Annotated in this window: 53 protein-coding genes and 1 pseudogene (2 of these 54 running past the window's edge); 36 read left to right on the top strand and 18 right to left on the bottom strand. The window is 71.0% G+C overall.

What is annotated here, in order from left to right; all coding sequences use genetic code 11:
• Positions 1-557, bottom strand: the 5' portion of a protein-coding gene (locus NCG93_RS13910; protein WP_194412071.1) for an ABC transporter substrate-binding protein. The gene continues 718 nt to the left of window position 1, outside the view; the window shows 557 of its 1,275 coding nt (coding positions 1-557); the start codon lies at positions 555-557; its stop codon lies off the left edge, out of view.
• 253 nt (positions 558-810) lie between these two features.
• On the opposite strand from NCG93_RS13910, the gene purS reads away from it, so the two are divergent.
• Together purS and purQ are read left to right on the top strand one after the other, a co-directional pair.
• Complete coding sequence (purS, locus tag NCG93_RS13905) at positions 811-1,059, top strand: phosphoribosylformylglycinamidine synthase subunit PurS (protein ID WP_194412072.1); 249 nt, start codon at positions 811-813, stop codon at positions 1,057-1,059.
• Positions 1,056-1,763 carry a phosphoribosylformylglycinamidine synthase subunit PurQ gene (gene purQ, locus NCG93_RS13900; protein WP_194412073.1) on the top strand — a complete coding sequence of 236 codons (708 nt, stop codon included), beginning with the start codon at positions 1,056-1,058 and terminating at the stop codon, positions 1,761-1,763. Before purS ends, purQ begins: the two co-directional genes overlap by 4 nt.
• A gap of 102 nt (positions 1,764-1,865) precedes the next feature.
• Here the strand turns inward: purQ and NCG93_RS13895 are convergent, their stop codons facing one another.
• Positions 1,866-2,297 (bottom strand): DUF1761 domain-containing protein, encoded by a 432-nt coding sequence (locus NCG93_RS13895; protein WP_194412074.1) that lies wholly within the window; start codon positions 2,295-2,297, stop codon positions 1,866-1,868.
• 105 nt (positions 2,298-2,402) lie between these two features.
• Between NCG93_RS13895 and NCG93_RS13890 the strand changes: the two genes are divergently transcribed.
• Positions 2,403-3,335, top strand: coding sequence for a 2-hydroxyacid dehydrogenase (locus NCG93_RS13890; RefSeq protein WP_194412075.1), 933 nt, complete (start codon positions 2,403-2,405; stop codon positions 3,333-3,335).
• Between the two features lie 16 nt (positions 3,336-3,351).
• Positions 3,352-3,822, top strand: coding sequence for an anthrone oxygenase family protein (locus NCG93_RS13885; protein WP_194412076.1), 471 nt, complete (start codon positions 3,352-3,354; stop codon positions 3,820-3,822).
• A gap of 299 nt (positions 3,823-4,121) precedes the next feature.
• Here NCG93_RS13885 and NCG93_RS13880 read toward each other — a convergent pair whose 3' ends face one another.
• On the bottom strand, positions 4,122-4,712 hold the full coding sequence (locus NCG93_RS13880; protein ID WP_194412077.1) for a nucleotidyltransferase family protein: 591 nt from the start codon (positions 4,710-4,712) through the stop codon (positions 4,122-4,124).
• A 93-nt stretch (positions 4,713-4,805) separates the two neighbouring features.
• Between NCG93_RS13880 and NCG93_RS13875 the strand changes: the two genes are divergently transcribed.
• From NCG93_RS13875 to NCG93_RS13835, 9 genes are all read left to right on the top strand, one after another.
• Complete coding sequence (locus NCG93_RS13875; RefSeq protein ID WP_194412078.1) at positions 4,806-6,029, top strand: XdhC family protein; 1,224 nt, start codon at positions 4,806-4,808, stop codon at positions 6,027-6,029.
• On the top strand, positions 6,026-7,384 hold the full coding sequence (locus NCG93_RS13870; protein ID WP_194412079.1) for an 8-oxoguanine deaminase: 1,359 nt from the start codon (positions 6,026-6,028) through the stop codon (positions 7,382-7,384). Before NCG93_RS13875 ends, NCG93_RS13870 begins: the two co-directional genes overlap by 4 nt.
• Positions 7,385-7,527: 143 nt before the next feature.
• Positions 7,528-8,190 carry a pyridoxamine 5'-phosphate oxidase family protein gene (locus tag NCG93_RS13865; RefSeq protein WP_194412080.1) on the top strand — a complete coding sequence of 221 codons (663 nt, stop codon included), beginning with the start codon at positions 7,528-7,530 and terminating at the stop codon, positions 8,188-8,190.
• Between the two features lie 154 nt (positions 8,191-8,344).
• Positions 8,345-9,184 (top strand): FAD binding domain-containing protein, encoded by an 840-nt coding sequence (locus NCG93_RS13860; protein WP_194412081.1) that lies wholly within the window; start codon positions 8,345-8,347, stop codon positions 9,182-9,184.
• A complete protein-coding gene (locus tag NCG93_RS13855; RefSeq protein WP_194412082.1) occupies positions 9,181-12,387 on the top strand; it encodes a molybdopterin cofactor-binding domain-containing protein in 3,207 nt (1,068 codons plus the stop codon). The genes NCG93_RS13860 and NCG93_RS13855 overlap by 4 nt, the downstream gene beginning before the upstream one ends.
• 135 nt (positions 12,388-12,522) lie before the next feature.
• Positions 12,523-13,641 carry an ABC transporter substrate-binding protein gene (locus NCG93_RS13850; protein ID WP_194412083.1) on the top strand — a complete coding sequence of 373 codons (1,119 nt, stop codon included), beginning with the start codon at positions 12,523-12,525 and terminating at the stop codon, positions 13,639-13,641.
• Positions 13,642-13,664: 23 nt separating this feature from the next.
• The gene (locus tag NCG93_RS13845) at positions 13,665-14,540 is read left to right on the top strand and encodes an ABC transporter ATP-binding protein (protein ID WP_194412084.1); all 876 of its coding nucleotides are present in this window, start codon (positions 13,665-13,667) and stop codon (positions 14,538-14,540) included.
• Positions 14,540-15,349 (top strand): ABC transporter permease, encoded by an 810-nt coding sequence (locus tag NCG93_RS13840; protein WP_194412085.1) that lies wholly within the window; start codon positions 14,540-14,542, stop codon positions 15,347-15,349. The genes NCG93_RS13845 and NCG93_RS13840 overlap by 1 nt, the downstream gene beginning before the upstream one ends.
• Positions 15,346-16,206 (top strand): ABC transporter permease, encoded by an 861-nt coding sequence (locus NCG93_RS13835; protein ID WP_194412086.1) that lies wholly within the window; start codon positions 15,346-15,348, stop codon positions 16,204-16,206. Before NCG93_RS13840 ends, NCG93_RS13835 begins: the two co-directional genes overlap by 4 nt.
• Positions 16,207-16,351: 145 nt before the next feature.
• Here NCG93_RS13835 and NCG93_RS13830 read toward each other — a convergent pair whose 3' ends face one another.
• From NCG93_RS13830 to NCG93_RS13805, 6 genes and pseudogenes are all read right to left on the bottom strand, one after another.
• The gene (locus tag NCG93_RS13830; RefSeq protein ID WP_194413681.1) at positions 16,352-17,641 is read right to left on the bottom strand and encodes an allantoate amidohydrolase; all 1,290 of its coding nucleotides are present in this window, start codon (positions 17,639-17,641) and stop codon (positions 16,352-16,354) included.
• A 2-nt stretch (positions 17,642-17,643) separates the two neighbouring features.
• Complete coding sequence (locus NCG93_RS13825) at positions 17,644-18,870, bottom strand: pyridoxal-phosphate-dependent aminotransferase family protein (RefSeq protein WP_194412087.1); 1,227 nt, start codon at positions 18,868-18,870, stop codon at positions 17,644-17,646.
• Complete coding sequence (locus tag NCG93_RS13820) at positions 18,867-20,537, bottom strand: AtzH-like domain-containing protein (RefSeq protein WP_252787555.1); 1,671 nt, start codon at positions 20,535-20,537, stop codon at positions 18,867-18,869. The genes NCG93_RS13825 and NCG93_RS13820 overlap by 4 nt, the downstream gene beginning before the upstream one ends.
• The gene (locus tag NCG93_RS13815; protein WP_194413683.1) at positions 20,530-21,636 is read right to left on the bottom strand and encodes an acetamidase/formamidase family protein; all 1,107 of its coding nucleotides are present in this window, start codon (positions 21,634-21,636) and stop codon (positions 20,530-20,532) included. The genes NCG93_RS13820 and NCG93_RS13815 overlap by 8 nt, the downstream gene beginning before the upstream one ends.
• Before the next feature lie 108 nt (positions 21,637-21,744).
• Positions 21,745-23,052 (bottom strand): annotated as a pseudogene (allB, locus tag NCG93_RS13810) (allantoinase AllB); the annotation flags it as partial.
• A 156-nt stretch (positions 23,053-23,208) separates the two neighbouring features.
• Complete coding sequence (locus NCG93_RS13805; RefSeq protein WP_194412088.1) at positions 23,209-23,862, bottom strand: helix-turn-helix domain-containing protein; 654 nt, start codon at positions 23,860-23,862, stop codon at positions 23,209-23,211.
• 237 nt (positions 23,863-24,099) lie between these two features.
• Here NCG93_RS13805 and NCG93_RS13800 point away from each other — a divergent pair, with 237 nt between their 5' ends.
• The 6 genes from NCG93_RS13800 to pucL all read left to right on the top strand — a co-directional run bounded on the left by NCG93_RS13800 (position 24,100) and on the right by pucL (position 28,693).
• Complete coding sequence (locus NCG93_RS13800) at positions 24,100-25,089, top strand: ABC transporter substrate-binding protein (RefSeq protein WP_194412089.1); 990 nt, start codon at positions 24,100-24,102, stop codon at positions 25,087-25,089.
• A 110-nt stretch (positions 25,090-25,199) separates the two neighbouring features.
• On the top strand, positions 25,200-26,084 hold the full coding sequence (locus tag NCG93_RS13795) for an ABC transporter permease (RefSeq protein ID WP_206687272.1): 885 nt from the start codon (positions 25,200-25,202) through the stop codon (positions 26,082-26,084).
• 11 nt (positions 26,085-26,095) lie between these two features.
• Positions 26,096-26,890 carry an ABC transporter ATP-binding protein gene (locus NCG93_RS13790; protein WP_194412090.1) on the top strand — a complete coding sequence of 265 codons (795 nt, stop codon included), beginning with the start codon at positions 26,096-26,098 and terminating at the stop codon, positions 26,888-26,890.
• Positions 26,891-26,935: 45 nt separating this feature from the next.
• The gene (gene uraD, locus NCG93_RS13785) at positions 26,936-27,436 is read left to right on the top strand and encodes a 2-oxo-4-hydroxy-4-carboxy-5-ureidoimidazoline decarboxylase (protein ID WP_194412091.1); all 501 of its coding nucleotides are present in this window, start codon (positions 26,936-26,938) and stop codon (positions 27,434-27,436) included.
• Positions 27,437-27,440: 4 nt separating this feature from the next.
• Positions 27,441-27,779 carry a hydroxyisourate hydrolase gene (gene uraH, locus NCG93_RS13780; RefSeq protein ID WP_194412092.1) on the top strand — a complete coding sequence of 113 codons (339 nt, stop codon included), beginning with the start codon at positions 27,441-27,443 and terminating at the stop codon, positions 27,777-27,779.
• 2 nt (positions 27,780-27,781) lie between these two features.
• The gene (gene pucL / locus NCG93_RS13775) at positions 27,782-28,693 is read left to right on the top strand and encodes a factor-independent urate hydroxylase (RefSeq protein ID WP_194412093.1); all 912 of its coding nucleotides are present in this window, start codon (positions 27,782-27,784) and stop codon (positions 28,691-28,693) included.
• 338 nt (positions 28,694-29,031) lie between these two features.
• Here the strand turns inward: pucL and NCG93_RS13770 are convergent, their stop codons facing one another.
• Positions 29,032-29,550: an adenine phosphoribosyltransferase gene (locus tag NCG93_RS13770; RefSeq protein WP_194412094.1), complete on the bottom strand. Its 519-nt coding sequence runs from the start codon at positions 29,548-29,550 to the stop codon at positions 29,032-29,034.
• Positions 29,551-29,888: 338 nt separating this feature from the next.
• Between NCG93_RS13770 and NCG93_RS13765 the strand changes: the two genes are divergently transcribed.
• From NCG93_RS13765 to NCG93_RS13755, 3 genes are all read left to right on the top strand, one after another.
• Entirely contained in the window at positions 29,889-31,571 is a 1,683-nt protein-coding gene (locus NCG93_RS13765; protein ID WP_194412095.1) for a glycoside hydrolase family 13 protein, read from the top strand.
• A gap of 120 nt (positions 31,572-31,691) precedes the next feature.
• The gene (locus NCG93_RS13760) at positions 31,692-32,711 is read left to right on the top strand and encodes a LacI family DNA-binding transcriptional regulator (RefSeq protein WP_194412096.1); all 1,020 of its coding nucleotides are present in this window, start codon (positions 31,692-31,694) and stop codon (positions 32,709-32,711) included.
• A gap of 92 nt (positions 32,712-32,803) precedes the next feature.
• Positions 32,804-34,030 (top strand): amidohydrolase, encoded by a 1,227-nt coding sequence (locus tag NCG93_RS13755; RefSeq protein WP_194412097.1) that lies wholly within the window; start codon positions 32,804-32,806, stop codon positions 34,028-34,030.
• Between the two features lie 97 nt (positions 34,031-34,127).
• On the opposite strand, the gene NCG93_RS13750 is transcribed toward NCG93_RS13755, so the two are convergent.
• Positions 34,128-35,186: a VanZ family protein gene (locus tag NCG93_RS13750; RefSeq protein WP_194412098.1), complete on the bottom strand. Its 1,059-nt coding sequence runs from the start codon at positions 35,184-35,186 to the stop codon at positions 34,128-34,130.
• A gap of 210 nt (positions 35,187-35,396) precedes the next feature.
• Between NCG93_RS13750 and NCG93_RS13745 the strand changes: the two genes are divergently transcribed.
• From NCG93_RS13745 to sufU, 3 genes are all read left to right on the top strand, one after another.
• A complete protein-coding gene (locus NCG93_RS13745) occupies positions 35,397-37,409 on the top strand; it encodes an APC family permease (RefSeq protein WP_241741632.1) in 2,013 nt (670 codons plus the stop codon).
• A gap of 93 nt (positions 37,410-37,502) precedes the next feature.
• A complete protein-coding gene (locus NCG93_RS13740) occupies positions 37,503-38,846 on the top strand; it encodes a SufS family cysteine desulfurase (protein ID WP_194412100.1) in 1,344 nt (447 codons plus the stop codon).
• The gene (gene sufU, locus NCG93_RS13735) at positions 38,843-39,319 is read left to right on the top strand and encodes a Fe-S cluster assembly sulfur transfer protein SufU (protein ID WP_194412101.1); all 477 of its coding nucleotides are present in this window, start codon (positions 38,843-38,845) and stop codon (positions 39,317-39,319) included. Before NCG93_RS13740 ends, sufU begins: the two co-directional genes overlap by 4 nt.
• 249 nt (positions 39,320-39,568) lie before the next feature.
• On the opposite strand, the gene NCG93_RS13730 is transcribed toward sufU, so the two are convergent.
• Complete coding sequence (locus NCG93_RS13730) at positions 39,569-40,423, bottom strand: DUF4097 family beta strand repeat-containing protein (RefSeq protein ID WP_194412102.1); 855 nt, start codon at positions 40,421-40,423, stop codon at positions 39,569-39,571.
• A 13-nt stretch (positions 40,424-40,436) separates the two neighbouring features.
• Positions 40,437-40,943 (bottom strand): toxin-antitoxin system HicB family antitoxin, encoded by a 507-nt coding sequence (locus tag NCG93_RS13725; RefSeq protein ID WP_194412103.1) that lies wholly within the window; start codon positions 40,941-40,943, stop codon positions 40,437-40,439.
• 158 nt (positions 40,944-41,101) lie between these two features.
• Here NCG93_RS13725 and NCG93_RS13720 point away from each other — a divergent pair, with 158 nt between their 5' ends.
• Positions 41,102-41,500: an ACT domain-containing protein gene (locus tag NCG93_RS13720; protein ID WP_194412104.1), complete on the top strand. Its 399-nt coding sequence runs from the start codon at positions 41,102-41,104 to the stop codon at positions 41,498-41,500.
• Between the two features lie 70 nt (positions 41,501-41,570).
• Entirely contained in the window at positions 41,571-42,095 is a 525-nt protein-coding gene (locus NCG93_RS13715; RefSeq protein ID WP_252787554.1) for a GNAT family N-acetyltransferase, read from the top strand.
• Here NCG93_RS13715 and NCG93_RS13710 read toward each other — a convergent pair.
• A complete protein-coding gene (locus NCG93_RS13710) occupies positions 42,070-42,984 on the bottom strand; it encodes an NmrA family NAD(P)-binding protein (protein WP_241741633.1) in 915 nt (304 codons plus the stop codon). The two genes, NCG93_RS13715 and NCG93_RS13710, sit on opposite strands and share 26 nt — an antisense overlap.
• 467 nt (positions 42,985-43,451) lie before the next feature.
• Here NCG93_RS13710 and NCG93_RS13705 point away from each other — a divergent pair, with 467 nt between their 5' ends.
• The 8 genes from NCG93_RS13705 to NCG93_RS13670 all read left to right on the top strand — a co-directional run bounded on the left by NCG93_RS13705 (position 43,452) and on the right by NCG93_RS13670 (position 52,767).
• Positions 43,452-43,592 carry a hypothetical protein gene (locus tag NCG93_RS13705; protein ID WP_194412105.1) on the top strand — a complete coding sequence of 47 codons (141 nt, stop codon included), beginning with the start codon at positions 43,452-43,454 and terminating at the stop codon, positions 43,590-43,592.
• Positions 43,589-43,678 (top strand): potassium-transporting ATPase subunit F, encoded by a 90-nt coding sequence (locus tag NCG93_RS13700; protein WP_194412106.1) that lies wholly within the window; start codon positions 43,589-43,591, stop codon positions 43,676-43,678. Before NCG93_RS13705 ends, NCG93_RS13700 begins: the two co-directional genes overlap by 4 nt.
• Positions 43,678-45,360, top strand: a complete 1,683-nt coding sequence (gene kdpA, locus NCG93_RS13695; RefSeq protein WP_194412107.1) for a potassium-transporting ATPase subunit KdpA — start codon at positions 43,678-43,680, stop codon at positions 45,358-45,360. The genes NCG93_RS13700 and kdpA overlap by 1 nt, the downstream gene beginning before the upstream one ends.
• 3 nt (positions 45,361-45,363) lie before the next feature.
• Entirely contained in the window at positions 45,364-47,640 is a 2,277-nt protein-coding gene (gene kdpB / locus NCG93_RS13690; RefSeq protein WP_372495993.1) for a potassium-transporting ATPase subunit KdpB, read from the top strand.
• 24 nt (positions 47,641-47,664) lie between these two features.
• Positions 47,665-48,279 (top strand): potassium-transporting ATPase subunit KdpC, encoded by a 615-nt coding sequence (gene kdpC, locus NCG93_RS13685; RefSeq protein ID WP_194412108.1) that lies wholly within the window; start codon positions 47,665-47,667, stop codon positions 48,277-48,279.
• 48 nt (positions 48,280-48,327) lie between these two features.
• Positions 48,328-50,853: a DUF4118 domain-containing protein gene (locus tag NCG93_RS13680; RefSeq protein ID WP_194412109.1), complete on the top strand. Its 2,526-nt coding sequence runs from the start codon at positions 48,328-48,330 to the stop codon at positions 50,851-50,853.
• 40 nt (positions 50,854-50,893) lie between these two features.
• Complete coding sequence (locus NCG93_RS13675) at positions 50,894-51,580, top strand: response regulator (RefSeq protein ID WP_194412110.1); 687 nt, start codon at positions 50,894-50,896, stop codon at positions 51,578-51,580.
• Positions 51,581-52,434: 854 nt separating this feature from the next.
• Entirely contained in the window at positions 52,435-52,767 is a 333-nt protein-coding gene (locus NCG93_RS13670) for a hypothetical protein (RefSeq protein ID WP_194412111.1), read from the top strand.
• 123 nt (positions 52,768-52,890) lie between these two features.
• Here NCG93_RS13670 and NCG93_RS13665 read toward each other — a convergent pair whose 3' ends face one another.
• Positions 52,891-53,793 carry a TerC family protein gene (locus NCG93_RS13665; protein ID WP_194412112.1) on the bottom strand — a complete coding sequence of 301 codons (903 nt, stop codon included), beginning with the start codon at positions 53,791-53,793 and terminating at the stop codon, positions 52,891-52,893.
• Positions 53,794-53,990: 197 nt separating this feature from the next.
• Here NCG93_RS13665 and NCG93_RS13660 point away from each other — a divergent pair, with 197 nt between their 5' ends.
• The gene (locus NCG93_RS13660; RefSeq protein ID WP_372495995.1) at positions 53,991-55,112 is read left to right on the top strand and encodes a fatty acid desaturase family protein; all 1,122 of its coding nucleotides are present in this window, start codon (positions 53,991-53,993) and stop codon (positions 55,110-55,112) included.
• Between the two features lie 53 nt (positions 55,113-55,165).
• Here NCG93_RS13660 and NCG93_RS13655 read toward each other — a convergent pair whose 3' ends face one another.
• The 3 genes from NCG93_RS13655 to NCG93_RS13645 form a co-directional block, all read right to left on the bottom strand.
• Positions 55,166-55,657: an SRPBCC family protein gene (locus tag NCG93_RS13655; protein ID WP_194412114.1), complete on the bottom strand. Its 492-nt coding sequence runs from the start codon at positions 55,655-55,657 to the stop codon at positions 55,166-55,168.
• A gap of 108 nt (positions 55,658-55,765) precedes the next feature.
• Positions 55,766-56,644 carry an alpha/beta fold hydrolase gene (locus tag NCG93_RS13650; protein ID WP_194412115.1) on the bottom strand — a complete coding sequence of 293 codons (879 nt, stop codon included), beginning with the start codon at positions 56,642-56,644 and terminating at the stop codon, positions 55,766-55,768.
• 20 nt (positions 56,645-56,664) lie between these two features.
• A protein-coding gene (locus tag NCG93_RS13645) for an SRPBCC family protein (RefSeq protein ID WP_194412116.1) crosses the window boundary here: on the bottom strand, positions 56,665-57,412 show its 3' portion. Its footprint extends 233 nt past the window's final position; 748 of the gene's 981 nt are visible here — the last part of the coding sequence; its start codon lies off the right edge, out of view — the gene reads right to left on this strand; the stop codon is at positions 56,665-56,667.

Here is a 57,412-nt window from a genome sequence, read left to right as displayed (position 1 = left end):
TCGAAGAACGTGTCCCAGTCGCCGTCGATCGCGCCGGCGACCTCGTCGGGCGTGGAGGGCAGTCCGGCGGCGGCGAACAGGTCGGCGCGGTAGCAGACGGCCTGCGGTCCGATGTCGGTGCCGAAGCCCACGAGACGCCCATCGGCGTCGGTCGCTGCTTCTTCCTTCCACTCGACCCAGCGGCCCTTGGCGCTGTCGGGCACCTCGGCGAGCAGGTCGGAATACTGCATCGCCTCGGCGAACCAGTCGACCTCGACGGCCTCGATGTCGGCCAGGCCTTCCTTGCCGAGCTTCGCGAAGTAATTCGTGCGGGCGTCATCGGTGATGGCCGCCTTGTTGTGGACGATCTTCACGTTCGGGTTCTCGTCCATGTACTCCTGGAGGAGTTCATCGTCGTAGCCGAAGTCGTTGAAGGTCGCCAGGGTCAGCGTGATCTGGCCGTCTTCGCTGCCGGCGTCGTCGTTGCCGCTGCTGCTGGCGCAGCCGGCGAGAACGATGGCCGAAGCCGAGAATGCGGCGATTGCCACAGCGCTTCTGCGGAAGGCGCGTGCGTTCACTGTCACTCCTTTGTGTTGTCAGGGTCGTGTGTTTGCAGGTTCGGCCCGGAGCGATCCGTGCCGTGGTGCGACCGTGGGAGCGGTCCCATCGATCGAGAGGTCACGCTACGGGAGCGCTCCCACGAAGTCAAGGGAGCGCTCCCACGGTTTGGTCACGGTTGCGTCACGGCCCGGAAATCCGGGCGTCGATACGACGGATGCCGCGGCCCGTAGACTGGAGGGGACCCCTGCCCGCGACATCCGGAGCTATCACATGCCCACCATCGTCGTCGACGTCATGCCCAAGGCCGAGCTTCTGGACCCGCAGGGAAAGGCCGTCTCGGGCGCATTCGCACGCCTCGGGGTCTCGGACTTCAGCGCCGTGCGCATCGGCAAGCGATTCGAGCTCACCGTCGAGGGCGAGGTCACCGACGAGGTGCTCGCCGAGGCCCAGCGCATCGCCGACGAGATCCTGTCGAACGCGGTGATCGAGGACGTCGTCGGCATCGAGGTCGTGGAATGACCGCCCGCATCGGCGTCATCACCTTCCCCGGCTCGCTCGACGACCGCGACGCGCAGCGCGCGATCGAGATCGCGGGCGGCGAGCCGGTCGCCCTGTGGCACGGCTCGCACGACCTCGACGGCGTCGACGGACTCGTCCTGCCTGGCGGCTTCAGCTACGGCGACTATCTGCGCGCCGGCGCGATCGCGGCGCTCGCCCCGATCATGTCGGAGGTGAAGGATGCCGCGGCCCAGGGCATGCCCGTCCTCGGCATCTGCAACGGCTTCCAGATGCTCGTCGAGGCGCACCTGCTGCCCGGCGGCCTGATCCGCAACGCGCACCAGCAGTTCATCCGCCGCGACCAGCGCCTCCGCGTCGAGAACAACGACACGGCGTGGACCAGCGATTTAATTTCCGGCCAGGAGATCGTCATCCCGCTGAAGAACGCCGACGGCGGGTACATCGCCTCCGAGGACGAGCTCGATCGTCTCGAGGGCGAAGGCCTCGTGGTGTTCCGGTACGTCGGGGTCAACCCCAACGGCTCGCTCCGTGACATCGCCGGCATCACCAACGAGCGCGGCAACGTGGTCGGCCTGATGCCGCACCCCGAGCACGCGGTCGAGCCGGGCTTCGGCCCCGACACCGCGGTCGCCATGCGGTCGGGCGTCGACGGCCTGTCGTTCTTCACCTCGGCCATCGCCGCCGTGGTCGGCGCGGCGGCCTGAGCCGCGGCGTCCCCTTCCGTGAGAGTGCATCTCGGCGCCGAGGGGTAGGGGCGTTCCCTATCCCTCGTCCACCGGCTGCACTCTCGCGTGGAGTCGGATGGCTCAGACCGTGCCGGCGGGCGGCCAGACGCCGATGATGAGCGCCATGATGACGATCGTCACCAGCTCGTGGGCGATGTTCAGCACCGTGAGCGACGACGGCCTGCCCTCGAACTGGTCGTGCGTGATGAACCGCGCGGCCGTGAAGCCCGCCCACAGGATGACGCCGGTGGCCAGCGCCGACCAGAGGTAGCTGCCGCCGTAGAAGTGCCACGCGATCGACGACGCGCCGGCGAGCACCCACGCTGTGACGAAGCTCACGACGACGGTGACGACGATCGGCACGACGGCGCTCGCGCCCGGCCGATCCATGTCGACGTTCGCGAGTCTCGCCCATCGGGTGCCAAACACCTTCGGCGTGTACCAGATCGAGCCGACGACCATGCTCGACGCTGTTGCGATCAGCACCGCCCAGTAATTGATCTCAGGAACCACGTCCGCCTCCTCTGCCAGCGCCGCTCGAGCGACGGCGCTCGCTGGGCGAGAGCGTAGCGCCGCCCGGGGACGCCCGACCCGCACCGCGCGGGTAGCGTGGACAGGGTGAGCACCGGCATCCCGAATCTCGTCGTCAGCGTCCCCACCGAAGAACTCGCCGCCGATCTCGGGGAGCTCCCCGCCGGCGTCGAGCTGGTGGTATGGCCGATGGATGCCGCAGCCCCGCGCGAGCGTTTCGACATGGTCGTGCCGCCCTACATGTCGATGGCGCGCGTGCTCGAGCGCCTCGAGGGAGTCGAGGTCGGGCTCGTGCAGGGCCAGTCGATCGGATACGACGGCGTCGCCGACATCCTGCCGGCAGGCCTCACCTTCGCCAACGCGGCCTCCGTGCACGAGACCTCCACGGCGGAGCTGGCCGTCGGCCTCGCCATCGCCGCGCAGCGTCACTTCGACCGGTTCGCCGTCGACACGGCCGCCGGCCGGTGGGCACCGGTCTTCGCGCAGAGCCTCGCCGACCGCCGTGTGCTGCTGCTCGGATACGGTGGCGTCGGCAAGGCCGTGGCCGCGCGTCTCGAACCCTTCGAGGTGGAGCTCACGCCCGTCGCCTCGCATGCGCGCGACGAGGACGGCGTCGCCGTGCACGGCATCGACGAGCTGCCGGCACTGCTCCCCCACGCCGAGATCGTGATCCTCACGCTGCCCGGCGGCGCCGCGACCCAGAAGCTGGTCGACGACGCGTTCCTGTCGGCCCTGCCCGACGGCGCGCTGGTCATCAACGTCGGCCGCGGCTCACTCATCGACACCGAGGCGCTCGTGGATCACGTCGGCCGTCGCCGCATCCGCGCCGCGCTCGACGTCACCGATCCCGAGCCGCTGCCCGAGGGACACCCGCTCTGGAGCCTCCCGGGCGTGCTCATCACGCCGCACGTGGGCGGCGCCTCCAGCGCGATGCGCCCGCGCGTCGCGAAGCTGGTGCGCACGCAGATCGAACGCCTGGTCGCGGGTGAGCCGCCGTTGAACGTGGTGCTCGGCGCCTGACCTCGGCGGACGGAACGTGGACATCCAGAACGCACTGGCCGCGGCGGCCGCTCTCCTCGGCGCAGCGATAGGCGGCGTGTACTTCGGCTTCTCGCTGCTCGTCATGCCCGGCCTCTCCCGCTCGCCCGATGACGCGGCGCTGCGTGTCATGCAGCAGATCAACCGGTCCGTCAGGCCGGTGTTCCTGCTGCTGTTCGTCGGCTCCACCGCGGTGGCCGTCGCCTCGGCCATCGCGGAGCTCGTCGCGTGGCAGGGCGCGGTCTCGGCCTGGCGTCTCGTCGGCGATGTGCTGATCGTCGCGCATTTCTTCGTGACCGCGGGCTTCCACATCCCCCGCAACACCGCCGTGGAGCGGCTGTCGCCCGATGACGCGGCGGCCCGGCGCACCTGGCAGGCGACGGCACGCGAATGGACGATCGGCAACCACGTGCGCGGCTGGTGCGCCTTCCTCGGCGCCGCGGTCCTGATCGTGACGCTCCTGCTCTGACCGCCCGCGCCGCACCCGGGGCAGCAGCGAGACCAGAGACGTTTCGTCTCGGTCGCTGGCGCTCCCTCGCTCAACGACCGGAACAGGAGTATGCCGTCGTGCGCGCGAGAAGACACGACGAACGCGAGCCACCCGGTCGTTGAGCGAGCGAGGAACGAGCGAGACGAAACGCGCCGCACCCGGGGCAACAGGGAGACCCAAGGCGTCTCGTCTCGGTCGCTGGCGCTCCCTCGCTCAACGACCGGAACAGGGGCGCGTTCGCCGCACTCGACGACCGGTGGGAGCCGCGCCGCCTGGCGTCAGCGGCGGTCGATGTCGGCGCCCGACCAGAGGTCGCCGCACTCGACCTCGACGACGCCGCGGGTGACGAGATACGGTCGTGCACCGCGGTCACCCTCCACTGCGTCGCTCAGCGTGGCGAAGTGCGAGCGCTCGATCGCCACCGGATGCCCCGGCATACCGCCGTACACCCCCTGAACGAGGGGCGCTCCGCGACGAAGGCTCACGATGACGCGATGGACGACGGAGGCCGGCGCGTCGGGGGTGTCGACGGGCAGCACGACCACCGCGTCGAACGCACCCTGATCGGCTCCCGTCACCGGATCGCTGGAGGCCGAGCCCTGCGCCGCGCGCAGTCCCGCTCGCAGCGACGCGGAGAGTCCGGCGGCCCAGTCTCGGGCCTCGACCACGCGGGCGCTGTCCGGCACGAGCGCGGCGACCTCGTCGGCACGGGCGCCGACGACGACCAGCACCTGATCGCACCCGCCGTGCTGCAGCGTCCGGACGCCGCGAGCGACCCATGGCTCGCCGTCCGCCGTGCGCGCGAGACCTTTCGGCGACCCGTATCGGGTTCCGGCTCCCGCCGCGAGCACGATCCCGCAGATGCGCACGAACCGGCCTCCTCCGCATGGGATGCCGCGGCGGTGCCGACGGCGTTTCCTGAGCGTAGTCCGCACGAAACACAGCGGGCCTAGCGTGTGCGCATGCTCGAACGTGCCCGTGAACTGCTGCCGCTGCTGCGCGACGGCGACTCGCTCGCGGCCGTGACCGTCACCCGGGTGGCGCGGAGCGCACCGCGTGGCGCCGGCGCGACGATGGCGGTGACGGCGGACGGACGCGTGATCGGATCGATCTCCGGCGGGTGCGTGGAAGGCGACGCGATCCTGCTGGCGCACGGCGCCCGCCTCGATGGCGCGCCGCGGACCGCGCGGCTCGGGTTCTCGGACGACGCCGCCCACGCCGCGGGACTCGCCTGCGGCGGGAGCGTGGATGTCGCGGCCTACGCCGTGCCTTCCGAGCCTCCGGTCATGGACGCGCTCGAGGCGGCCGCCGCGGGCCGCGGTGTCACGGTCGGGCTCGTGCTCGCCGGGCCGGTTGCAGGCACGGTGCTGGACGAGCGCGCACTGCGTTCTGCGACGGCGGGCTCGTCCGAGGCGGCGGCCGCACTCGAGACCGCGATCCGCGATCGAGACACCGTCGTGGTCGCCGGCGCCCTCGACGGCCACGACGTCCTCGTGCTCTCGCACGCCCCGGCACCCCATCTCATCGTCATCGGCGCCGGCGAGCATGCGGCGGCCCTGTGCCGCGTGGCCGCGGCCGCCGGCTTCGCCGTGACCGTGTGCGACGTGTGGGAGACGCTGGTGACGCGCGAGCGCTTCCCCGCGGCTGTCGAGCTGGTCGTCGGACTCCCGCACGAGCACCTGGCAGCGCTCGATGCGTCCGTCGTGGACGACCGGACGGCCGTCTGCGTCCTGACCCATGACGAGCGATTGGACGTTCCGGCCCTCGCCGCGGCCCTCGCCCTCCCCGTCGGGTTCGTCGGCGCGATGGGAGCCCGCGGCACCGTGGCACACCGCAACGCGCTGCTGCGCGAGGCCGGGGTCACGGCGGCCGAGATCGCACGGGTGCGGTCGCCCCTGGGCCTCGACCTCGGCGGCGCGAGCCCCGAGGAGACCGCGATCTCGGTGCTCGCCGAGATCGTGGCCACACGGCACGGAGGCTCCGGTGTCCCGCTGAGCACGCGCTCCGGGCCGCTCCACCGGAGGGGCGCCGCCGCAGCGCCGCACGCTGCGGAGTCGCCCTCTCACCAGGCGCCCTCGAGCGAGACGTCGGCGGGCGCCACGATCTCCACAGCGTCTGCGCCGCAGTCCCCTGCCGCCCGCGCGACCTCGGGCTGCGGCATCCCCCTCCCGGCAGGAGCCTCATGACCCGCACGATCATCGAGAACGCACACGTCGTCACCGTCGACGCCGTCGCCACCGAGCACGCCGGCGGGCACGTCGTGATCTCGGACGGACTCATCGCCGCGGTCGGCCCCGGACGCGCGGACGACCGCTGGCGCGACGGCGCCGACATCGTGGATGGGCGCGGGTGCCTCGTGACACCGGGACTCATCAACACCCACCACCACCTCTACCAGTGGCTGACGCGCGGGTACGCCCAGGACTCGATCCTGTTCGACTGGCTCACGGCGCTGTACCCGCTGTGGGCGCGCATCGACGCGGAGCTCACCGGCGTGGGCGCTGCGGGCGGGATGGCGGTGCTCGCGCGGTCCGGCTGCACCACGGTCGGCGACCACCACTACGTCTTCCCCCGCGGGTCGGGCGACATCGTGGGCGCGCTCGTCGAGTCGGCGTCGACCATCGGCGTGCGCCTTCACGCGACGCGGGGGTCGATGGACCTCGGGCAGTCGCAGGGCGGGCTGCCGCCCGACTTCGCGGTCGAGACGACGGATGCCGCCCTGCAGGCGTCGCAGGAGGCGGTCGAGCGCTACCACGACCCGTCGTTCGACGCGATGGTGCGGATCGCGGTCGCCCCCTGTTCGCCGTTCTCGGTGACGGCCGACCTGCTGCGGGAGGCGGCGGTGCTCGCCCGGTCGCTCGGCGTGCGGCTGCACACGCACGCGTCCGAGACGGTCGAAGAGGACGCATATTGCGCCGAGCATTTCGGCCGGACGCCGACGCAGTACCTCGAAGAGCTGGGGTGGCTGGGGGACGACGTCTGGATGGCGCACGGCGTGCACCTCGACGCCCCCGCGATCGAGCGCTACGCCGCGACCGGCACGGGCGTCGCGCACTGCCCGTCGTCGAACGCGCGGCTCGCCGCCGGCATCGCGCCGGTGCGCGCGCTGCTCGACGCCGGTGTTCCGGTCGGGCTCGGTGTCGACGGCTCGGCCTCGAACGAGTCGGGGCAGCTCGGCGTCGAGATCCGCGAATCGGTGCTGATGAACCGCCTGCGCACCGGCTCGGAGTCGATGAGCGTCCGCGACGGGCTGCGCATCGCGACGATGGGCGGTGCGCGCGTGCTCGGCAGACAGCACGAGATCGGATCGCTCGAGCCCGGCAAGCTCGCCGACATCGCCGTGTGGGAGGTCGATCGCATCGAGCACGCCGGCATCCTCGATCCGGTGGCCGCGCTCGGCCTCGGCGCCCTGCCGCCACTCAAGCGCCTCTACGTCGGCGGCAGGACCGTCGTCGAGGACGCGACGCTGGTCACCGCCGACGAGGGACGTCTCGCGCGGGATGTGGCCGCGGCATCCGTCGCTCTCGCGGAGCGTCTCTGACGAACAGCCTCGACCCCAGTGGCATTGGGGGCGGGGTGCGGAAGGACGGGAGACGGATGCCGCGCCGCGCCGTCCGTCGCGCCGCAGGCCCTTCCGTAACGCACCGGTCGGGGGTATGACCGAAGGAGGAAGAGGAGGCGGCGATGGATGCTTCCCGATCGGCGGGGCGCGAGACGGACCCGGCGGCTTCATCGGCCGGAGTCGGAGCTGCTCCCCGCGGGACCGCGCAGGTGGAGCGCCTCGCGACGTCGGAATGCTGGTCGCTGCTCCAGGAAGCGCGACTGGGACGGCTCGCCGTGATCCACGCGGACGGCGCACCCGACGTCTTCCCCGTGAACTTCACCACCTACGAGGGCTCGCTCTTCGTGCGCACCGCCCGCGACGCGAAGCTCCTGCACATCGCACAGCATCCGCTCGTCGCGTTCGAGGTCGACGGCGAGACGGACGACTCGCTCTGGAGCGTCGTCGTCCGGGGCGGAGCTGCCCGTGTCACGAGCGACGACGAGATCCGCCGCAGCGGCGTGCGCGAACTCGAGTCCTGGAGCCCGACACCGAAGTTCTTCGCGATCAGGATCACCGCGAGCACCGTGACAGGCCGGCGCTTCCCGAAGCATTCCGGACGCGCCGATCCGCTGATCCCCTTCGAGGGGAGCGTCCGAGCGGATGCCCCGCCCGAGCCGCCACGTCCGTCCCGCGGCGAGTCGCCGCAGCCGATCCCGCACCGCGGCCCACGCCCCGACCCTTCGACTCACCCGGACGATGCCGGCAGCGCACAGCGCGATGCCGCCGGCGCGCAGGGCGACTGAGACGTCTTCGCGCTCCTCGGCGGACCGTCACCGCAGAATCGGCGCGCGCCCGCAATCGGGCGAAACACCGGTGAAACCGCGCATTGCTTGACTGTCGGATCAGCGCCCCGCCTCGAAGGGGCGACGCCGGCAGTCGCAGCGGAAGGACGCACGCGTGGACATCACCTCGGTCACCTCGTACCGCCGGGCGCGCGGGCGGGACGACCTGCGCCTGGTCGCAGGCGAGACGTTCCTCGCGGGCGGCACCTGGCTCATGAGCGAGCCGCAGCCCGGAACGACGGGGTTCGTCGACCTGACGACCATGGGATGGCCCGCCCTCGAGATCACCGACCAGGGCCTTCGCATCGGAGCGACGTGCACCATCGCGGACCTCGTCGCATGGGCCGAAGGCCGCGGGGCGCAGGGCGTGCCTGCGGGGTGGGCCGCGGCATCCGTCATTCCGGACGCGGCGAACGCGCTGCTCGCGTCGTTCAAGATCTGGAACACAGCGACTGTCGGCGGCAACGTGTGCCGCTCGTTCGCCGCGGGTGCGATGATCTCGCTGGCCGTCGCCCTCGACGGCACCGGCGAGGTGTGGACCGCCGGAGGGGGGAAGTACACGCTTCCCGTCGCGGACCTCATCACCGGCAACGGCGAGAACTCGCTGCGGCGTGGGGAGGTGCTGCGCGCCGTGGACCTGCCTGAGCACGCGATGCGGTCGCGCGTGCTGCTGCGCAAGATCGCCCTCGCCGAGCACGGACGATCGGGCGCGGTGGTGACCGGGCGGCTCGACGTCGACGGCGAAGTCGTGGTCACGGTGACGGCGTCGACAGAGCGCCCCGTCGTGTTCCGATTCCCGCAGGTGCCCGATGCGGCGATCCTCGCCGAGGTCGTCGGAGGAGCTCCGGGGTATTACAGCGACTCGCTCGGCGCCGCCGACTGGCGCCGAGCGGTGAGCGTCGTGCTGGCCGAACGGATCCGCGGCGATCTCGCACGGCAGGAGCGCGCGGCATGAGGCTCGAGGTCAACGGCGAGCCGCTCGAGGCCGAGCCCCGCGCCGGGCAGTGCCTGCGGACACTGCTGCGCGAGAACGGTCATCACGAGGTCAAGAAGGGCTGCGATGCCGGGGACTGCGGCGCGTGCGGCGTGATCCTCGACGGCATGCCGGTGCACTCGTGCATCATCCCGGCCGTGCGGGCCGAGGGCGCTTCCGTCACGACGGCGGCAGGGCTCGCTCCCGGTGACGGCCTGCACCCGGTGCAGGAGGCCCTCGTCGAGCACTTCGGCTTCCAGTGCGGGTTCTGCACCCCCGGGATGGCGGTGACCGCCTCGACGCTGAGCGCCGACGACCTGCCCGATCTCGACCGGCGCATGAAAGGCAACCTGTGCCGCTGCACCGGGTACCGGCCGATCCGCGACGCGATCCAGGCCGCGGTGCTCGGCCCCGTGCGCGACACGGGGTGCGCTCCGACAGGCTCAGCGACCGGGGGTTCCGATCCCGTGCGCAACGCGGGGTGCGCTCCGACGGGCTCAGCGACCGGGGGTTCCGATCCCGTGCGCGAGACGGGGTGCGCTCCGACAGGCTCAGCGACCGGGGGCTCCGATCCCGTGCGCGAGGCGGGGTGCGCTTCGACAGGCTCAGCGACCGGAGGTTCCGATCCCGTGCGCAACGCGGGGTGCGCTTCGACAGGCTCAGCGACCGGGGGTCCCGATCCCGTGCGCGAGACGGGGTGCGCTTCGACAGGCTCAGCGACCGGGGGTTCCGATCCCGTGCGTGAGACGGGGTGCGCTTCGACAGGCTCAGCGACCGGGGGTTCCGATCCCGTGCGCAACGCGGGGTGCGCTTCGACAGGCTCAGCGACCGGCTGCTCGGAGACCCTGGCCCCGGTCCCTGAGCCTGTCGAAGGGCTCGTCGGGCAGTCCGTGCGACCCGAGCCCGGCCGCCGCATCGTGCAGGGGCTCGAGCCCTTCACGTTCGACACCGACACCTCCGACGCCCTCGTGCTCCGTGTCGTCGGCTCGCCGCATGCGCACGCCCGCATCGTCTCGATCGATGCGACGGCCGCCCGGGCTGTGCCGGGGGTGGTCGCCGTCTTCACGCACCAGAACGTCACGGCGCGGCGGTTCTCCACTGCACGGCACGAGCACCGCGAGGACGACCCCGACGACACCCGCATCCTCGACGACGTGGTGCGCTTCGTCGGGCAGCGGGTGGCGGCGATCGTCGCAGAGACGGCGGAGGCCGCCGACGAGGCCTGTCGTCTGATCGCCGTCGAGTACGACGTGCTCGACGCGGTCTTCGATCCCGAAGAGGCGCGGCGCCCGGGAGCACCGGTGTTGCACCCCGGTCTGACGGCCGAGCATCGCGTGGCCGAGGCATCCCGCAACGTGCTGGCGACGCTCCACGACGGCATCGGCGGTGATGTCGAGGCAGCCCTCGCGGCGAGCGCGGTCACCGTCACCGGCACGTGGCAGACGAGCCGCGTCTCGCACGCGCAGCTCGAGACGCACGGCGCGGTCGGCCGCCTGGACGAGGAGGGCCGGCTCGTCATCCGCTCGAGCACGCAGGTGCCGTTCCTCGTGCGGGACGAGCTGGCACGGCTGTTCGAACTGCCCCGCGAGCGCGTGCGGGTCCATGCGGCGCGCGTGGGCGGTGGCTTCGGCGGCAAGCAGGAGATGTTCGCGGAAGACCTGGTCGCCCTCGCCGTGCTGCGCACCGGACGCACGGTGGCGTACGAGTTCACGCGCGCCGACGAGTTCCGGCGCGCCTCGGTGCGGCATCCGTTCCGGGTCGGCGTGACCCTCGGCGCCACAGCGGAGGGCGTGCTCACCGCGATCAGACTCGACGTGCTGAGCGACACCGGCGCCTACGGCAACCACGGCATCGGCGTGATGTTCCACGGCTGCGCCGAATCGATCAACGTGTACCGCTGCCCGGTCAAGCGCGTCGACGCCGAGGTCGTCTACACGAACAACGTGCCGTCCGGAGCCTTCCGCGGCTACGGGCTCGGCCAGGTGATCCTCGGCGTCGAGTCGGCGCTCGACCTGCTCGCCGAGCGGCTCGGCATGGATCCGTTCGACCTGCGCCGCCTCAACGCCGTGCGGGCGGGCGACCCGCTCCTCACCGTGCGCGACGAGCACGACGAAGACCTCGTGTGGGGCAGCTACGGCCTCGACCAGTGCCTCGACCTGGCGCAGGGCGCGCTCGAACGAGGCAACGGCGTGCCGGCACCCGACGGCTGGCTCGTCGGCGAGGGCATGGCGCTGTCGTTCATCGCCGCGATGGCCCCCGGCGGCCACCACGCGCACACGTCGGTGACGCTCCGCACCGACGGCACGATCGCACTCGCGGTCGGCACGGCCGAGTTCGGCAACGGCACGAGCACCGTGATGCGTCAGATCGCGGCGACCGTGCTCGAGGCAACGCCGGAGCGGATCCTGCTGCGCGGTTCCGACACCGACCTCGTCCTCCACGACACCGGAGCGTTCGCCTCGGCCGGCGTCACCGGCGCGGGCAAGGCGCTGACCGCCGCATGCCGGCAGCTGAAGGCGCGCATGCTCGAGTCCGCGCGCCGCCTCACCGGCACGGATGCCGTGCGACTGGCCCCCGGCGGGGTGCAGGCGGGCGCTCGCCTCGTCTCGTACACCGAGCTGGTGCGAGCCGCCGTGGCGGCACACCGAACGGCGGAGGGCATCGTCGGCACCGGCAGCGAGCATGGCGACGAGCGAAGCCTGTCGTTCAACGTCCACGCGGTCCGCGTGGCCGTCGACCCGGAGACCGGCACCGTGCGGGTGCTGCAGTCCGTGCAGTCCGCCGACGCGGGATTCGTGATGAACCCCGCCCAGTGCAGGGGGCAGATCGAGGGCGGCGCCGCCCAGGGACTCGGCAGCGCGCTCTACGAAGAGGTGCTGATCGACGACGCGGGAGCCGTCGCCAATCCGGCCTTCCGCCTGTATCGCGTGCCGCAGTTCGCCGACGTCCCGACGACCGAGGTGCTGCTGGCCGAGACCCACGACTCGGTCGGGCCGTTCGGCGCGAAGTCCATGAGCGAGTCGCCCTACAACCCGGTCGCCGCCGCCGTGGGCAACGCGATCGCACGTGCCGTGGGCCGCCGTCCATACCATCAGCCCTTCACCCGCGAGCGGGTGTGGCGGCTTGTGAACGACGGCGCGAGGGATGCGGCATCCGTCCCGTTCGAGGCGTCCGTCGCCCGCTGAAGCGAAGCATCCGGGGGCCGGATCGGCTACCCGGCGCACGTCGTCACACCCCGGAAACACCGGGGCGCACGAGGCGAAACGTCGAGGTCATAGCGTCGCTCAGATCACATCGCATCAGAAGGGGAGCCACACCCGATGGCACGACACAGCAACCCGGCCCGGTATCGCCGCCTCGCGGCCGCCGCGGCCGCATTCGTCACCTCCGCCCTCGTCCTCGCCGGCTGCGCATCCGGGGGCTCCGCGCCCGGTGCGAGCGGCGGCGGCGAAGAGGAGGCGTCGTACGGCGAGATCAGCGTCCAGTACTCGTGGATCAAGAACGAGGAGTTCGCGGGAGAGTTCTACGCCTACGAGAACGGCTACTACGACGAGGCCGGCTTCGACGACGTGATCGGCATCTCCGGTCCCGACACCGGCGTCGCCAAGCTCCTCTCGGGCACCGTCGAGGTCGCCCTGAGCGACGCGGCCTCGATCGGCGCTGCGGTCGCCGAGGAGGAGGCGCCGCTGAAGATCATCGGCACGACCTTCCAGAAGAACCCCTTCACGATCCTGTCCCTCGCCGACGGCGGCAACATCACCACGCCGCAGGACCTCGTGGGCAAGACCATCGGCGTGCAGGACTCCAACGCCTCGGTGTTCGCCGCGCTGCTGAACGCCAACGACATCGACCCCGCAGACGTCACCGTCGTGCCGGTGGACTTCGACCCGACCCCGCTCATGAACGGCGAGGTCGACGGCTTCATGGCGTACCTCACGAACGAGGCCCTCACGGTCGAGCTCGCCGGCTACGAGGTCACCAACCTCTCGTACGCCGAGAACGGCGTGCCGTACGTCGCCGAGGCGTTCAGCGTCACCGACCAGTTCCTCGCCGAGAACGAGGACCTGCTGAAGGCGTTCCTGATCGCCGAGATCAAGGGCTGGACCGACGTCTTCCGCGAGTCGACCGACGACACGGTCTCGCTCATCGAGACGTACTACAACGAGGCTGCCTCCGAGTCGGAGGACGGCCTGGAGGCCGTCTTCGGCGCCCTCGACCCGGTCAAGACGGCCAAGGGGCTCGAGGCCGAGAAGCTGCTGATCTCGACCGACGAGACCGAGGCGAACGGCCTGTTCACGATCTCGGACGAGCTCAAGGAGCAGACCGTCGCATCGCTCGCCGCGGCCGGCTGGGACGTCTCGGTCGACGACCTGTTCGACACGACGATCATCGACGAGATCTACGAGGAGAACCCCGAGCTCAAGGACTACCTGCCGTAGTCCCCGACCGGGCGGCAATCATCATGACCGACACGCACCTGAACAGCACCAGGGCGACGGATGCCGCGGACGTGGCACCGTCGGCGGGGGAGACCTCGCCGGCGGCGCCCGCCCCGGGCACCGGCATCCGCATCGACGGCCTCAGCAAGACGTTCCAGACGGGTCGCGGGCAGAGCGTGACCGCCCTGCAGGACACCCACCTGCACACCGACCAGGGGTCGTTCCTGGCTCTGCTCGGCCCCTCCGGCTGCGGCAAGTCGACCATCCTCCGCATCCTCGCCGACCTCGAGACGCCCACCACCGGCGAGGTGTTCGTCGACGGCAAGACGCCGGCGCAACTGCGCCGCGACAGTGAACTGGGCATCGCCTTCCAGGACCACGCGCTGCTGCCGTGGCGCAGCGTCTCGGCGAACATCCGGCTCGTCTTCGAGATCGCCGGCCGACGGGTCGACAAGGCCTATATCGACGAGCTCATCGCCCTCGTCGGCCTGACCGGCTTCGAGAAGGCGAAGCCCGCGCAGCTGTCGGGAGGCATGCGCCAGCGCGTGTCGATCGCGCGCGCCCTCGCCCTGAAGCCCTCGGTGCTCCTACTCGACGAGCCGTTCGGCGCGCTCGACGACATGACGCGTCAGAACCTCAACCTCGAGCTGCTGCGCATCTGGACCGAGAAGCCGGCCACCACCCTCCTCGTGACCCACGGTGTGTCGGAGGCGATCTTCCTCTCCGATCGGGTCGCGGTGATGTCGCCGCGTCCCGGCCGCATCAAGGAGATCATCGAGGTCGACCTGCCGCATCCGCGCACGCCCGACATGCAGCGCTCCCCCGAGTTCCACCTCCTCGTCGACCGCGCGTCGGAGCTGCTCTTCGGTGCGGACGGCCGCGCCGCTGCGGAGTCCTGATGCGCGGGCGCTCCCTTCCCGGCTGGCTGGCGGGCGTCATCGGCGCGATCGCGCTGATCGCCGCCTGGTGGCTGTTCTCGGTCACCGTCTTCCAACCACCGCCGGGGACCACGTTCACCCCGGTGCCGTCGCCCTTCGTCGTCTTCCAGACGATCTGGCAGGACGGGCTGGCCGCGTACTGGAGCGTGTTCCAGGTGACGATCACAGAGGCGCTCATCGGGTACGCGTGGGGCAACGGCATCGCGCTGCTGGTGGCGGCCACGGTGCTGCTGGTGCCGCGCATCGAGGCCGTCGTCGTGCAGATCGCCGTCGTCAGCTACTGCCTGCCGGTGGTCGCGGTCGGAGGCATCGCGATCGTGGTGCTCGGCGGTGCGAAGCGCGCCGGCGATCCGAGTGCGACGGCGATCTTCCTCGCTGCCCTCGCCGTGTTCTTCACGACGGTGGTCGGCGCCCTCCTCGGCTTCCGTGCGGCGGACCGCTCGAGCCTCGACGTGGTGCGGGTGTACGGCGGCTCGCGGTTCACGCAGCTGCGCAAGGTGCGGCTGATCGCCGCGACGCCAGCGATCCTCAACGCGCTGCAGATCGCCGTGCCCTCCGCCTTCCTGGGCGCGATCCTCGGCGAGTACATGGGAGGCACCGACCGCGGTGTCGGGATCACCCTCATCCGCCTGCAGGGCGATCTCGACTCGGCGCGCGTCTGGGCGGTGTTCCTGCTGTCGGCGGTCGTCGCGCTGATCGGCTACGCGCTCGTCGGGCTCGTCTCCCGCGCAGTGACGCCCTGGGTATCGGGAAAGGCGGTGGCGGCATGACCGCGACGATCGCGAGCACCTCGGCGACGACCGCCGCCGCGCCGCGCTCGGCGCGCGCAACGGCGGTCTCGCGCACCGTCGGCCGGTCGCTCCTGAACGCCCTGCTCACGTTCGTCATCGTGCTCGCCCTGTGGTGGGCCGTGGTGAACCTCACGGGCATCTCGCCCTACGTCGCCAAGGGCCCCGCCGACGTATGGGAGTTCTTCTTCACCTCCGACGAGGCGGCCACGAACCGCGCAGAGATGATGCCGCTGCTGGCCCAGACGCTCGCCGACGCCGCGATCGGCTTCGTGGTGGGCATGCTCGTCGCGGTCGTCCTCGCCCTGGCCTTCTCGCTGTCACGCTCGGTCGAGATGGGCGTGATGCCGCTCGCGCTACTGCTGCGCTCGGTGCCGCTCGTGGCCATCGCCCCGGTCATCATCCTGATCACGGGACGCGGGACTCCGGCATCCGTCGCCGTCATCGGCTCGATCGTCGTCCTGTTCCCCGCGCTCGCGTCGATCATGTTCGGCCTCAGCCGGGCCTCGAAGGAGAGCCTCGACCTCGTGCACGTCTACGGCGGCGGTCGCGCGACGCAGCTGCGCAAGGTGAACGTCCCCGGAGCGCTGCCGTCGCTGTTCGCGGCGGCCCGGGTCTCGGTGCCGGGAGCCGTGACCGGCGCCCTGCTCGCGGAGTGGCTGTCGACCGGTCAGGGCATCGGTGGCATGATCCAGAAGTTCAGCGCCTCCGCCCGCTTCGACGAGCTGTGGGCGTCGGTGGCGCTCATCACGATCGTGACGCTGCTGCTTTACAACGTCGTCCAGGTCGTCGAGAACGTCGTGCTGGCCCGCATGGGAATGCCCACGTCCGGACGGTGAGGTCGGTCCCCCGCGGTACCGGCGAACGCGATCCCTGCGCGCTCGCGAACGCGAACCAGGGGAATCCCGTCGAACCAGACGGCGACGTCCTCGGGTTCGACGAGAATCCCCGGTCTCGCGGAGGCGTCCGGAGCGGCGCCTGGTTTCAGCGGTCGGCGGCGAGCTGCAGCACGGCCTCGGCGAGTGCCTGGATGCCGCGCGCGACGTCGCCGGCCGACACCGCTTCGTCGGGGTGGTGGCTGATGCCGTCGGGGTTGCGGAGGAAGAGCATGCCGACGTCGGTGATCGCGCCGATCGCCATGCCGTCGTGGCCGGCGGGGCTGAAGAGGACTGCGGGGTCTCCGCCGCCCGGGAGGGTCGAGAGGATGCCTTCGCGCACGACATCCTGCAGCAGCGGCGCGCAGAACACGGCGGGTGCGCTGTGCACCTCGTGCGCCCGCCAGCGCAGACCCCGGCGCCCCATGATCGCGTCGAGCTCGCGTTCGATCGAGAGCCATACCCGATCCCGCTCGCCGTCGAACTCGCCCCGGAGGTCGAGGGAGAGCCGTGCCTCGCCGGGCACGACGTTGACCGCCCCCGGGAACGCCTCGAGCTGTCCGACGGTGCCGATGATGTGGTGCTCGGCGCGGCAGATGCGCTCGACCGCGAGCGTGGCCTCGGACGCGCCGAGCAGCGCGTCGCGGCGCATGTCGTAGGGCGTCCCGCCGGCGTGGCGCGCCTCGCCCTCGACGACGACCTGGAAACGCCGCGCCGATGCGATCGACGACACCACCGCGAGCGACTCGCCGCGTCGGTCGAGTTGGGGGCCCTGCTCGATGTGCGCCTCGAGGTACCCGACGAGCTCGTCCGGCCGGCGCGCCGCCTCGCCCACGCGGGCGGGGTCGAGGCCGAACTCCAGGAACGCCTCGCGCAGGCTCGTGCCCTCGGCATCCGTCAGCGTCCACCAGTCGTCGTTCCACGTGCCCCCGACGGCCGACGAGCCGAGCAGCGCCTTGCCGAAGCGGGTGCCCTCCTCGTCCGAGAACGCGATTACCTCGAGAGCGAACGGCAGGCCGGCGCGCGCCGGCCCATCGTCGGGCACGCGCAGCAGGCGCGCGACCTCGAGGGCCATCAGCACACCGACGATCCCGTCGAAGCGTCCCGCATCGGGCACCGTGTCGAGGTGCGAGCCGAGGAGCAGTGCGGGCGCATCGACCTCGCCCGACGCCGGTGTCATCCGCCCGAGCTGGTTGCCGGCGGCGTCCTGGCGCGCCGTCATGCCGACCTCGCGCATCCATTCCGCCGCGAGCCGGTTCACGCGCGCGTGCTCGGGCGACAGGTACACGCGCTCGATCCCGCCGCTCGTCGCCGACACGCGCGCGAGCTCGTCGCATCGCGCCATCACACGCCGTGCGGCCGCGGCGATGCGGGCGCGGTCCACCGCCAGCAGGACCATCGTCACGAGCTCCGGAAGACGTCGGCCGCGGCATCCGTCCCGCCACCGGTCGGCACCGACGCGCCGAACCGCCGCAGCACCGCCTCGAGGGCGGCGAGCGTCGTCAGCACGGCGTCCTCCCGGGCGTTGTAGCCCATCGTGCCGATGCGCCAGACGCGGCCGTGCAGAGGCCCGAACGAGGTGCCGATCTCGATGCCGAAGTCCTCGAGCATCGCCCTGCGAGCCTCGTCGCCCGGGACTCCGGCCGGGATCTCGACCGCGACCACGTTGTTCATCTTGTGGGCGAGGTCGCCGAACACCTCCAGGCCCAGGGCCTGGACGCCGGCCAGCATCGCCGCGCCGGCCACGCGGTGACGTTCGATGACGGCATCCCGGCCCTCGATCAGCAGCACGCGCGCGCACTCGCGCGCGGCGTACAGCATCGACGTCGCCTCGGTGTGGTGGTTGAGGCGCCGCGGACCCCAGTAGTCGAGGATCATGCCGAGATCGAAGTAGTTCGAGCGCACGAAGTCGGTCGCCGACACGTCATCGGCCTCGCGGATGCCCGCCTCGACCCGGGTACGGGACCGGACCACCTCGACGGCGCGGTCCGACAGGGTGAGGGGCGACGACCCCGACGGCCCGCCGAGGCACTTCTGCAGGCCGGCGGTCGCGGCATCCAGCCCCCAGGCGTCCGCCTCGAACGGGTTGCCGCCGAGGGATGCCGTCGCATCCGTGTAGAACAGCACGCCGTGGCGCGCGCAGATGGCGCCGACCTCGTCGAGCGGCTGGTTCATCGTCGTCGACGTGTCGCCCTGCACGAGCGCCAGCAGCGTGGGCTTCACCCGGACGATCGCCTCTTCGATGACCGACACCGGGAACACCTGCCCCCACGCCGTCTCGATCGTGTGCACCTCGGCCATGGCACGCTCGGCGATCTCGGCCAGCAGATGGCCGAAGCGGCCGAACACCGGCACCAGCACGCGGTCGCCCGGGCGCACCAGCGACACGATCGCCGCTTCGATGCCGGCGCGCGAGGTGCCGTCGATGAGCAGGGTCGCCTCGTTGCCCGTCGCCCATACGCCGCGGTAGAGCTCCTGCGTCTCGGTCATCGCCGCGGTCATGAACGGGTCGTACTGCCCGACCAGGGGCGCCGACATCGCACGCAGCACGCTCGGATACGCCGAGATCGGGCCGGGGCCCATCAGCAGGCGCGTGGGCGGGTCGATGGGGCCGGGAAACGCGGTCATGGGGTGACTCCAGGAGCTGAGACGGTCGCGGCGAGGCGCCGCGCGAGGCGCACGAGGGCGATGTCGGTGCCCTCCCGCGAGACCAGGCAGAGCCCGACCGGCGCGAGGCCGAGAACGGAGGCCACCGTGAGGAGCGGCACCGACAGGGCGGGCAGTCCCGCGACGGCCGCCGGCGTCGTCAGGCGGAGGGTCGCCAGACGCACCGCGTCGATGTCCGCACCGCTCCGGCCGCGTGCCGGGGCCGGGCCGGGCACGGTGGGCAGCAGCAGCACCGACGACTGCACCAGATCGCGCACGCGTTCGCGCAGGGGCGCGAGAAGGGCGCGAGCGGATGCCTCGTCCTCGGCGGTGACGGCGGCAGCCGCGGCGAGGCGCTCGGCCACGGCGGGTCCGACGGCGCCCGGGTGCTCGCGCACCCACCGGCCGTTGTTGCGCCAGGCCTCGGCGGCCTGCACCGTGCGGAACGGCACGAGGTAGGCGTCGAGGTCGCCGATCGACGCCCGCGACACGGCCGGACCCTCGGGTGCGGCGGCGAGCCGTGCGAGCAGCGCCTCGACGGCGTCGCGCGTGGCCGGCTCGGCCGCGGCGAGAGCCTCGTCGAGCACGACGAATCGCCAGGGCAGGTCGGTGCCCGACTCGCCCCAGCGTCCGCGGCCGGATTCCTCGCCCGACTCTCCCTCAGGCCCGTCCTCGCCCGCGGCCGACGATCCGTCGTAGCTGAGGCACCAGTCCACGACGCGCTGCAGCGTGTCGCCGTCGCGCGTGAGCCACCCGACCGTGTCGAACGACTGCGCGAGCGGGAGGAGGCCCTGGCGGGGCACGAGCCCGTGCGTCGTGCGCAGCCCCCACAGGCCCTGATACGAGGCCGGCACCCGCACCGACCCCGCGGTGTCGGTCGCCAGCCCGATGTCGGCCTGGCCGGTGGCCACGGCGGTCGCCGGCCCGCTCGACGAGCCGCCGGGGAGCGCCCCGGCCAGCGCCCCGTTCGGGGGCGTGCCGTAGTGGACGTTGTCGCCGGCGATCGAGTACGCGAACTCGTCGGTGCGCGCGATGCCGCGCACGGATGCCCCGGCGCGCAGCAGATCGCTCACCGCCGGCGCGGTGGTGGTCTCGGGCCGCGCGGAGTCGAGGTACGCCGGATTGCCGGCGCCGATGCGGTAGCCCTTGATCGCGAAGAGATCCTTCACCGCCACCGTGAGTCCCGCCAGCGCGCCCTCCCAGGCGCCCTGCCACAGCGGGTCGCCGACCGTGCGCCACACGGTGCGGTCCAGCGGCTGGGGGCGCGGGGAGACGTGTGCCGCGGTGATGTGCCATGCGCCGTCGATGCGCTGCCAGACCTGCGTCTGCAAGCCCCGGCCGCCGCCGGCGTAGCGCGACACCGACACCAGGAGCGCGGCATCCGTCCCCAGCACCCGGTGCTCGATGCGCTCGATCGACCGCGGTGCGACGCCGCCGCGCGTGCCGCGGAAGGCCGAGATCGCGTCGTGCCCCACGAGAAGCCCCGCGGTGTCGCCGCGCAGGGTGTCGGCGCCGGGCGCGAACGTCTCGTCGAGCACCGCGACGTCGTCGGCGACGATCGCCGCCTCGTACCGCTCGAACGCTGCGAGCAGGTCCGGTGGCACCGTCTCGGAACCGGGGACGACGATGGGAGGGACGGGCTCAGCCACGATGCACCCCCGCGAAGTCCGCCTCGCGGATGCGCGCGTGCACCCCGCACACGATGTCGACGACCTGCGAGATGTCGAAGTCCGTCGCCGCCGAGAGATACGCGTAGGCGAGGTGCTCGTCCATGCCGTAGCGCGCCTGCAGCAGCGACAGCGCCGCGCGCACGCAGTTGCGCATCGCGACGTTCAGGTCGCGGTCCAGACCCGTGGGCACCAGATAGCCTCCCGCGCGGGCCAACGGGCCGGTCACCTCGCCGAACTCGGCCAGTGCGGCGGCGCGAGGCACGACCTCGAAGCGCAGCGTCGCACGCAGCGACGCCTCGAGCGCCGTGAGCGCCACCTCGCCGTCGCCCTGCGCGAAGTGCGGGTCGCCGACATAGGCGAGCGCCCCGGGCACCTGCACCGGGAGGTACAGCACCGCGCCCTCGGTGAGCAGGTTGATGTCGATGTTGCCGCCGTGCGCGCCCGGAGGAACCGAGTGCGGCCGCTCGGCCCGCGCCACCGCGACGCCCATCGTGCCGAGGAACGGCGCGAGCGGGAACTCGACGACGCGCTGGCCGCCCTCGGTGACCGGCAGGACGCCCACCGGTCCCGACACGCGCTCCTCGACCGGCGTGAACACGCTCACGTTCGCGGCACCGCGGGGCAGCTCGCCGACCAGCGCGCCCTTGCCGTGACGGTTCGAGATCACGCCGTAGGGCACGCGCGGGACGAGCCGCTCCACCGTGATCTTCAGCAGGTCGCCGGGCTGGGCGCCCGCGACGAACACCGGGCCCGTGACGACGTGCGGTCCGTCGGCGGCGGGGTCTCGCGACAGGGTCGCGGCGATCTCGATGGCATCGTCGAGGACGGATGCCGGAGCCACGCCGTGACCCGTGAAGAACGCCAGCGGATCCTTGCCCTGATCCTCCAGAATGCCTTCGTGGCTGACGGTGTCGAACGTCACGGTGTCACCCGGCGCGATCGTCAGCACCGCGGCATCCGTCTCGCACGGCAGCCGGCCCCACATCACGGTGTCCGGCGAGGCGGGCAGGTAGTGATCGCCCGGGATCGGCCCGGCGCCGCGCTGCAGCACCGTCGGCGCCGTCGGGGTCGGCGTCAGCTCTTTCGTCCCCGGCGCGTCGGGCGGCAGGCCGGCCGCGCTGCCGTGGGCCGCCGGCCGCAGCAGCCGGCCGCGCGGCGCACCCCGGAACCGCGGCGCCTCGCCGGGGCCGCCCGCCGTGACGTCGAACACCGATTCGCCGTGCAGCCACGTCCGGCGGATGCGGCCGGTGAGCACGCGGCGGTCGTACGCGGTGATCGGGTTCTTGTGCAGCAGCCGCGCGGCGTCGATCGCGAAGGGGTCGTCGACGCCGAAGACCGTCAGGTGCGCGGGCGCACCGACCTCGATGGTCCCGACGCCGTCGAGGCCGGCGACGCGGGCGGGGCCCGTCGTGTAGAGCGGCAGGATCGTCTCCAGCGGGATGCCGCGGCCACGCGCCTCGGTCCACACCGCCGCGAGACCGACCTGGAGTCCGGAGATCCCGCCCCACGCCAGGCCGAAGTCGCCGCCGCCGGAGCGCTTCAGATCGACGGTCGAGGGCGAGTGATCGCTCACGATCGCGTCGATCGTGCCGTCGACCACGCCCTCCCAGAGCAGGTCGCGGTTCGCGGCCTCGCGGATCGGCGGGCAGCACTTGAACTCGCTCGCACCCTCGGGGATCTCCTCCGCGGCGATCGTCAGATAGTGCGGGCACGTCTCGACCGTGAGCGCGACCCCCTCGGCCTTGGCCGCTCGGATCGCGGGCAGCGAGTGGGCGTCGCTCAGATGCAGGATGTGGGCGCGGGCTCCGGTCCGGCGGGCGGCATCGATCACGGCGTCGATGGCGGATGCCTCGCTCCGGGCGGGCCGCGACGCCAGGAACGCGCCGTACTCACGGCCGAGCGCCCCGTGCTCGTGCAGGAGCGCCGGGTCCTCGGCGTGGACGATCAGCCGCGAGCCCATGGCCGCGATCTCGGTCATCGCAGCGAGCAGCTGAGCGCGGTCGAGGTGGCCGAACTCATCGACGCCCGAGGGCGAGAGGAAGCACTTGAACCCGAACACGCCCGCGTCGTGCAGTGGCGCGAGGGCGCCCAGGTTCTCGGGCACCGCCCCGCCCCAGAACCCGATGTCGATGAAGGCCGACGGCACGGCCGCTGCCCGCTTGACCTCGAGCGCGTCCGCCGTGGTGGTCGGCGGCAGCGAGTTCAGCGGCATGTCGACGATGGTCGTGACGCCGCCCGCAGCGGCCGCGAGAGTGGCGGAGCGGAACCCCTCCCACTCGGTGCGGCCCGGTTCGTTCACGTGGACGTGCGAGTCGACGAGCCCCGGGAGCAGCACGGCGTCGTCGGGCACGAGCACGGTGCGTGCGCCGGCGACGTGCGCCCGCACATCGACGATCCCGGCGATGACACCCCGTTCGACGATGACCGCAGCGGGCCGGAACGACCCCTCGAGCCACGTGCGCTGGGCGCGGATGACCGAACGCCCGCGTGTCATCGCGTCTCGATCCCCGGCCGGTGAGCGCTGGCGGGAGAGGTCATGGCGATCTCCAGAGGGTGTCGATGAGCGGATGCCGCGACGCAGGGGTGCGGCATCCGTAAAGCTATTGCTTAATAGCGCCGCGCGGGTTTCTCCCGTGTAACACCCTCGTGTCTACGGCTCGGCGCCGGCGTCGCCGGTGACGCCGACGCGTGCACCGGTGCCCGCGCCGGTGAGCGTGAGCCAGATCGCGACCGCGGGTTCGGCGGTGTCGTTGACGACGCGGTGCGGCCGGGATGCGGGGAAGGAGAGCGACGCCCCGGGACCCAGCCGCACCTTCCCGTCCGCGAACTCGAAGGTCAGTTCGCCCCGTGCGACCCATCCGCTCTCGTACCCCGCGTGCACGAGCATCGTGCCGTCGGTACTCGACGACGAACCGGGCGGATAGGTGGACTCGAACCAGTCCACTCCCGGCAGCGACGCCGGCGAGAGCCGACGGTAGGTGACCCCCTCGGCCAGTTCCGCGGGCGACGACCCGCCGGCATGCGCGACGAGCACCCCCGGCAGCTGCTCCGTCACGTCGGCGCGATCGTCGTGCGGTCGCGGCGCGAACGGGCCGGGGTCGTCGAAGATCGCCGACACCGGCACGCCGAGCACACCCACGAGCTCGATCAGCCGGCTGACGGAGGGCTGCATGACCCCCGTCTCGATCTGCGACAGGGCGCTCGATGAGATCCCCAGCTCATGCGCGACAGACGACAGCGACCGCCCCGTGGCGACCCGGAGCGTGCGCAGTCGCGGTCCTATCTGCGTGGGCACCTCACCCATCGGCGTCTCCTGACTCCGGCTGCCGGCCGGGCTGTGCGCCACATCGTATGACGTCAGCAGGCCTCGCCGTGACGCCGAGCGGTCGGCGGTTCGGCCCCATCTCAGCGTTAAGCGATCACTTAACACAGTCGTTACACAGCCTTCACGCCCCGCGCGAACGGGCGTTCTTGAATGAGGCCAGCCCCACACGCAGCATCCCGCCCTCCGTCGCCGGAGCCCGATCCAGGAGTGTCATCCATGCGCCCCCTCTCCCATCGCACCATCGCCCACCGTCTCGCCGGCACGGCCGCGCTCGTGACCGCCGCTGTGCTCGCCCTCGCGGGCTGCAGCGGCTCCTCGTCCGCCGCAGACGCATCGTCGGACGGCTCGTCGAGCGAGGAGACCGTCACGGTCAAGATCGGCACGCTGCGCGGCCAGCCGCACTTCTACCAGCCGTTCCTCTACAACGACCACGCGGTCGACGGCGTCGAGTTCGAGGTCGTCACGCTCGACACGACACCGGCGCTCTCGGACGCCCTCGTGTCGGGATCGATCGACTTCGCCATCTCAGGCGTCACGCCGACGATCGCCTCCATCTCGCAGGACCGCGACCTCAAGGTCGTCGCCAGCGCCGCCGACGGCGGCTCGGGCTTCATCGGCAACGGCGAGTCGTCGCTCGACGAACTCGTCGGCGAGAAGATCGGCATCGTCCAGGGTTCGGCGCAGGAGGTCGCCCTGCGCCTCCTGATCGAGGACGCCGGTCTCACCCCCGAGGACTTCGAGCTCACCGTCATCCCGGTGCCCGAGATGGCATCGGCCTTCTCCGCCGGCGACATCGCGGCGTTCATGGGCGTCGAGATCGGCGTCTCCATCGCGAAGGCGAACGGCGGCACCCAGGTCGTCGACCCGTACTCGACCCCCATCGGCAAGGTGAACATCGGTCTCATCACCACCGGCGCCCTGATCGAGGAGAACCCCGAGCTCGTGCAGAAGGTCGTCGACACCCATGCCGCCACGCCCGAGTACATGGCCGACAACATCGACGAGTGGCTGCCCGGCATGGTCGAGGAGTTCGGCGGCGACGAGGACGTCTTCGCCTCCGCGCTCGAGAACTTCTGGCTGCGTTCCGACCTGTCCGACGAGTACGTCGGCCAGCTCGAGGCGCTCGCCTCCGCGATGGCCGACATCGGCCTCATCACGGACGCACCCACGGGCGACGACATCGTCGACACGACGTTCGCCCCGTGAGGTGAGGCGGTGGCGGCGGGCCCCACGCGCCGCCACCGCCCTTCCTTCACGCACCGCCTCATCGCACCGCATCACCGCCGGACCCGGCATCCGCTCGAAAGGAGGTCATCGTGGCCCAGGCCATCGTGACCGACCTCGCTCCCACCCCCTCGCCCGCGCCGCCACGTCGTCGGCCCCGACCCCTGTCCCGCGGCTCGGCGCTGAACCGCGTGCTGCTCGGCAGCATCGTGCCGGTCCTGTTCCTCATCCTCTGGCAGGTCGGACGCGAGCAGGCGTGGGAGATCCCCGTCGTCGGCATCCGCATGGGGTTCCTGCCCTCTCCCGCCGAGGTCGTCGCGTCCCTCTGGGACTACGCGTTCGGCGGCGTCCACGACGACGCCTTCTCGGGCGACCTGTGGGTCAACCTCGGCACGTCCTCGCTGCGCGTGCTCGTCGGGTTCACCATCGCGTCGGCGATCGCCGTGCCCCTCGGCATCCTGATGGGCCGCTACTACACGATGGACGCGCTCTTCGATCCGTTCATCAACCTCTTCCGCCCCATCCCCGCGACCGCCTGGGTGCCGCTCGTCGGCCTCCTGATCGGCTGGGGCGATCAGGCGACGATCTTCCTGATCGCGCTGTCGGCGTTCTTCCCGATCGTCCTCGGGGCCATCAGCGGCTCCAAGGAGGTCCCGCCGCGGCTCATCGAGGCCGGACGGATGCTGGGAGCCCGGCGCTGGGAGGTGCTGGCCCAGGTCGTCGTCCCGGCCTCCGCACCGGCCGTCGTCAACGGCATGCGGGTCGGTCTGGGGATCGCCTGGGTGGTGCTCGTCCTCGGCGAGGGGGTCGGAGTGAGTGTGGGCCTCGGCGCCAACATCATCCTCGCCCGCGACGTGGTGCGCACCGACATGGTGGTCGTCGGCATGATGGTCGTCGGCGTCGCCGGCTTCCTCTCCGACCGCATCCTCATGGGCGCGTTCCGGCTGTTCACCCGCGGCCGCCCGCTGATCAAGTGACAGGAGCCGCCATGAGCGACACCACCATCAACACCGCCGAGGTCGACATCAGCGGGCTCTCCAAGCGCTACGGGCCGGAGGGTGCGGGGGTGCAGGCCGTCGCCGACGTCGACCTGCACATCGCGTCCGGCGAGTTCGTCGCGATCGTCGGCGCCTCGGGCTGCGGAAAGAGCACCGTCCTGCGCATCCTCGCCGGCTTCGAGCCCGCCACCGGTGGCACGGTCACCGTCGGCGGCGCGCCGATCACCGCGCCAGGCCCCGAACGGGGTGTCGTGTTCCAGGACTACGGGCTCTTCCCCTGGCTCACCGTCCACGAGAACGTGGCCTACGGTCCTCGCCGGCGCCGCCTGTCTCGGGCGCGGGTGCGAGAGCTGACCGAGCGGTTCATCCGCACCGTCGGGCTCACCCGCTTCGCCGACAAGTACCCCGGCCAGCTCTCCGGCGGCATGCAGCAGCGCGTCGCCATCGCGCGCGTGCTCGCGAACGAGCCCACGGTGCTGCTGATGGACGAGCCGTTCGGCGCCCTCGACGCGCTCACCCGGTCGGATCTCCAGACCGAGCTCAAGCGCATCCACATCGAGACGAAGACCACCGTGGTGTTCGTCACGCACTCCATCGAGGAGGCCGTCTTCCTCGCCGACCGCGTCGTCGTGATGACGGGCGGCGCCTCGCACGGCGTGCCGGGGCACATCAGCCGCGTCGTCACCATCGACCTGCCCGCGGAGCGCGACATCACGAGCCCCGACTTCAACGAGTACAAGCGCGAGATCTCGGACCTCGTGCACGCGGTGGCCGATCATGTGTGAGTGGGCCGCCGGCACGGCCGACGCGTCACGTGCGGGAGGGCGGCGATGAGCATCGACGAGTTCGACGCACTCGAGACGGATGCCGCGCGGGCCGAGGTCAGGGTGTGGGCGGCGATCCCCTCCTGGGTGGATGCCGTCGTCGACGGACGGCCGTACCGGGACGTCGACGAGCTGGCGGAGGCCGCAGCATCCGCCGCACGGGACTGGACGCGCGAGGATCTCGACGCCGCGATCGCACACCACCCCCGGATCGGCGCGCGCGTGACCGGCGGGGATGCCGAGGCCGCGGCATCGCGTCGCGAACAGGCCTCGATGACGGATGCCGCCGCCGATGTCGCCGCCCGGATCGCCGAGGGCAACGCCGACTACGAGGCGCGGTTCGGTCGCGTGTTCCTGATCCGCGCCGCGGGCCGTTCCCCGGAGGAGATGCTCGCGGAGCTCGAGCGCCGGCTCGCGAACGACGACGACACCGAGGCCCGCGAAGCCCTGGGCCAGCTCGCGGAGATCGCACTGCTGCGCCTGCGGGTCAGCGTGACGCAAGGATGAACGCATGAGCAGCCACCTCACCACCCATGTCCTCGATGCCACGAGCGGAACCCCCGCCGAGAACGTCGTCGTGTCCCTCGCGCGCCACCTCCCCGGCGGCGGCACCTCCGGCGTCGCCCAGGGGTTCACCGACGCCGACGGACGGGCGGCCCTCGGTCCCGAGCGCCTCGACCCCGGCATGTACGCGCTCACCTTCGGCACCGGGGCGTGGTTCGCCGACCGCGGCATCGTGTCGTTCTATCCGCTCGTCACCGTGACCTTCACCGTCGAAGACACCGACCGGCACTACCACGTGCCGCTGCTGCTCAGCCCGTTCGCGTACTCGACCTACAGAGGGAGCTAGCCATGGTCTCGGTGAGCCTCGGCGCCAACAAGTACGGCAAGGCGGAGAACCGCGTCGTGCGGATCTACCGCGACACCCCCCGCCACGAGATCGTCGACCTGAGCGTGACGTCGCAGCTGCGAGGAGCCGCGCTCGCGAGCTCGTTCCTCGAGGGCGACAACGCGATGATCGTCGCCACCGACACGCAGAAGAACACGGCGTTCGCCTTCGCGAAGGAGCACGGCATCCCCTCTCCGGAGGAGTACCTGCTGAAGCTCGGCGACCACTTCGTGTCGGCGTTCGACTGGATCGAGGGCGGCCTCTGGCAGGCCGAGCAGTACGAGTGGGAGCGCATCCTCGTCGACGGAGTTCCGCACGACCACTCGTTCGTGCGGCGGGGTCAGGGCACCCGTCTCGCCACCGTGCAGAAGATCGACGGCGCGACGCACGTCACCGGTGGCGTGAAGGACCTCACGGTGCTGAAGTCGACAGGCTCGGAGTTCTCGGGGTTCCCGCGCGACCGCTACACGACCCTGCCCGAGGCGACCGACCGCATCATGGCGACCTCTGTCACGGGACGGTGGCGGTTCCTGCCCGACGCCGTCGACGCCGGCATCGACTTCAACCGCCTCTACACCGAGGTGGTGGGTGTGCTGCTGTCGACTTTCGCGACCGTGCACTCGCTCGCGCTGCAGCAGACCCTGTTCGCGATGGGCAAGGCGGCGATCGAGGCCCACCCCGAGATCGCCGAGGTGCGCTTCGCGATGCCGAACAAGCACCACTTCGCCTACGACCTGGCGCCGTTCGGCCTCGAGAACCCGAACGAGGTCTTCTACGCCGCCGACCGTCCCTACGGCCTCATCGAGGGCACCGTCGTGCGTGATGGGGTGGATGCCGCGCCCGGCGCGTGGGTCGACCTGCCGGCCTTCGTCTGACCCGGATGTGCTCGTCGGCTCGACGCGTTTCGTCTCGGTCGCTGGCGCTCCCTCGCTCAACGACCGGGTTGTGTCGCGGTCGTCGAGCGGGCAAGGACGAACGGGCTGTGTTCCGGACGTCGAGCGGGCAAGGAACGAGCGGGTTGTGTTTCGGTCGTCGAGCGGGCAAGGAACGAGCGGGCTGTATTCCGGTCGTTGAGCGAGCAAGCAGCGAGCGGGCTGTATTCCGGTCGTTGAGCGAGCAAGCAGCGAGCGGGCTGTATTCCGGTCGTTGAGCGAGCGAGGAACGAGCGAGACGAAACGCCCGCACCTCAGCAGAACGTCGGCTCGAGAAGAGGTCAGGCGGTGAAGACCGTGTGCACGTCGCCGACGACCTCGCGACCGCCGAGGGCGGTGAGCTCCATGAGCACGGCCGTGCCGACGACCACCCCGCCCAGCTCCTCGACGAGCTGATGCGCGGCGACCAGGGTTCCGCCGGTGGCGAGCACGTCGTCGACCAGGAGCACGCGGCGCCCGCCCGCGACGTCGTCGTGCGCTTCGATCGTCGCCGTGCCGTATTCGAGCGAGTAGGTGACGGATGCCGCGGGCACCGGCAGCTTGCCGGCCTTGCGGATCGGCACCAGGCCTGCGCCGGCCTCCATCGCGGCCGCGCCGGCGAGCAGGAATCCGCGCGCCTCGACGCCGGCGACGACGTCGAACGACCCCTCGAACGGCGCGATCATCGCGTCGACGACGGTGCGAAGCGCCCGGGCATCCGCCAGCAGGGGCGTGATGTCGCGGAACAGCACCCCCGGCTCCGGATAGTCGGGGATCGTGCGGATCAAGGATTCGGCGCGCGTGAGGGCTTCGGACAGCACTCGCCCACCCTACGCCCGGCCTCCCGCCACACCCCGCCGCCCGAATTCGGGGAACTGCGCGGGCCGATTGCGAGCGGACGCCGCAACCCCGCCAGATCGCCCACCTGCACCCGCGCCGTTCCTCAACTGAGGACCCTGCATGGTCCCTCAGCTGAGGATGTTGGCGGGACTGAGGGACGAGGCACGGCGAGTCGGTCCTCATCTCGGCTCTCGTCCTCGATCGAGGACGCGAGCCGGGTGCCGCATGTCCCTGCTCTCGTCCTCAACCGAGGACAGGGAAGACGGATGCCGCAACCCCTGTGCAGAGGCACTGTAAGCGCTTGCAGTACACTGGCCGCATGACTTCCGCAGAGACCGCTGAGCGCACGGACGCGTTCCTCGCCCCCGTCGGCAGCGAGTGGTGGCGCACCGCCGTCATCTATCAGATCTACCCCCGTTCCTTCGCGGACGCGTCGGGTGACGGCATCGGCGACCTGCCGGGCGTCACCTCGCACCTCGACGACCTCGCCGACCTCGGCATCGACGCGATCTGGCTGAGCCCGTTCCAGCGGTCGCCGCAGAAGGACGCCGGCTATGACGTCAGCGACTACTGCGACGTCGACCCGCTGTTCGGCACGCTGGCCGACTTCGACACGATGCTCGCCGGAGCCCATGACCGCGGCATCCGCGTCATCGTCGATCTGGTGCCGAACCACTCGTCCGATCAGCACGAGTGGTTCCAGCAGGCGCTGGCCGCCGCCCCCGGCAGCGCCGAGCGTGCGCGCTACATGTTCCGTGACGGGCTGGGCGCGCAGGGCGAACTGCCGCCCAACAACTGGGAGTCGGTGTTCGGCGGTCCCGCCTGGACACGCATCGTCGAAGTCGACGGCCGGCCGGGCCAGTGGTACCTGCACCTCTTCGACACGTCGCAGCCCGACTTCGACTGGTCGAACGAGGAGGTGCGCGAGGAGTTCCGCCGCATCCTGCGCTTCTGGCTCGACCGAGGTGTGGACGGCTTCCGCGTCGACGTCGCCCACGGCCTGATCAAGGCCGAGGGGCTTCCCGACTACATCCCCGACCCCGAGGCCGGGTCGATGGGCGGCGAAGAGGAGAACGTGCCCTACTGGGGCCAGGATGCCGTGCACGAGGTGTACCGCGACTGGCGGAAGATCCTCGAGGAGTACCAGGGCGACCGCGCCCTCGCCGCCGAGGCGTGGCTGCCGACCGCCGAGCGGACGGCGCAGTGGGTGCGCTCCGACGAGATGCACCAGGCCTTCAACTTCCCCTATCTGTCGACCGAGTGGAACGCCGCGGACCTGCGCAAGGTCATCGACGTGTCGCTGAAGGCGTTCCCGGGCGTCGGGGCGCCGAGCACATGGGTGCTTTCGAACCACGACGTGGTGCGCCACGCCACGCGGCTCGCGCTCACCGCCGAGAACCCGCAGGGGCACGGCATCGGTCCCGACTCGCCCGGACAGCCCATCCCCGAGGTGGGTCTGGCCCGCGCCCGCGCGGCCACGACGCTCATGCTGGCGCTGCCCGGCTCGGCATACCTCTACCAGGGCGAGGAGCTCGGGCTGCCCGAGGTCATCGACATCCCCGGCGACGCCCGCCAGGACCCGACCTGGTTCCGCACGAACGGCGAACGCTACGGCCGCGACGGCTGCCGCGTGCCGATCCCGTGGAACGCGGATGCCCCGGCCTACGGCTTCAACGACAGCGGTGCGTCGTGGCTGCCTCAGCCAGCCGAGTGGGCGACGCTCGCCCGCGACGCGCAGTCCGGCGTCGAGGGATCGACGCTCGAGTTGTACCGCACGCTGCTCGCCGAGCGCCGCGCCCGGTCGCTCGGTGCCGGCTCGCTCGAGTGGATCGACGGATACGGGACGGATGCCGTGGCATTCCGCAACGGAAATGTCACTGTGATCGCGAACACAGGTTCCACGCCGATCGCCCTGCCGGACGGTAACGTGATCGCGTCGAGCGGTCCCCTCACCGGCGGGAAGCTGCCCGCCGACACGACGGTCTGGCTGTCAGCCGCCTGACCCCCGCGGTGACGCACCCAGGGGCACAACCCCCCTCGTCGACTTGCCGTATATGCACGCAACACGCGGGGCGTGTTGTACATATAGGGCAAGTCAACGAGAGCGAAGAGAGGTGACGACGTGGTCAGCATCGACGAGGTCGCCCGCCAGGCGGGCGTCTCGACGGCGACCGTCTCCCGCGCGCTGAGCGGGCGGGGCCACGTCTCGGCCGGCGCCAAGGCGAAGGTGGAAGCCGCCGCGAAGAGCCTCGGCTACGTGGTGTCGGCGTCGGCTTCGAGCCTCGCCTCCGGCCGCATGCGCAACATCGGCGTGCTCGTGCCGTTCCTCGACCGCTGGTTCTTCTCGACCGTGCTGAGCGGCATCGCGTCGGCACTGATGCGCCGGGGCTACGACATCACGCTGTACAGCCTCACCGCGGACCGCGCGGAACGCCGCGACATCTTCGACACGTTCCTGCGGCGGCAGCGCGTGGACGGCATCATCGCCATCTCGCTCGAGCTCGGCCAGGAGGAGACGGAGCTCCTCGTCGGCCTCGACCTGCCGGTCATCGCGATCGGCGGGCCGAACCCCCGCCTCACCACGCTGACGGTCGACGACGTCGCGGTCGCCCGCCTGGCGACCGAGCATCTCCTCGCGCTCGGCCACCGGGAGATCGCGCACATCGGCGCGAGCCCCGAGTTCGACATCGACTTCCACATCCCCACGCAGCGCCGCCAGGGCTTCGAGCAGGCACTGGCGGATGCCGGCGTCACCGTCCGCCCGTCGCTGTTCGAGCCGGCGGACTTCACGATCGAAGGCGGCTTCCGTGCCGCCAAGCAGCTGCTCGGACGGCCCGGCGGTCGCCCGACCGCGATCTTCGCCGCCTCCGACGAGATGGCCATCGGCGCACTCCTGGCCGCCCGCGAGCTCGGCTACGGGGTACCCGAGGACCTCTCGGTGATCGGCATCGACGGCCACGAGCTCGGCGAGTTCTTCCGTCTCACGACGGTCGACCAGTTCCCTCTCGGCCAAGGCGAGCGAGCGGCCGACGCGATGCTCGAGGCCCTCGAGTCGTCGGATGAAGAGGCCCCGACGCATCGTCCGGGGGAACTGCCGTTCGACCTCATCGTGCGCGGCTCCACGGCCCGCCTCCCCGTCTGACGCCCGCGCGCCTGCCCTGGCGCCGCCGGGCCCGCGTCGCGACCCCGAAGGCCGTGTGGGGCGCGCGGTGCGCCGCGGATAGGCTCGACGGCATGACCCTCGACCTCGAAGCGCTCTACATCGATCTGCACCGGCATCCGGAGCTGTCCTTCCAGGAGACCCGCACCGCCGGCGTCATCACGCAGCACCTCACCGAGCTCGGCGTCGAGTTCGAGGAGGGCATCGGCAAGACCGGCGTCGCGTCCGTCATCCGCAACGGCGAAGGCCCCGTCGTGTGGCTGCGCGCCGACATGGACGCCCTGCCCGTGCCGGAGCAGACCGGCCTCGAGTACGCCAGCACCGCGCGCGGCACCGACCCGTCGGGCACCGACGTTCCCGTCATGCACGCGTGCGGCCACGACATGCACGTCACCGCCCTGCTCGGCGCGCTCGAGCGACTCGTCGCCACGAAGGACGAGTGGTCGGGCACGATCGTCGCCGTGTTCCAGCCCGCCGAGGAGTATGGCGCCGGCTCGCAGGCGATGATCGCCGACGGCGTGCTGGACCGGTTCCCGAAGCCCGACATCGTGCTCGGCCAGCACGTCACGCCGCTGCCTGCCGGAACCATCGGTGTGCGCAGCGGCACCCAGATGGCGGCATCGGACGGGCTCACCGTCACCCTGCTGGGTCGCGGCGGCCACGGCTCCCGCCCGCAGGCGACCATCGACCCCGTCGTGATGGCGGCGGCCACCGTCATGCGGCTGCAGACGATCGTCTCGCGCGAGGTCGACCCGCGCGACGTCGCGGTGGTCACCGTCGGATCGATCCACGCCGGGCTGAAGAACAACATCATCCCGGCGGAGGCGAAGCTCGAGCTGAGCCTGCGCTACCCCGACGACGAGGCCCGTGCGCGGGTGCTCGAAAAGGTCGAGCGCATCGTGCGCGCCGAGGCACAGGCCTCCGGCGCCGAGGAGCCCCCGGTCATCGTCACCGACCACACGCTCCCCCCGACCCTCAACGACGTCGCCGCGACCGATCGCCTCGTCGCCGCGTTCGACGCCGCGTTCGGCGAGGGCACCGTGATCGACCCGGGCATGTTCACCGGCAGTGAGGACGTCTCGTGGTTCGCCCGCGAGGCCGGCGTGCCGCTGGTGTTCTGGTTCTGGGGCGGGGTCGACCCGACAGCGTTCGCCGAGGCACTCGCCGCCGGCACCGTCGAGCACGACATCCCCACGAACCACTCGCCGTTCTTCGCACCGGTGCTGCAGCCGACGCTGAGCCGAGGGGTGGACGCACTCGTCGTCGCCGCGCGCGAGTTCCTGGGATCGTCCGACTCCTGACGAATGGATGCCGCCGGCCGCGGCCGACCGTCGGCCGCGGCATCCCGTCCCGCTCGTCCCGTCTCGCTCGACGAGCGCGGCTCATGCAACCGGCGGATCAGCTGTCGACGCGCTGGCGGGCGTCGACGAGCCTCTGGCCCGAGACGATGCCGGGGAGGCCGCGGCGGTCGTCGGTGGTGAGCACCAGCACGGCGGAGGTGAGCGCGAAGGCGCCCGTCACGACGCCCCAGGCTCCGGGCAGGGCGCTCAGCAGCAGGTACCCGCCGATGCCGCCGAGGAACCGCAGCGGCCGGGACAGTGCGGGCGGAAGCTGCCCGCCGGTGTACCGCAGCTGCACGGCGTGGTCGCCGATCGTGCGTCCGGTGGCGAGGGTGACGACGAGCCACACCCCGATCGGCACCGCACCGGCGACGACCGACGCGGCCGTGCCGTCGCGTACCGCCCGATCGGCGCCGAGGGCGTACAGCAGCACCTGGAACCCGACGGCGGCCGCCCCGCCCAGCACCCAGGCGGCCAGCACATCGCACACCATCGCGAGGAAGCGGCGCCGGCGAGTGATCGGGCGCGGATCATCGGCGTCGGCGAACTTCGGCGTGCCCCAGTGCTGCCGCGGCACGGCGAGGGCGAGCACCGATCCGACGAGCGCACCGAGCGTGTTGGTCAGCAGGTCGTCCACGTCGAAGACGCGGTACGCGCACGGATAGAGGCCCCACACGCCGGTCAGCTGCGTGGTCTCTATGAACGCCGAGACGCCGAGGCCGACGACGAGAGCGGTCGGGATGCCGCGGCCGCCGAGCACTCGGACGAAGAATCCGAGCGGCACGAACAGCAGCACATTCAGGAGCACCTGGAGCACCGCCGGGTCGGTGAGGGTGCGTCCCGGGCGCGCGATGGCCCCGCGGAGGTCGCCGACGAAGGCCGTGAGGTCGAGGTTCACGCCCGCGCACCGGATCGTGTCGGGGTCGGGCAGCGGCAGCAGCGTGTACGTCCAGATCGCCATGAGGTACACCAGGGCGGCGCCCCACACGACGAACCGGCCACCCCCGAAGCCGCCGCGTCTGCGGTAGCTGAGAGCGACGAACGGGACGAACAGGAAGACGCCTGCGGCGAGACCCGCGGCGATCGCGAGCACCCCCAGAATCACCTGTTCATCCACGATTCGAGTCTCCCACCAGAGGGGTCCGCATGGATTTCGTGAGGATGCCGATCCTGATGCGTCCTCACGAACTCCTCGCGAGTAACCTGGCCCGCCGTGACGAACGAAAGCCGCGAGCCGTCGGTAGACGAGGCGCCGAAGGCCAAACGCCTCATCCTCGGCGACCCCCTGGCGTCCACCGACACCGACGAGCACCTTCTGCCGAAGAAGATGGCGCTGCCGATCTTCGCCTCCGACGCGCTCTCGTCCGTCGCATACGCCCCCCAGGAGCTGCTCCTGATCCTGCTGACCGGCGGCCTGGCCTTCCTCGCCTTCGCGCCGTGGGTCGCGGCCGCCGTCGTCGTGCTCCTCATCGTCGTCGTCATCAGCTACCGGCAGCTGATCAAGGCCTACCCCTCGGGCGGCGGCGACTACGAGGTCGCCCGCAAGAACCTCGGCGAGATCCCCGGTGTGATCGTGGCCTCCGCTCTCGCCGTGGACTACGCCCTCACGGTCGCGGTGTCGGTCGCCTCGGGCGTGGACAACATCATCTCGGCGCTGCCCGGCCTCAACCCGTTCCGCGTCGAGCTGGCGGTCGGCTTCGTCATCCTCATCGTCGTCGTGAACCTGCGGGGTGTGCGCGAGGCGTCACGCGCGTTCGCGATCCCGACCTATGTCTTCATCGGATCGGTCGGCGTCATGATCGTCGTCGGGCTCTTCGAAGTGCTCATGGGCAATCCGCCGGTGGCATCGAGCGCCCAGTATTCGGTCGAGACCCAGGACCTCACCCAGGCGGCCGTCATCCTGCTGGTGCTGCGCGCATTCTCGAGCGGCTGTTCGGCCCTGACCGGCGTCGAGGCCGTGTCGAACGGGGTGCAGGCGTTCCGCCGACCCAAGGTGCGCAACGCCCAGACGACCCTCGCGCTGATGGGCGGCATCGCGATCGTGCTCTTCGCCGGGCTCACCGCGATCGCGCTCGTGGCCGGCGTGCACTACGCCGAGAACCCCTGCGACCTCATCGGCTTCGACTGTTCGAACCCCCAGCCGAGCCTCATGGCCCAGGTGTCATCGGCGGTGTTCGGGATGAACTCGATCCCCTTCTTCGTCATCCAGGCGGCGACCGCGCTCGTACTCCTGCTCGCCGCGAACACCGCGTTCAACGGGTTCCCGCTGCTGGGCTCGGTGCTCGCCCGCGACGGGTACGCCCCGAAGGCCCTCAACACCCGCGGGGACCGCCTCGTGTACTCCAACGGCATGATCATCCTGGGTCTCGTCGCGATCGCCGTGCTCATCGTCTACCGGGCGAACCTCACGAACCTGATCCAGCTGTACATCATCGGCGTCTTCGTCTCGTTCACGCTCGGCCAGATCGGCATGATCCGGCACTGGACGCGAGGGCTCCGAGACATCCGCCTCCTTCCCGCCGATCAGCGCGACAGCAAGGCGGTCCGCACCGACCTGTTCGGCCTGCGCAAGGGCCTCTTCATCAACTCGCTCGGCGCCGCCATGACGGCATCCGTGCTCGTGATCGTCACCATCACGAAGTTCACGCACGGCGCGTGGCTGGTGTTCCTTGCGATCCCGATCCTGTCGTTCCTCATGGTGGGGGTGCACCGCTACTACCGCGACGTCGAGCACGAGATCGCGATGGACGACCAGACGCACTTCGGCTCCACCGGCGATGTCGCGCTGATCCTGGTCAACAAGCTGCAGAAGCCGGTCGTGAAGGCCGTCGACTACGCCCTGGCTGCGAAGCACGACAAGACGTTCGCCGTGCACATCTCGGTGACGAAGGAGGACACGGCGGCCCTCGAGGAGGAATGGCGCGCGCATCGCATGCCCATCCCGCTGAAGATCATCGAGTCGCCCTACCGCACCTACGCCAGCCCCATCGCGGAGTTCGTGAAGCAGTACCGTGCGCAGCACGGGTCGGCGGTCGTCACGGTGTACCTGCCGCAGTACATCGTCGGACACTGGTGGGAGTCGCTGCTGCACAACCGTCGGGCGCGCCGCATCGCGCAGCAGCTCATGCTCGTGCACGGCGTCTCGATCACGCTGGTGCCGTGGCTGCTCGACTCGTCCGAGCTGATCTACGGCCGCCGCTCGCGGGCGCTTCCCGGCGACGACCGTTCGGGACACCTCTCGGCGCCCGATGTGCACCGTGTGGGCCGGCGGGTCATCCGCCCGGCGGGACCGCCCGAGAGCGCGGATGCCCCCAAACCGCAGGTAGCGGCGAAGCCCTGACCCCTTTGGGCCCGGGGATCGCCGCGAGGCCCTGAACCGGGGCCCGTCGGTCGATCCGGCGCCGGGACGCGGCATCCCGCGTAGCCTGGAAGGGTGACCCTTTCCGCCCCCGCCTCCTCGCCGGCCGTGCTCCCGGACGCCGCAGCCCTGCGCGCGGACTTCCCCATCCTCGGCGAGCGCGTGAACGGCGAGCGTCTGGTCTACCTCGATTCGGGCGCCACGAGCCAGAAGCCCCAGGCGGTCATCGATGCCGAGGTCGACTTCCTCACACGAGCGAACTCGGCCGTCCACCGTGGCGCACACACCCTCGCCGCCGAGGCGACCGAACTCTTCGAGGACGCCCGCACCACCGTTGCAGGCTTCGTCGGCGCTCCCGCCGAGCAGCTCGTCTGGACCAGCGGCGCGACGGCCGGACTCAACCTGGTCGCGTACGCGATCGGCAACGCCTCGGTGGGCCGCGGCGCCCCGCAGAGCGCCCGGTTCGCGCTGCGCGCCGGCGACGAGATCGTGGTGACCGAGAGCGAGCACCACGCCAACCTCATCCCCTGGCAGGAGCTGGCCGCGCGCACCGGCGCCGTGCTGCGCCACATCCCCGTGCACGACGACGGAACGCTGGACATGGATGCCGCAGCCGCCGTCATCGGGGAGCGCACCCGTGTCGTCGCCTTCACGCACGTCTCGAACGTGCTGGGCATCGTGAACCCGGTGGACGAGCTCGTGGCCCTCGCCCGCGGCGTCGGCGCGGTGACCGTGCTCGACGCGTGCCAGTCCGCGCCGCACCTGCCGCTCGACCTCCCCGCGCTCGGCGTCGATCTTGCGGTCTTCTCGGGACACAAGATGCTCGGCCCGTACGGCATCGGCGGCCTCTACGGCCGCGCCGACGTGCTCGAGGCGCTGCCGCCGTTCCTCACCGGCGGCTCGATGATCACCACCGTCACGCTCGACGAGGCGTCGTACCTCCCGCCGCCGCAGCGGTTCGAGGCCGGGACGCAGCCGGTGTCGCAGGCGATCGGGCTGGCGGCCGCGGTCCGCTACCTCGACGGTGTCGGGATGGATGCCGTGCACGCGCACGAGAAGGCGCTCGAGGCACGTATGGGCGCGGGACTGCGGTCGATCCCCGGCATCCGCCTTCTCGGCGACGCTTCGACTGGCTCAGCGACCGGCGGGGGCGGCTCAGCGACCGGGCAACGGGCGGAGCGCGTGGGGTTGTGGGCATTCGACGTGGAGGGCGTGCATGCGCACGATGTCGGGCAGTTCCTCGACGCGCGCGGCGTCGCGGTGCGCGTCGGTCACCACTGCGCCCAGCCCCTGCACCGCCGGTTCGGCCTCACCGCCTCGGTGCGCGCCTCGACGGCGCTCTACAACACCGCCGACGACGTCGACGTGTTCCTCGACGCCCTGTCGGGCGTGCGCACGTTCTTCGGAGCCGCCTCATGAACGGCCTGGAGTCGCTCTACCAGGAGCTGATCCTCGATCACTCCAAGCGCCCGCACGGCAAGGTCGCCGCCGGCGAGTCCGCCGCCGCGGACGAGGCCGACGGCAGCCGCGTCGCGAGCTCGTACCAGCGCAACCCGATCTGCGGCGACGAGATCACGCTCCGTGTGCGCCTGTCCGACGACGGCACCACGGTCGACGAGGTCACCTGGGACGGCGCCGGCTGCTCCATCTCGCAGGCGTCGGCGTCCATGCTGGCCGCACTGATCGAGGAGGAGGGACGGATGCCGCGGGCCGAGGCATCCGCTCTCGTCGACGGTTTCCGCGTGGCGCTGCGCTCGCGCGGCGAGATCCCGCTCGACGAAGAGGTGTTCGGCGACGCCGCCGCGCTGTCGGGCGTCTCGAAGTTCACCGCCCGCGTGAAGTGCGCGATGCTCGCGTGGGTCGCCTTCGAGGACGCCGCCGCCCGCGCCTGACGCCCACGCCGGTCGCTGCACCCCCACGCCGGTCGCTGCACCCCCACGCCGGTCGCTGCACCCCCACGTCGGTCGGTGCGCCCCCACGTCGGTCGGTGCACCCCCACGTCGGTCGGTGCACCCCCACGTCGGTCGCTGCACCCCCACGTCGGTCGCTGCACCCCCACGTCGGTCGCTGAGCCCCCACGTCGGTCGCTGAGCTTGTCGAAGCGCCTTCGACAAGCTCAGGCACCGAACCGCGCGCGGACGTCAGCCGGCGACGGGATGCGTGCGGTGCACGGTGATGTCGCCGTAACCGGTGCGCGCGTAGAGCTCCTGCGAGGCCTCGCCGTCGACCGGGCCGGCGGCGACGGCCAACTCGTTGCGCACCGCGGCGTGCTGACTCGCGGCGTCGAGCCACACGGCGGTGCCCGAGCGGATACCCAGCGTCACAGCACCATAGGACGCCTCGACCCGTGCCGTACCGCCGTTGAGATCGCCGATGCGCACCGGCCCGTAGGCCGAGCGGACGGTCAGCGCCGGACCGGGATCGCCGAGGTGGACGACGCCACTGGAGGTCGCGATGTCGGCGACGCCCGACACGGAGCCGACGTCGATGCCGGCATCCGATCCCTTCAGCCGCAGTGCGCCGTCGACGATGCCGATGCGCGCACGCCCCGAGCTGATGCTCACGTCGGCGTCGCCCCGCACGTGCTCGACCCTCAGCTCGCCGTGACCCAGACCGAGGTCGGCGCGGCCGGTGCGCTCGAGCGTGGCGTCGCCGTAGTCCAGGGCGATGCGCGCCGTGCCGACGGCACCGGCGACCCGGATCGAGCCGTACTTGAGCGCGAGGGAGACATCGGAGCCGGTCGGCACGCGTACCGAGACGTCGACGGAGTCCCCGGAGCCGAAGAGGGTGAAGCGCACAGGGCCGACGATGCGCAGATCCGAGCCGGACTGGATCACCCGCACGGCGTCGGCGGCGCTGCGGTCGCCGCCCCGATGCGGGTTGGCGGGCCCGATCTCGACGGCGAGGTCGCGGCGTGACTCGGCGACCACGTCGATGCGCCCCATCTGCAGTTCGATCCGCACGGCGGCCGGACCCGACACCGGGAAGGTCGTCATCAGCACACCCTTCTCAGCGGACCCAGCCGGTGTAGGACGAGCCGGCGGCGGCCGCACCCGCGGGCGGATCCAGCGACGTCGTGACGGCGCGCACGAGCCAGGCGTTGAGCGACACGCCTTCGGAGGCGGCTGCCGCCTCGGCGCGGACCTTGAGAGAGTCCGGCAGGCGCAGGGTCGTGCGCGCAGTCGCGTCGTCGGCGTCGTCGACGGATGCCGCGGCCTGCGGCGCTGCGACGGCGACAGGGCCGCTCGGGTTCGGGGCGGGCTGGGCGACCGGGGCCGGGCGCGACACGATGAAATCGACCTCGCGGCCGCGCAGGCGCACATCGACGGAGCCGGGCGCGAGCTCGCGCGTGATCTCGCCCGCCGCCTCCGACAGCGCCTCGAGGATCGCCAGCCGTGCGGCGGGCTCGAGCGCGGCGGCGAGCCGGGCCGCGAGCTCGGCCGTGTCGCTCCCGCCGGCCGCCGCGGCCGCTGCGAGCTGCCGCTGGAGCTCCTCCACATGACTGGCGATCTGCATGACGTCAGAGTGACATCAAGATGGCGTCACGTCAATGCCGCGAGCGGCGGCGCGCGACACCACTCAAACTTCGCTCTCAGCAGGCGTGCCATACTGGCTCGGCGCGATGCCGTGGCCTTCTTCTGAGGCCTTCCGCGCGATCTCACGAGGATGCACGCATGCGCACCCCCACTGTCGAACTGCGGTCCTTTCCCGACGACTACGTCATCGCACGGTTTCCCGCGGACAGTCCCGTCCCTGGCGAACTGCTTGCTGCACATCCCATCGACGCGTTCGTATCGTTCACCCGTACTCCTCAGGAAGTCTCGATCGTCTGTCCTGTCGAACTTGCCCCCGCGGGGGCGGAGCTCGATGGACCTTGGGTGGGACTGTATGCGGGTGGCCCGATCCCGTTCGGCCTCACAGGCGTCGTCGCGTCACTGGTCGCCCCACTCGCCGCAGCTGCGTGCCCGGTGTTCGTGGTTTCGACGTTCGACGGCGACGTCCTTATGGTCCCCGCTTCGGACAGTGACCGGGCGCGGAGCATCCTCGCGGCGGCGGGTCACGCGGTCAACTGATTGCTCGGGACTGATCCGGTCCCCCTCCTCCAGCGGGTTCCGATTCTTTTGCAGCCGAAGGGGCGTCAAGGTGACGATCGAGTTTCCCGCCGGGATGACCCTCCGTCACCCGCAGGAAGACGACCATCCTCGCGTGCATGCGTTGCTGGATCGTTGGTGGGGTGGGTTGGGTGGCGACGCTGGATCCCAACAGCGTGTTCTTCTGCTGCCGCGGCTGTACTTTCAGCACTTCACGACGACCAGCTATCTGCTCGAGCGCGCGGATGGTGAGCTGACAGCCTTCCTCATCGGCTTCCTCTCGCAAAGCGACCCAGCGGTGGCGTACATCCACTTCGTAGGAGTCGATCCCGCTTTCCGGATGCAGGGGATCGCCACCGCCCTGTACAGCCGATTCTTCGAACAGGCTCGCCAACTGAGCCGGCGATACGTCAATTGCCTGACCAGCCCTGAGAATCTCACCTCGCAGGCATTCCACGCTCGGATGGGCTTCAGGAGCTTGCCGGGGGCGGACATCGGAGGCGTCCAGGTGCAGCCCGGTTACGACGGCGTCGGTCTCGACCGAGTCGTTTTCACCTTGGATCTCGCGATCTCATAGCCGGTCGTCCGGCGACAGCACCGCGCTCGTCGGGGTGGCGCGCGTGAGCGGTACTCACTCGATCGTCAATATGGCTCTGCAAGGTGACCGAGCCTCGCCATGGTTCCGCGGGGAGATCGAGATTCGCGATGGTGAGTCTGGTCATATTCGCGTAGGAAGCAGCGGCAGCCGGGGAGAAGCCCATCTCGGCGAATGCGGAATCCAAGAGCTCCACGGGTGTCTGCTGCACCGTGACTGATCGGCCCAGCGCGGCTGCGAAAGCGTCGGCGACGTCCTCTGCCGTGTATCGACGCGGTCCCTCGATGAATCGGACGCCCACGTCGTCGGTCGAGGACAGCAACCGCTCGGCAGCCGCCTCGCCGAGGTCCGATGGGGCAACCATCGGCAGAACGAGGTCAGCGGGGAGCATCGAGGGCAGCACGCCGGAGTCGCGGGCGGCGTCCACGTATCCGTCCCAGTTCGTCATGTAGTAGGCGCCCCGGTTTATCGCGGCGGGAACACTCTGTTGCGCCAACCCTTGCTCGAGCCGCCAGAGGGTCCCGAGATCGCCGATACGCCTCCCTGGTTGCGCGCCGTATGTCGACACTGCGACAACCTTCTCCAGCTCAGAACCCTCGAGGGCACTCAAGATCACGTCGATCGCGCGATGCTCTTCGACATCCGTGTCCCCTGCGGGATCGGCCGGCGGACACAAGAGCAGCGCGCGCTGCCCTTGGCGCAGAGCCGTGCGCAGCGATGTCACGTCGCCGGCATCAGCAACCGCTATCTCTGCCCCGGCACCAGTCCATTCCGATGCCATGTGGGCATTGCGCGTGACGATCGTCACCGTCTCGCCTCGACGAAGCAAGGCTCGAGCTGTGGCAGAACCGACATGACCAGTCCCACCCATAACCACGTACATCATGTGCTCCTTTCACCAGGTGAGTCTGATCAGCCATCTGCGAAACGGCTGCCGCATCAGGCGGCAGCGTGGTTCTTCGCGTAGCGATCGGTCAGCGGTTCGAAAGCTCCGAGGTGTCTAGGACGCTACGCGAGGACTCCGACATCGCGCTCTTCGTGAAGTGCCGCAACACGAACGTCATTCGATCTGCGTGCCGCCCAACGGGACGGCATCTGGATCTCCGCGACGCGCCTGGCGATCTACACACCGTCGAGGTGACATCACGGTGGCGTGACGGCAACGCCCGCGTCGGCGGCGGCGTCAGGGGAGCGTGAGGGTCCGCTCCGAGGTCGTTCGGATTCCGTGAGGACGACGACCGGGGCACCGGCCGGCGGGTTGCATCGACATCACGTCCTCCGCACGGGGGACGACCGCGTGGCTTCCCTCCGCGCGGACCACCGTCACCGGGAGTCCACGTGCTCGATGTCCTCTACCTCGCCACGACGCTCGCGCTGTTCGCGCTCGTCGGACTGATCGCCCTGGGGGTCGACCGGCTCGACCGCCGTTCCGGCCCTTCGGCGTCGCGCGGCCTCCTCAGCCGGAAGGCACGCGGATGATCGTCTTCTCGCTCATCGCCGGCCTTCTCGGGCTCACCGCGATCGCCTACCTCCTGGTCGCCCTCCTCGATCCCGAGAAGTTCTGATGGATGCCGCAACCGTCGCCACCGGCATCCTCCAGCTCCTGACCGTGCTGCTGATCCTCGCGCTGCTGTACCGGCCGCTCGGCGACTGGATCGCCCGCGTCTACACGACCGGTCGGGACGCACGCGTCGAGCGCGGCTTCTACCGGCTGGTCGGCGTCGATTCGCGCTCCGAGCAGACGTGGCAGGCGTACACGCGGAGCGTGCTGGCCTTCTCGCTGGTCGGGGTGGTCGCCGTCTATGCACTGCAGCGCCTGCAGGGCCTGCTGCCGTACTCGCTCGGCCTGCCCCCCGTACCGGAGGGTCTCGCCTTCAACACCGCGGTGTCGTTCGTCACGAACACCAACTGGCAGTCGTACTCCCCCGAGCTCACGATGGGCTACACGGTGCAGCTCGCGGGCCTCGCGGTGCAGAACTTCGTGTCGGCGGCCGTCGGCATCGCCGTCGCCGTGGCGCTCGTCCGCGGGTTCGCCCGGCGGGGCTCGGCGACCATCGGCAACTTCTGGATCGACCTCACCCGGGGCATCGCCCGCCTGCTCCTGCCGCTCGCGCTCGTCGCCGCGATCGCTCTGGTGGTCGCGGGGGTCGTGCAGAACGTCGCCGGTTTCACCGAGGTGGCCACCGTGACGGGCGGCTCGCAGCTGGTCCCTGGCGGCCCGGTCGCCTCGCAGGAGGCGATCAAGCTGCTCGGCACCAACGGCGGCGGCTTCTTCAACGCCAACTCGGCGCACCCGTTCGAGAACCCGACGCCCTGGTCGAACGTTCTCGAGATCCTGCTGCTGCTCGCGATCCCGGTGGCGATGCCCCGCGCCTTCGGCCGCATGATCGGTGACGATCGACAGGGCTACGCGATCCTCGCCGTGATGGGCTCGATCGCCGTCGTGTCGATCGTCGCGGTGACGTGGCTCGAGTCGCTCGGGCTGGGCACCGCACCGCAGCTCGCGGGCGCCGCGATGGAGGGCAAGGAGACCCGGTTCGGCATCTTCGGCTCGACGCTGTTCGCGGGCGCCACCACGCTCACCTCCACGGGTGCGGTCAACTCGATGCACGATTCGTACACCGCGCTCGGCGGCATGATCCCGATGGTCAACATCATGCTCGGCGAGGTCGCACCGGGCGGCGTGGGCTCGGGCCTGTACGGCATGCTCGTGCTCGCCATCATCGCCGTCTTCGTCGGCGGCCTCCTCGTCGGCCGGACGCCCGAGTACGTCGGCAAGAAGATCGGGCCGACGCAGATCAAGCTGGCGAGCCTGTACATCCTCGTGACCCCGATCCTGGTGCTCGCCGGCACGGCGCTGAGCTTCGGCATCCCGGCGATCCGGTCGGATGTCGAGTCGACGTCGATCTGGAATCCGGGCGTGCACGGCCTCGGCGAGGTGCTGTACGCCTTCACGTCGGCGGCGAACAACAATGGCTCCGCCTTCGCCGGTCTGACGGCGAACACCCCGTGGCTCAACACCGCACTCGGCGTGGCCATGCTCCTCGGCCGCTTCGTGCCGATCGTGTTCGTGCTCGCCCTCGCCGGCTCGCTCGCCGCGCAGGAGTCCACCCCGTCGAGCGCCGGGACGCTCCCCACCCATCGTCCGCAGTTCGTCGGCCTCCTCGCCGTCGTCGCGGTCGTGATCACCGCACTCACGTACTTCCCCGTTCTCACGCTGGGTCCCCTGGCGGAAGGGCTCGTCTGACTCATGTCCACCCCCACCCTCGTCTCGACTACCGAACCCCTGCAGGACCCCGCCGGCGGCTCGATGCCGCCTCGCCCGGCGGGATCGTCGCGCGCGTTCAGCGCGGCGCAGCTCTGGGCCGGCGTGCCTGGAGCCCTGCGCAAGCTGAACCCCGCCGCCCTGTGGCGCAGCCCCGTCATGTTCCTGGTGTGGGTCGGTGCCGCCCTCACCACCGCGATCGCGATCGCCGAGCCGTTCCTCGGCGGCCCGGAGCAGTCGGGCGGCACGCCGGTGCCCTTCGGCTTCACGTGGGGGATCGCGGTCTGGCTCTGGCTGACCGTCCTGTTCGCCAACCTCGCCGAGTCGGTCGCCGAGGGCCGCGGCAAGGCGCAGGCGGCGACGCTGCGCAGCACCCGCACCTCGACGACCGCGCGCCGCGTCGTCTCGTACGACGGGAAGACGGATGCCGCGGCCCACCGCGCCGAGACCGTCGACGTGTCCTCGGGCGATCTCAGTCTCGGCGACGTGGTGATCGTGTCGGCCGGCGAGCTCATCCCCGGCGACGGCGACATCATCGCCGGCATCGCCACCGTGGACGAGTCGGCGATCACCGGCGAGTCGGCTCCGGTCGTCCGCGAGTCGGGCGGCGATCGCTCGGCGGTGACCGGCGGCACGCGGGTGCTCTCGGATCGCATCGTCGTGCGCATCACCTCGAAGCCCGGCGAGACGTTCGTCGATCGCATGATCGCGCTCGTCGAGGGCGCGAGCCGCCAGAAGACGCCCAACGAGATCGCCCTCAGCATCCTGCTGGCGAGCCTGTCGATCGTGTTCGTCATCGTCGTGCTGACGCTGAACCCCATTGCGTCCTATGCAGCGAGCCCCGTCAGCATCCCGGTGCTCGTCGCCCTTCTGGTGTGTCTCATCCCCACCACGATCGGCGCGCTGCTGTCGGCGATCGGCATCGCCGGCATGGACCGGCTGGTACAGCGCAACGTGCTGGCCATGTCGGGCCGCGCGGTCGAAGCGGCGGGCGACGTCACGACGCTCCTCCTCGACAAGACCGGCACGATCACCTACGGCAACCGCCGCGCGTCGGACTTCGTCGCCATGCCGGGCGTCGGCGACGCCGAACTCGCCCGCGCGGCCGCCCTCTCCTCGCTCGCCGATCCCACCCCCGAGGGAGTCTCGGTGGTCGAGCTCGCGACGCTGCGCGGGCAGCAGGTCGCCGAACCCGACGGATCCACAGTCGTGCCGTTCACCGCGCAGACCCGCATGAGCGGGGTCGACCTCGCGGACGGCACGCAGGTGCGCAAGGGCGCCGGATCGGCGGTGCTCGCATGGCTCGAGGCATCCGGATCCCCCGTGTCCGCCGGCACGCGTGCAGTGCTGGCCGCCGAGACCGACGCGATCGCCCAGTCCGGCGGCACGCCGCTCGTCGTGGCTACCCTTCGACAGGCTCAGGGACCGGGCAGAAGACCGGCCGCTGAGCCGCAGGCACCGGTCGCTGAGCCGCAGGCACCGGTCGCTGAGCCGCAAGCACCGGTCGCTGAGCCTGTCGAAGCGCGGATCCTGGGCGTCGTGCGCCTCAAGGACATCGTCAAGGAGGGCCTCCGCGAGCGGTTCGACGAGCTGCGCGCCATGGGCATCCGCACCGTCATGATCACCGGCGACAACCCGCTGACCGCCGCCGCGATCGCGAAGGAGGCCGGGGTCGACGACTTCCTGGCCGAGGCGACCCCTGAGGACAAGCTGGCCCTCATCCGGCGCGAGCAGGAGGGCGGCAATCTCGTCGCGATGACGGGCGACGGCACCAACGACGCCCCGGCGCTCGCGCAGGCCGACGTGGGCGTCGCGATGAACACCGGCACCTCCGCCGCGAAGGAGGCCGGCAACATGGTCGACCTCGACAGCGACCCGACGAAGCTCATCGACATCGTGCGGATCGGCAAGCAGCTGCTCATCACGCGCGGCGCACTCACGACGTTCTCGCTGGCGAACGACATCGCCAAGTACTTCGCGATCATCCCCGCGATGTTCATGGGCATCTTCCCCGGGCTGGCGGCGCTGAACGTCATGCACCTCAGCTCGCCGGCATCCGCTGTCATGAGCGCCATCATTTTCAACGCGATCGTCATCGTGTTCCTCATTCCGCTGGCGCTGCGCGGCGTGAAGTACCGTCCGGCGAGCGCCTCGCAGATCCTCAGCCGCAACCTGCTCGTGTACGGCCTCGGCGGCGTGATCGCCCCCTTCATCGGCATCAAGCTCATCGACCTCGTCGTGAGCCTCATCCCCGGCTTCTGACACCCCCGTCCCACAGGAGACACCATGGCGACGTCCAGCCGCACCACCGTCCGCACCATCGGCGTCGCCGTGCGCGCGATGCTCGTGTTCACCATCACTCTCGGCGTCGGGTACACCCTCGTCGTCACGGGCATCGCGCAACTGGCGCTGCCGTGGCAGGCGAACGGGTCGCCGGTACACGATGCCGCGGGCCAGCCGGTCGGGTCGGCCCTCATCGGCCAGTCCTTCACCGATCCCGAAGGCGGTGCCCTCGCCGAGTACTTCCAGTCGCGCCCCTCGGCCGCCGGTGACGGCTACGACGTCGGGGCCTCGAGCGGCTCCAACCTCGGCCCTGAGAACGCCGACCTCGTCGCGGCGGTCGAGGCGCGTCGCGCAGCTGTCGCCGAGCTCGAGGGCGTCGCGCCCTCCGACGTGCCTGCCGACGCGGTGACCGCGTCCGGCTCGGGTCTCGATCCCCACATCAGTCCCGCGTACGCCCTGCTCCAGGTGCCGCGTATCGCCGCCGCCCGCGGCATCAGCGAGTCCGACGTGCGTAGCCTGGTGGAGGCGCACATCCAGCAGCGCGATCTCGGCTACCTCGGCGAGCCGCGCGTGAACGTCGTCGAACTCAACCTCGCCCTCGACGCGCTGGCGCGATGAGCACCAGGCGGCGGACAACAGGAACGACGGCGGACATAGGGTGACCACATGAAGCGCGGCAAGCTGCGGGTGCTGCTCGGTGCGGCGCCCGGGGTCGGCAAGACGTACGAGATGCTCGAAGAGGGACGGCGGCTCGCCGAGGACGGCCGCGACGTCGCCATCGCGGTGGTCGAGACCCACGGCCGCGCGGCCACCGCGGCACTCGCCGAGGGGCTGCCGGTCGTGCCGCGGGCCACCGTCTCGCACCGCGGGGTGGAGCTGACCGACATGGATCTCGAGGGCGTGCTGGCGCGGCATCCCGAGATCGCCCTCGTCGACGAGCTCGCCCACACCAACGCTCCCGGGCTCCCCCACCACAAGCGCTGGCAGGACGTGGACGCCCTGCTGGATGCCGGCATCGACGTCATCACGACGGTCAACGTGCAGCACATCGAGTCGCTCGGCGACGTGGTCGAGAAGATCACGGGCGTCGCCCAGCAGGAGACGGTGCCGGATGCCGTGGTCAGGGCCGCCGACCAGGTCGAGGTGATCGACCTCTCGCCGCAATCGCTGCGCGACCGCCTGTCGGCGGGGCTGGTCTACCCGGCGGAGCGGATCGACGCGGCGCTCTCGAACTACTTCCGGCTCGGCAACCTCACCGCACTGCGGGAGCTCGCCCTGCTCTGGCTGGCCGACGAGGTCGACAGCGCGCTGAAGTCCTACCGCGCCGAGCACGGCATCGAAGGCGCCTGGCAGGCGCGGGAGCGAGTGGTCGTCGCCCTCCCCGGCGGCTCCGAGGGCGAGACGCTGCTGCGGCGCGGCGCCCGCATCGCGGCCCGGTCGGCCGGCGGGGAACTGCTCGCGGTGCACGTCTCGAGCCAGGACGGCCTGCGGTCGGGCGACCCGAGCGCCCTCGCCGAGCAGCGGAGGCTGGTGGAGTCGCTCGGCGGCACCTATCACCAGGTCGTCGGCGACGACGTGTCGCGTGCGCTCGTCGAGTTCGCGCGCTCCGTGAACGCGACGCAGCTCGTCGTCGGCGTCAGCCGACGCGGCAGGCTCATGTCCGCACTCACGGGCCCCGGCATCGGCGCGACGGTCATCCGCGAATCCGGCGACATCGATGTGCACATCGTGACCCACGCCGCGGCCGGCGACCGGTTCCGGCTGCCGCGCATGACGGGCGGTGCGCTCAGCGTGAAGCGCCGCGCGCTCGGCTTTCTGCTCGCGATCGTCGGCGGGCCCCTGCTGACGTGGCTGCTGGTGTCGATTCGCAACGAGGACACGATCACCAGCGACGTGCTCGCCTACCAGCTGCTCGTCGTGCTCGTGTCGCTCGTCGGCGGCATCTGGCCGGCGGTGTTCGCGGCGGTGATGTCGGGGCTCACCCTCAACTTCTTCTTCGTCCAGCCGTACTACACGGTCTCGGTCGCGGATCCGCGGAACGTCTGGGCGCTGATCCTCTACGTCGTGATCGCCGTGCTCGTGAGCTTCATCGTCGACCGTGCCGCGCGTGCGGCGCGCGCCGCACGGCGTGCGGAGGCCGAGGCGGAGCTGCTGGCGAACGTCGCAGGCAGCGTGCTGCGCGGCGAGTCGGCGGTGCCGGCCCTCATCAGCCGCACCCGCGAATCGCTCGGCCTCGCGGGCGTGCGGCTCGTCGATGCCGATGGAACCGTCGTCGCCACCGACGGGGAGCCTCTGCGCGACGGTCGCTACGAGGCCGTCACGGTCGCTCGCCGCAACGGCGGCCCGCCCGCGATGCTCGAATTGCACGGTCACGACCTCGACGCGTCCGAACGCCGCTTGATCGACGCCGTGGCCGCGCAGCTCTCGGCCGCCCTCGAGCACAGCGACCTCACCGCCACCGCACGCACCGCCGGCGTGCTGGCCGAGACCGACCAGGTGCGCAGCGCCCTGTTGTCGGCGGTCAGCCACGACCTGCGCCGGCCGCTGGCCGCCGCGGTGGCGGCCGTCGGCGGACTGCGCGCCGCGGGAGCGAACCTCTCGCCGGAGGACCGCACCGAGCTGATCGCCACCGCGGACGAGTCGCTCGCCACGCTGTCGGCGCTCGTCACCGACCTGCTCGACGTCAGCCGGGTGCAGGCCGGGGTGCTGGCGGTGTCGCTGCAGTCCGTCGATACCCCGGGCGTGGTGCTCGCGGCGCTGGACGAACTGGGGGCGGGGCCCGACGGGGTGGAGCTCGCGCTCGATCCCGACCTTCCGCCGGTGGCGGCCGACCCCGTGCTGCTGCAGCGCGTGCTCGTGAACGTGCTGGCGAACGCGGTGCGTCATGCACCCGCGGCGTCCCGCGTCCGCGTCGCCACGAGCCGCCTCGGCGGCACCGCCGAGATCCGCATCGTCGACCACGGCAGCGGCGTCCCGCCGGAACGCCGCGACGACATGTTCGCGCCGTTCCAGCGACTCGGCGACACCGACAACACCGCAGGTCTCGGTCTCGGACTCGCGCTGTCGAAGGGGTTCACCGAGGGCATGGGCGGTACGCTCACCCCCGAGGACACGCCCGGGGGAGGCCTCACGATGGTCATCGCACTGCCCGTCGCCGAATCTGTCCCCGCCGACGAGAGGCCGCTCGCATGAAGGCTCGATCCGTGAAGCCTGCGGCCATGAGGGCGCAGTCGTGAAGGTTCTGGTCGCCGACGATGATCCACAGCTCGTCCGGGCCCTGCGCATCACGCTGGCCGCGCACGGGTACGAGGTGGTCGCAGCTCCGGACGGGGCGGCGGCCGTGGCGCTGGCCGCCAAGGAGCATCCCGAGATCGTGATGGTGGACCTCGGGATGCCGCGGCTCGACGGCGTCCAGGTCATCGAGGCGCTGCGGGGGTGGACGACGGCGCCCATCATCGTCGTGTCGGGCCGTACGGGTTCGGCCGACAAGGTGGAGGCGCTGGATGCCGGCGCCGACGACTACGTCACCAAGCCGTTCCAGATCGACGAGCTGCTCGCGCGGCTGCGCGCGCTGTCACGGCGCGTGGGCGCGGCATCCGGAACTCCCGTCGTGAGGTTCGGCGAAGTGGTCGTCGACCTGTCGACGAAGACGGTCACGCGCCGCGGCGAGCGCGTGCACCTGACGCCGACGGAGTGGCGGATCCTCGAGTTCCTCGCCCGCAACCCCGGGTCGCTGGTCACCCGGCAGGCGCTCCTCAAAGACATCTGGGGCACCGAGCAGGTCGCCGACACCGGCTACCTGCGGCTGTACATCTCGCAGCTGCGCAAGAAGCTCGAGGTCGACCCGGGCCGCCCCGCCCACCTGCTGACCGAGTCGGGCATGGGCTACCGCCTGCTGACCGACTCCCCCGACGCCTGACCCTGGCGTCCCGCCCACGCCGCGCGCCCTCTCCGTGGCCCGCCCCGCTACTCCCTCGCTCGCGAGCGCTGCAGTTCCCTGCGAGCGCTGCGCCTGACGACAGCGCGCTCGCCGGGAACTGCCGCGCTCGCGCCTCCTCCCCACGGGCATGCCCGGGCGCTTCCATCCACCGATGGGATCGGCACGGCGATGCTCGGCGGACATGGGCCCGCAATCTTGAGGCGTGTGGATCGACAGACCTCCGCTGGCCACCGTGTTCCGCCGCCGCGAGAACGACGGCGAGCCCGTCAACGACCGCAGACTGCGCGCACGCCTGGCGGGTGGTGAGATCGTCCGCATCGCTCGCGGTGCCTACGTCGAGCGGGCCGAGTGGGATCGCCTGACGCCGATGGCGCGACACGCGCAGCGGGTGTGGGAAGCAGGCGCTCGAGCGGCGTCCCCCTTCGTCGTGTCGCACTGGGGGGCGGCAGCGCTCCACGGCATCGATCTGCTCGGAAGATGGCCGGTGACGATCGACGTGAGCATCGACACCGCCTCCGGCGGAAGGTCGAGCGGCACCTTCCGCCGCCACGCTCGACCTCTGTCGGAGATCGAGACCAACCCGTGGGAGAGGCATTGCGTGACCACTCCGCTGCAGACCGCGGTCGATATCCTGGCGTCATCACGCTTCCTCGAGGGCGTCGTGGCGGCGGATCAAGCTCTGTGGAACAGACGACCGGGTGGCGCGCTGGTCGAGTGTGATGCGCTGCGGGACCGCGCGCACAGCGTCACGGGCCGCGGCTCGGCTCGAGCGCCTCGGGCCGCCGACTTCGCCACGAGTCTCGCCGACAGCGTGCGCGAAATCGCAGAGCCGTGTGCTCATCGCACTGCTGGGCTTTCCCGAGCCGCAGCTGCAGGCTCGGTTCACGCTCGCGGACGGCCGCGAGGCGTTCAGCGACTTCTTCTGGCCGGACCATCGCCACATCGGCGAGTTCGACGGCGCGGGCAAGTACCGCGATCCGGGGCTGCTGAAGGGTCGAACTCCGGAGGAGGTCCTGCTGGCGGAGAAGGATCGGGAGGACGAGCTCCGCCGCCAGGTCACCGCGTTCTCGCGCTGGCGGCTGCCCGCGCTCCGGTCGCCGAGGATGCTCTATGACATCCTGCAAGGCGCCGGTCTCCCGACGTCACGGCCTCGCCCAGGACGCTAGCTCCCGGCACGCGAGCGCGGCAGTTCACTGCGAGCGCTGCGCCGCGTGACAGCGCGCTCGCCGGAAACTGCCGCGCTCGCGAGCGCTGCCGCGCGGGCGGTCACCCGCGCGGCCGGAACCGGGTCAGCCGAGGCCCTGGCGCTCCTCGCCGGCGGCGGGCGCGGCATCCCCCGCCACCGGCTTGGAGGACAGGCCCACCGAACCCGCGTGCGGGTCGCTCGACAGGGCGGCCGTGACGGCCACCGACTCGTCGACGTCGGGGTACTGGGGGCGCAGCTGCACGGGGGTGCGTGCGCGCCGCTCCCGCTTGGCCCTCGAGGCGGCAGCCCAGAGGTTCAGCGCCTCGACGAAGATCGCGAACGCCATCGGGCCGTAGATGAACGCCTTGTCGATGTGGAAGCCGAAGCCCTCGGCGACGAGGAACACGCCGATGAGGAGGAGGAACGAGAGCGCGAGCATCTTCACCGTCGGGTGCTTGTTGACGAAGTTGAAGATGAAGCGCGAGGCGAAGAGCATGATGCCGAACGACAGCACGACCACGGTGATGATGATGAGCAGGTTCGTCGTCATGCCGACGGCGGTGATGACCGAGTCCAGCGAGAACACCAGATCGAGCACGAGGATCTGCGCGATCACCGAGCCGAACGTCACCGCCTTGCGACCCCCGCCGCCGTGCTCCTCCTCGGCCCCCTCGAGCTTGTGGTGGATCTCGGTGACGGCCTTGTAGACCAGGAAGAGTCCACCGGCGATGAGGATGAGGTCCTTCCACGAGAAGCCCATCTCGCCGATGAAGAAGACGTCCTCCTTGAGCGTGATGATCCACCCCGCGAAGAGCACGAGGACGACGCGCATGAGCATCGCGAGGGTGAGCCCGAGGTTGCGGGCACGCGCCTGCTGCTCCTTCGGCAGCTTGGACGCGAGGATCGAGATGAAGATGACGTTGTCGACGCCGAGCACCACCTCGAGGACGAACAGCGTCAGGAACACGGCGATCAGATCGGGCGTGAAGGCGAAGGAGAAGTCCACTCCGTCATCGTAGAGGCGGGACTTCTTCCGAACTCTGTCAAGATCCCCGCCTGGGGATGCCCCGCCAACATCCTGGGGATCCACCACCCCATTCCCCCACGGCCATATGCACCTGCGTAGTGTGGGCCCTAGCGATCGGCATCCGCCTGTGGCTCCGCGTCGACCAGGGTGGTCGGCATTCGACCAGAGCAGGTGCGATCATCGCCACCATCACCGCTGTCGCACCTGAGGCCGCCCGTCTGGGCCCCGTCCGACAGACCTACGCCGGCACCGAGACCTTCCCGCCCGTCGCCCGGGCCTACACCGAGGTCTCACAGGTCGTGCGCGAGACCGGCCTCCTCGCCCGGGCGCAGTGGTTCTACGCCCTCGTCGGCGCCGCACTCGTGCTCGCCTTGGGCGGCGCCATCACCGGCTTCATCCTGCTGGGCGACACCTGGTACCAGCTGCTGATCGCCGCCGCGCTCGGCGTGATCTTCACGCAGGTGTCATTCCTCGCGCACGAGGCGGCGCATCGCCAGATCCTCGCCTCCGGGCCCGCGAACGACCGGCTCGGGCGCATCCTCGCCTCGGGGATCGTGGGCATCAGCCTCTCCTGGTGGAACAACAAGCACAATCGCCACCACGCCAACCCGAACCGCGTCGGCAAGGACCCCGACATCGAGGTCGACACCATCCGCTTCCTCGAGGAGGATGCCGCCAAGGCGAGCCGCCTCGGTGCGCTCATCACGCGCAGACAGGGCTGGCTGTTCTTCCCGCTGCTCACGCTCGAGGGGCTGAACCTGCACTTCCTCGGCCTCAAGCACCTGCTCTCGCCCGGCGAGGTGAAGGGCCGCTGGACCGAGCTCTCGCTGATCGCCCTGCGCTTCGCCCTGTACCTCACGCCGCTCTTCCTCTTCCTGCCGATCGGCATGGCGTTCGCCTTCCTCGGCGTGCAGCTGGCCGTGTTCGGCGTCTACATGGGCGCGTCGTTCGCACCGAACCACAAGGGCATGCCGATCATCGCGGCCGACGCGAAGCTCGACTTCTTCTCCAAGCAGGTGCGCACCTCGCGCAACATCCGTGGCGGCTGGTGGGCGACGGCGCTCATGGGCGGCCTGAACTACCAGGTCGAGCACCACCTCTTCCCGAGCATGGCCCGGCCGCACCTCGCCAAGACTCGCGAGATCGTCATGGAGCAGTGCCGCACGCGCGGCGTGCCCTACACCGAGACGAGCCTGATCCAGTCGTACGGCATCGTCATCGCGTACCTGAACCGCGTCGGCCTCTCCGCCCGCGACCCGTTCGACTGCCCCATGGTGAACAAGTTCCGCACCGCCTGAGCAGACTTGCATGAAAGAAGGGACGGATGCCGCGGCATCCGTCCCTTCCTCGTTCAATGCGCAGCGACCAGGCGCTCCATCTTGTCGAGGCACTGGTCCAGGCCGCCGCGCGACATGTCGCGCGCCTCGGCGGTCGGGTAGCCGTGCTCGATCATGTGGAGTCGGGTACGCCCGCCGCCGAGGTCGGTCAGCGTCACCTCGTGGCGTCCGTCCTCAGGCGTGTCTGCCGGAACGCCCGCCTCCGCCGGCGTGATCGGGCTGCCGTCTTCGTCGCAGAAGCGCATGATGTAGCGCAGCGTTGTCGGCGCCTCCACCTCGGTGATGTCCCACCTGTTGTGGTAGTCGGCTCCGCCCCACTCCGCCGGCGCCCGCATCGTCACGATGATCGCGCCGCCGACGCGGACGTCGGCTTCCGCGCGAGGGCATGTGAATCCCGTCGGTCCCCACCACTCCCGCAGGTCGGCGGGCGTGGTCCACGCCGCCCAGACGCGCTCGATCGGCGCCTCGAACTCGCGGCTGACTTCCACGTCGAACGTCGTTGCCATCGTTGTCTCCCTTTCTCCGGTCACACCGCGACGCGCACGCCCTCCCGGTTGCGGGTGGCAGGGACTCGCCGTCGAACTCGTGGCGCCGTGACGCCCTGACTCACCCCGTCAACCGAGAACCTCCTGAAGGCGGGCGGCGAAGCCCGCCGGGTCGCCCGGGTAGCCCGGCTGATCGGTGAAGCCGGCGTGGTGGCTCGGGAAGTCCGCCACCGGCACACCGACGGCGGTGGCGACCGAACGGCCACCGCGGGCGGCCAGCGCGTCACCCGACTCCACGCCCACCGCGATGACGAGGCGTTCACCCCGCGCTCGGAGCGCGTCGATGTCGATGCGATAGGCGATGGTCGCCGGCATGTTCCGCATCAGCGGATTCGTGCGGGAGCCGTCGTCCTCGGCCGACATGCCGAACATCGCGGGATCGGGCGCGGGCCCGTCGAGGTACCCGTCGGTCACCGGCCCCTCGAACATCACGAAGGCGATGAACTTCGCCATGGCGGCACCATCGCCCTGCTCGGCGTAGGTGCGCTTCATGTCGGCGATCACGGCGAGCACCGCGTCGCGGTCGGGGAGATGCTCGGCGAGCGGCGGTTCGTGCGCGACGGCGATCCGAAGGTCGTCCGGGTGGGCGGCGGCGAGCGCGAGCAGGTGCACCGCCCCGCCACTGGTGCCGAAGGCATCGACGGCGCCGACGCCGAGCGCCGCGATGACGCGGTGCAGGTCGGCCGCGTGCTGCTCGGGCGTGATGTCGGCCGTGTCGACGGGGTTCCGCCCGGCACCGCGCGGGTCGTACGTCACGACCGGCCTGTCCGTCATGCGCGCGGCGAGGAGTGCGAGCCCGCTCGCGTCCATCGGTCCGGCGAAGAGGAACAGTGCCGGGCGATCGACGGTCGCATCGGCCAGGTCGCCGTGGATGTCGTAGGTGATCGCGTCTTCTCCGGCCCCCACGACGTGGGTGGTCACGGGGCGTGTGGCGGTGTCCTCGGTCATGATCGTCTCCTTTTCTCCGGTCACACCGACGCCAGCACGCCCTCGAGGCGTGCGTAGCTGGTCTCCATGCCGTCGGTCATGCCGGTGGCGAGCACCATGTCACGCGTCTGCATGTCGGGGTACTCGATCAGCAGCGTGATGAGCGTGGCGCCGTCCTCCTCCTCGAGGTTGAGGTCGTTGAGCGTCGACGGGTAGTCGGTGCCTGTCATGTGCTCCGTGGTGACGGCGCGGCGCGGCGCCTCCGACAGCAGGGTCTCGCCGTCGAACCCGAAGCGCTCGCCCTCCGTGCCCTCGATCGGCTCCCACTCGTAGCGGTAGCGACCGCCCACCGACGGATCGACCTCGCACACCGACATCCGCCAGCCGTCGGGGCCGAGCATCCACTTCTCGAGCAGCTCGGGCTCCTGGTGCGCACGCCAGACCAGGTCGATCGGACCTTCGATGAGGCGCGTGATCCGCACGTGGGTGTCGTCGAGGATCTCGGTCTGCGTGCCCTTGCCCGCGGCGTAGTCGCGCAGGCCCTGCAGCACCCGGTCGAGCTGGTTGATCGCCATGGTCGACCCCTCCACCATGCCCATCGCGACGACCTGCTCCAGCGCCTCGGCCGACGTGAAGCGCGTGACGCTCTCGAGCCGCGCGCCGGATGCCGTGGGCTCGAAAGCGAGAGTCATGCGTGAGGTCGGCATGTCTTCGCGCACGTTGCCGTTCTCGTCGGCGAACGAGTCCAGCACCGCGAGCGAGTGCGGTCCGTCGATCTCGAGGAACTCC

It is taken from the genome of Microbacterium yannicii, assembly GCF_024055635.1.
GTDB lineage: Bacteria > Actinomycetota > Actinomycetes > Actinomycetales > Microbacteriaceae > Microbacterium > Microbacterium yannicii.
The sequence above is the reverse complement of the archived record's forward strand: the minus strand, read 5'-3'. Positions and strand labels throughout refer to the sequence as shown.

Coding starts and splice junctions, on each gene's coding strand:
- purS (WP_194412072.1), top strand. CDS start 811: ATGCCCACCATCGTCGTCGACGTCATGCCCAAGGCCGAGCTTCTGGAC.
- purQ (WP_194412073.1), top strand. CDS start 1,056: ATGACCGCCCGCATCGGCGTCATCACCTTCCCCGGCTCGCTCGACGAC.
- NCG93_RS13875 (WP_194412078.1), top strand. CDS start 4,806: ATGCTCGAACGTGCCCGTGAACTGCTGCCGCTGCTGCGCGACGGCGAC.
- NCG93_RS13870 (WP_194412079.1), top strand. CDS start 6,026: ATGACCCGCACGATCATCGAGAACGCACACGTCGTCACCGTCGACGCC.
- NCG93_RS13865 (WP_194412080.1), top strand. CDS start 7,528: ATGGATGCTTCCCGATCGGCGGGGCGCGAGACGGACCCGGCGGCTTCA.
- NCG93_RS13855 (WP_194412082.1), top strand. CDS start 9,181: ATGAGGCTCGAGGTCAACGGCGAGCCGCTCGAGGCCGAGCCCCGCGCC.
- NCG93_RS13850 (WP_194412083.1), top strand. CDS start 12,523: ATGGCACGACACAGCAACCCGGCCCGGTATCGCCGCCTCGCGGCCGCC.
- NCG93_RS13845 (WP_194412084.1), top strand. CDS start 13,665: ATGACCGACACGCACCTGAACAGCACCAGGGCGACGGATGCCGCGGAC.
- NCG93_RS13840 (WP_194412085.1), top strand. CDS start 14,540: ATGCGCGGGCGCTCCCTTCCCGGCTGGCTGGCGGGCGTCATCGGCGCG.
- NCG93_RS13835 (WP_194412086.1), top strand. CDS start 15,346: ATGACCGCGACGATCGCGAGCACCTCGGCGACGACCGCCGCCGCGCCG.
- NCG93_RS13830 (WP_194413681.1), bottom strand. CDS start 17,641: ATGGTCCTGCTGGCGGTGGACCGCGCCCGCATCGCCGCGGCCGCACGG.
- NCG93_RS13825 (WP_194412087.1), bottom strand. CDS start 18,870: ATGACCGCGTTTCCCGGCCCCATCGACCCGCCCACGCGCCTGCTGATG.
- NCG93_RS13805 (WP_194412088.1), bottom strand. CDS start 23,862: ATGGGTGAGGTGCCCACGCAGATAGGACCGCGACTGCGCACGCTCCGG.
- NCG93_RS13800 (WP_194412089.1), top strand. CDS start 24,100: ATGCGCCCCCTCTCCCATCGCACCATCGCCCACCGTCTCGCCGGCACG.
- NCG93_RS13790 (WP_194412090.1), top strand. CDS start 26,096: ATGAGCGACACCACCATCAACACCGCCGAGGTCGACATCAGCGGGCTC.
- uraD (WP_194412091.1), top strand. CDS start 26,936: ATGAGCATCGACGAGTTCGACGCACTCGAGACGGATGCCGCGCGGGCC.
- uraH (WP_194412092.1), top strand. CDS start 27,441: ATGAGCAGCCACCTCACCACCCATGTCCTCGATGCCACGAGCGGAACC.
- pucL (WP_194412093.1), top strand. CDS start 27,782: ATGGTCTCGGTGAGCCTCGGCGCCAACAAGTACGGCAAGGCGGAGAAC.
- NCG93_RS13765 (WP_194412095.1), top strand. CDS start 29,889: ATGACTTCCGCAGAGACCGCTGAGCGCACGGACGCGTTCCTCGCCCCC.
- NCG93_RS13755 (WP_194412097.1), top strand. CDS start 32,804: ATGACCCTCGACCTCGAAGCGCTCTACATCGATCTGCACCGGCATCCG.
- NCG93_RS13745 (WP_241741632.1), top strand. CDS start 35,397: ATGGCGCTGCCGATCTTCGCCTCCGACGCGCTCTCGTCCGTCGCATAC.
- sufU (WP_194412101.1), top strand. CDS start 38,843: ATGAACGGCCTGGAGTCGCTCTACCAGGAGCTGATCCTCGATCACTCC.
- NCG93_RS13730 (WP_194412102.1), bottom strand. CDS start 40,423: ATGACGACCTTCCCGGTGTCGGGTCCGGCCGCCGTGCGGATCGAACTG.
- NCG93_RS13725 (WP_194412103.1), bottom strand. CDS start 40,943: ATGCAGATCGCCAGTCATGTGGAGGAGCTCCAGCGGCAGCTCGCAGCG.
- NCG93_RS13720 (WP_194412104.1), top strand. CDS start 41,102: ATGCGCACCCCCACTGTCGAACTGCGGTCCTTTCCCGACGACTACGTC.
- NCG93_RS13710 (WP_241741633.1), bottom strand. CDS start 42,984: ATGGGTGGGACTGGTCATGTCGGTTCTGCCACAGCTCGAGCCTTGCTT.
- NCG93_RS13700 (WP_194412106.1), top strand. CDS start 43,589: ATGATCGTCTTCTCGCTCATCGCCGGCCTTCTCGGGCTCACCGCGATC.
- kdpA (WP_194412107.1), top strand. CDS start 43,678: ATGGATGCCGCAACCGTCGCCACCGGCATCCTCCAGCTCCTGACCGTG.
- kdpB (WP_372495993.1), top strand. CDS start 45,364: ATGTCCACCCCCACCCTCGTCTCGACTACCGAACCCCTGCAGGACCCC.
- kdpC (WP_194412108.1), top strand. CDS start 47,665: ATGGCGACGTCCAGCCGCACCACCGTCCGCACCATCGGCGTCGCCGTG.
- NCG93_RS13680 (WP_194412109.1), top strand. CDS start 48,328: ATGAAGCGCGGCAAGCTGCGGGTGCTGCTCGGTGCGGCGCCCGGGGTC.
- NCG93_RS13655 (WP_194412114.1), bottom strand. CDS start 55,657: ATGGCAACGACGTTCGACGTGGAAGTCAGCCGCGAGTTCGAGGCGCCG.
- NCG93_RS13650 (WP_194412115.1), bottom strand. CDS start 56,644: ATGACCGAGGACACCGCCACACGCCCCGTGACCACCCACGTCGTGGGG.